The 43906-nt window shown below is 33.5% G+C and carries 47 protein-coding genes and 1 riboswitch (1 of these 48 running past the window's edge); of the genes, 46 read left to right on the plus strand and 1 reads right to left on the minus strand.

Annotated elements, in window-relative coordinates; genetic code table 11:
• The 18 genes from hemW to recO form a co-directional block, all read left to right on the plus strand.
• On the plus strand, positions 1-640 hold the 3' portion of the coding sequence (gene hemW / locus HMPREF2846_RS07875) for a radical SAM family heme chaperone HemW (RefSeq protein WP_070626385.1). 482 nt of this gene lie to the left of the window's left edge; the window shows 640 of its 1122 coding nt (coding positions 483-1122); the start codon falls outside the window, past its left edge; it ends in the stop codon at positions 638-640.
• A 96-nt stretch (positions 641-736) separates the two neighbouring features.
• Positions 737-1696, plus strand: a complete 960-nt coding sequence (gene hrcA / locus HMPREF2846_RS07880) for a heat-inducible transcriptional repressor HrcA (protein ID WP_002481077.1) — start codon at positions 737-739, stop codon at positions 1694-1696.
• Between the two features lie 26 nt (positions 1697-1722).
• Positions 1723-2313 (plus strand): nucleotide exchange factor GrpE, encoded by a 591-nt coding sequence (grpE, locus tag HMPREF2846_RS07885; RefSeq protein ID WP_070626386.1) that lies wholly within the window; start codon positions 1723-1725, stop codon positions 2311-2313.
• A gap of 50 nt (positions 2314-2363) precedes the next feature.
• On the plus strand, positions 2364-4199 hold the full coding sequence (dnaK, locus tag HMPREF2846_RS07890; RefSeq protein WP_002481075.1) for a molecular chaperone DnaK: 1836 nt from the start codon (positions 2364-2366) through the stop codon (positions 4197-4199).
• 170 nt (positions 4200-4369) lie between these two features.
• Complete coding sequence (gene dnaJ / locus HMPREF2846_RS07895) at positions 4370-5503, plus strand: molecular chaperone DnaJ (RefSeq protein WP_002481074.1); 1134 nt, start codon at positions 4370-4372, stop codon at positions 5501-5503.
• 5 nt (positions 5504-5508) lie between these two features.
• On the plus strand, positions 5509-6447 hold the full coding sequence (gene prmA / locus HMPREF2846_RS07900; protein WP_060804765.1) for a 50S ribosomal protein L11 methyltransferase: 939 nt from the start codon (positions 5509-5511) through the stop codon (positions 6445-6447).
• 1 nt (position 6448) lies between these two features.
• Entirely contained in the window at positions 6449-7201 is a 753-nt protein-coding gene (locus tag HMPREF2846_RS07905) for a 16S rRNA (uracil(1498)-N(3))-methyltransferase (RefSeq protein ID WP_070626387.1), read from the plus strand.
• A gap of 5 nt (positions 7202-7206) precedes the next feature.
• Positions 7207-8553, plus strand: coding sequence for a tRNA (N(6)-L-threonylcarbamoyladenosine(37)-C(2))-methylthiotransferase MtaB (gene mtaB, locus HMPREF2846_RS07910; RefSeq protein WP_070626388.1), 1347 nt, complete (start codon positions 7207-7209; stop codon positions 8551-8553).
• A gap of 130 nt (positions 8554-8683) precedes the next feature.
• Entirely contained in the window at positions 8684-8860 is a 177-nt protein-coding gene (rpsU, locus tag HMPREF2846_RS07915) for a 30S ribosomal protein S21 (RefSeq protein ID WP_000048060.1), read from the plus strand.
• A gap of 213 nt (positions 8861-9073) precedes the next feature.
• A complete protein-coding gene (locus HMPREF2846_RS07920; protein ID WP_002481069.1) occupies positions 9074-9790 on the plus strand; it encodes an NfeD family protein in 717 nt (238 codons plus the stop codon).
• 18 nt (positions 9791-9808) lie between these two features.
• Positions 9809-10795, plus strand: a complete 987-nt coding sequence (gene floA, locus HMPREF2846_RS07925; RefSeq protein WP_002481068.1) for a flotillin-like protein FloA — start codon at positions 9809-9811, stop codon at positions 10793-10795.
• Positions 10796-10808: 13 nt separating this feature from the next.
• Positions 10809-11444 carry a superantigen-like protein SSL4 gene (locus HMPREF2846_RS07930; RefSeq protein WP_060804762.1) on the plus strand — a complete coding sequence of 212 codons (636 nt, stop codon included), beginning with the start codon at positions 10809-10811 and terminating at the stop codon, positions 11442-11444.
• 219 nt (positions 11445-11663) lie between these two features.
• Complete coding sequence (locus HMPREF2846_RS07935) at positions 11664-12611, plus strand: PhoH family protein (RefSeq protein WP_070626389.1); 948 nt, start codon at positions 11664-11666, stop codon at positions 12609-12611.
• 5 nt (positions 12612-12616) lie between these two features.
• Positions 12617-13078 (plus strand): rRNA maturation RNase YbeY, encoded by a 462-nt coding sequence (ybeY, locus tag HMPREF2846_RS07940; RefSeq protein WP_057510460.1) that lies wholly within the window; start codon positions 12617-12619, stop codon positions 13076-13078.
• Between the two features lie 3 nt (positions 13079-13081).
• Complete coding sequence (locus tag HMPREF2846_RS07945; RefSeq protein WP_057510461.1) at positions 13082-13426, plus strand: diacylglycerol kinase family protein; 345 nt, start codon at positions 13082-13084, stop codon at positions 13424-13426.
• Between the two features lie 15 nt (positions 13427-13441).
• Positions 13442-13849, plus strand: a complete 408-nt coding sequence (gene cdd / locus HMPREF2846_RS07950; RefSeq protein ID WP_070626390.1) for a cytidine deaminase — start codon at positions 13442-13444, stop codon at positions 13847-13849.
• Complete coding sequence (gene era / locus HMPREF2846_RS07955) at positions 13846-14745, plus strand: GTPase Era (RefSeq protein WP_023015138.1); 900 nt, start codon at positions 13846-13848, stop codon at positions 14743-14745. The genes cdd and era overlap by 4 nt, the downstream gene beginning before the upstream one ends.
• Before the next feature lie 24 nt (positions 14746-14769).
• Positions 14770-15537: a DNA repair protein RecO gene (gene recO / locus HMPREF2846_RS07960; RefSeq protein ID WP_023015139.1), complete on the plus strand. Its 768-nt coding sequence runs from the start codon at positions 14770-14772 to the stop codon at positions 15535-15537.
• A 53-nt stretch (positions 15538-15590) separates the two neighbouring features.
• Here recO and HMPREF2846_RS07965 read toward each other — a convergent pair whose 3' ends face one another.
• Positions 15591-16982: a glycine--tRNA ligase gene (locus HMPREF2846_RS07965; protein WP_070626391.1), complete on the minus strand. Its 1392-nt coding sequence runs from the start codon at positions 16980-16982 to the stop codon at positions 15591-15593.
• A 314-nt stretch (positions 16983-17296) separates the two neighbouring features.
• On the opposite strand from HMPREF2846_RS07965, the gene HMPREF2846_RS07970 reads away from it, so the two are divergent.
• The 28 genes from HMPREF2846_RS07970 to gcvPB all read left to right on the plus strand — a co-directional run bounded on the left by HMPREF2846_RS07970 (position 17297) and on the right by gcvPB (position 43844).
• On the plus strand, positions 17297-17920 hold the full coding sequence (locus tag HMPREF2846_RS07970) for a transcriptional regulator CcpN (protein WP_081705407.1): 624 nt from the start codon (positions 17297-17299) through the stop codon (positions 17918-17920).
• 12 nt (positions 17921-17932) lie between these two features.
• The gene (locus HMPREF2846_RS07975; protein ID WP_057510463.1) at positions 17933-18757 is read left to right on the plus strand and encodes a pyruvate, water dikinase regulatory protein; all 825 of its coding nucleotides are present in this window, start codon (positions 17933-17935) and stop codon (positions 18755-18757) included.
• Between the two features lie 114 nt (positions 18758-18871).
• Positions 18872-20644, plus strand: a complete 1773-nt coding sequence (gene dnaG / locus HMPREF2846_RS07980; protein WP_070626392.1) for a DNA primase — start codon at positions 18872-18874, stop codon at positions 20642-20644.
• Between the two features lie 76 nt (positions 20645-20720).
• Complete coding sequence (gene rpoD / locus HMPREF2846_RS07985; RefSeq protein WP_002481056.1) at positions 20721-21830, plus strand: RNA polymerase sigma factor RpoD; 1110 nt, start codon at positions 20721-20723, stop codon at positions 21828-21830.
• A gap of 125 nt (positions 21831-21955) precedes the next feature.
• On the plus strand, positions 21956-22630 hold the full coding sequence (locus tag HMPREF2846_RS07990; RefSeq protein WP_060804758.1) for a tRNA (adenine(22)-N(1))-methyltransferase: 675 nt from the start codon (positions 21956-21958) through the stop codon (positions 22628-22630).
• The gene (locus tag HMPREF2846_RS07995) at positions 22627-23721 is read left to right on the plus strand and encodes a Nif3-like dinuclear metal center hexameric protein (RefSeq protein ID WP_060804757.1); all 1095 of its coding nucleotides are present in this window, start codon (positions 22627-22629) and stop codon (positions 23719-23721) included. The genes HMPREF2846_RS07990 and HMPREF2846_RS07995 overlap by 4 nt, the downstream gene beginning before the upstream one ends.
• 23 nt (positions 23722-23744) lie before the next feature.
• Positions 23745-25085 (plus strand): DEAD/DEAH box helicase, encoded by a 1341-nt coding sequence (locus HMPREF2846_RS08000; protein ID WP_070626393.1) that lies wholly within the window; start codon positions 23745-23747, stop codon positions 25083-25085.
• Positions 25086-25101: 16 nt separating this feature from the next.
• Positions 25102-25992, plus strand: coding sequence for a deoxyribonuclease IV (locus tag HMPREF2846_RS08005; RefSeq protein WP_023015145.1), 891 nt, complete (start codon positions 25102-25104; stop codon positions 25990-25992).
• A gap of 127 nt (positions 25993-26119) precedes the next feature.
• Positions 26120-26890: a metal ABC transporter ATP-binding protein gene (locus HMPREF2846_RS08010; protein WP_070626394.1), complete on the plus strand. Its 771-nt coding sequence runs from the start codon at positions 26120-26122 to the stop codon at positions 26888-26890.
• Positions 26890-27738: a metal ABC transporter permease gene (locus tag HMPREF2846_RS08015; protein WP_002481050.1), complete on the plus strand. Its 849-nt coding sequence runs from the start codon at positions 26890-26892 to the stop codon at positions 27736-27738. Before HMPREF2846_RS08010 ends, HMPREF2846_RS08015 begins: the two co-directional genes overlap by 1 nt.
• A complete protein-coding gene (locus HMPREF2846_RS08020) occupies positions 27739-28146 on the plus strand; it encodes a Fur family transcriptional regulator (RefSeq protein ID WP_023015147.1) in 408 nt (135 codons plus the stop codon).
• 179 nt (positions 28147-28325) lie between these two features.
• Positions 28326-28931 (plus strand): superoxide dismutase, encoded by a 606-nt coding sequence (locus HMPREF2846_RS08025; protein ID WP_002481048.1) that lies wholly within the window; start codon positions 28326-28328, stop codon positions 28929-28931.
• Between the two features lie 202 nt (positions 28932-29133).
• Positions 29134-31194, plus strand: coding sequence for a peptidoglycan D,D-transpeptidase FtsI family protein (locus HMPREF2846_RS08030; protein ID WP_070626395.1), 2061 nt, complete (start codon positions 29134-29136; stop codon positions 31192-31194).
• Between the two features lie 138 nt (positions 31195-31332).
• The gene (locus HMPREF2846_RS08035) at positions 31333-31875 is read left to right on the plus strand and encodes a 5-formyltetrahydrofolate cyclo-ligase (RefSeq protein WP_002481046.1); all 543 of its coding nucleotides are present in this window, start codon (positions 31333-31335) and stop codon (positions 31873-31875) included.
• Positions 31876-31887: 12 nt separating this feature from the next.
• Positions 31888-33345, plus strand: a complete 1458-nt coding sequence (locus HMPREF2846_RS08040; protein ID WP_023015150.1) for a rhomboid family protein — start codon at positions 31888-31890, stop codon at positions 33343-33345.
• The gene (locus HMPREF2846_RS08045; RefSeq protein ID WP_002481044.1) at positions 33329-33529 is read left to right on the plus strand and encodes a YqgQ family protein; all 201 of its coding nucleotides are present in this window, start codon (positions 33329-33331) and stop codon (positions 33527-33529) included. The genes HMPREF2846_RS08040 and HMPREF2846_RS08045 overlap by 17 nt, the downstream gene beginning before the upstream one ends.
• On the plus strand, positions 33529-34515 hold the full coding sequence (locus HMPREF2846_RS08050; protein WP_002481043.1) for an ROK family glucokinase: 987 nt from the start codon (positions 33529-33531) through the stop codon (positions 34513-34515). The genes HMPREF2846_RS08045 and HMPREF2846_RS08050 overlap by 1 nt, the downstream gene beginning before the upstream one ends.
• Positions 34515-34844, plus strand: coding sequence for an MTH1187 family thiamine-binding protein (locus HMPREF2846_RS08055; RefSeq protein ID WP_002481042.1), 330 nt, complete (start codon positions 34515-34517; stop codon positions 34842-34844). Before HMPREF2846_RS08050 ends, HMPREF2846_RS08055 begins: the two co-directional genes overlap by 1 nt.
• The gene (locus tag HMPREF2846_RS08060; RefSeq protein WP_057510470.1) at positions 34844-35467 is read left to right on the plus strand and encodes an MBL fold metallo-hydrolase; all 624 of its coding nucleotides are present in this window, start codon (positions 34844-34846) and stop codon (positions 35465-35467) included. The genes HMPREF2846_RS08055 and HMPREF2846_RS08060 overlap by 1 nt, the downstream gene beginning before the upstream one ends.
• Before the next feature lie 56 nt (positions 35468-35523).
• Entirely contained in the window at positions 35524-36498 is a 975-nt protein-coding gene (gene comGA / locus HMPREF2846_RS08065; RefSeq protein WP_002481040.1) for a competence type IV pilus ATPase ComGA, read from the plus strand.
• On the plus strand, positions 36470-37543 hold the full coding sequence (comGB, locus tag HMPREF2846_RS08070; protein WP_070626396.1) for a competence type IV pilus assembly protein ComGB: 1074 nt from the start codon (positions 36470-36472) through the stop codon (positions 37541-37543). Before comGA ends, comGB begins: the two co-directional genes overlap by 29 nt.
• A 17-nt stretch (positions 37544-37560) precedes the next feature.
• A complete protein-coding gene (gene comGC / locus HMPREF2846_RS08075; RefSeq protein ID WP_002481038.1) occupies positions 37561-37890 on the plus strand; it encodes a competence type IV pilus major pilin ComGC in 330 nt (109 codons plus the stop codon).
• A 2-nt stretch (positions 37891-37892) separates the two neighbouring features.
• The gene (gene comGD, locus HMPREF2846_RS08080; RefSeq protein ID WP_002481037.1) at positions 37893-38318 is read left to right on the plus strand and encodes a competence type IV pilus minor pilin ComGD; all 426 of its coding nucleotides are present in this window, start codon (positions 37893-37895) and stop codon (positions 38316-38318) included.
• A 218-nt stretch (positions 38319-38536) separates the two neighbouring features.
• Positions 38537-39031: a competence type IV pilus minor pilin ComGF gene (gene comGF, locus HMPREF2846_RS14550; protein ID WP_070626397.1), complete on the plus strand. Its 495-nt coding sequence runs from the start codon at positions 38537-38539 to the stop codon at positions 39029-39031.
• Between the two features lie 164 nt (positions 39032-39195).
• Positions 39196-39735, plus strand: a complete 540-nt coding sequence (locus HMPREF2846_RS08095) for a shikimate kinase (protein WP_156423348.1) — start codon at positions 39196-39198, stop codon at positions 39733-39735.
• Positions 39713-39832: riboswitch (glycine riboswitch) on the plus strand. (Overlaps the previous gene by 23 nt.)
• 81 nt (positions 39833-39913) lie before the next feature.
• The gene (gene gcvT, locus HMPREF2846_RS08100; protein ID WP_070626398.1) at positions 39914-41008 is read left to right on the plus strand and encodes a glycine cleavage system aminomethyltransferase GcvT; all 1095 of its coding nucleotides are present in this window, start codon (positions 39914-39916) and stop codon (positions 41006-41008) included.
• Between the two features lie 21 nt (positions 41009-41029).
• Positions 41030-42379 carry an aminomethyl-transferring glycine dehydrogenase subunit GcvPA gene (gcvPA, locus tag HMPREF2846_RS08105; protein WP_057510473.1) on the plus strand — a complete coding sequence of 450 codons (1350 nt, stop codon included), beginning with the start codon at positions 41030-41032 and terminating at the stop codon, positions 42377-42379.
• Positions 42369-43844, plus strand: a complete 1476-nt coding sequence (gcvPB, locus tag HMPREF2846_RS08110) for an aminomethyl-transferring glycine dehydrogenase subunit GcvPB (protein ID WP_070626399.1) — start codon at positions 42369-42371, stop codon at positions 43842-43844. The genes gcvPA and gcvPB overlap by 11 nt, the downstream gene beginning before the upstream one ends.
• The last annotated feature ends 62 nt before the right edge of the window (positions 43845-43906 follow it).

Below are 43906 nucleotides of genomic sequence, written 5' to 3' on the forward strand. Positions count from 1 at the left end.
AACACTTAAACAATTTGAAGACAGTTTAGATATTGCGTTATCAATGGATATTAATCATATCTCAAGTTACGGTCTAATTCTTGAACCTAAAACTCAATTTTATAATTTATATAGAAAAGGAAAGTTAAAACTTCCAAACGAAGATGTAGGGGAAGAAATGTATGAGCTATTACTTGATAAAATTAATCAATCTTCAATGCATCAATATGAAATTTCGAATTTTGGTCAACCTGGTCATGAATCTGAACACAACAAAGTGTATTGGATGAACGAAGGTTATTATGGCTTCGGAGCAGGTGCCAGTGGATACGTTCATGGAATAAGGTACTCAAATGTCAATCCTGTTAATCACTATATTAAGAAGATTAGAAACGGCGAACGTCCTATTTTACATCAAACCACACCCACTCATCGCGAACAAATGGAAGAACAGATGTTTTTAGGTTTAAGAATGAATCAAGGGGTAAATAAATCTGTGTTCAATCATAAATTCAATGAAAACATTGATCAAATCTATGCTGAGGCACTTTCTGACCTAAGTAAAAAGGGCTTAATTATTAATGAAAATAACGCTGTTAAATTGACTGATCGAGGTAAGGTTATTGGCAATGAAGTCTTTGAAGCATTCTTATTAGATTAATTTTAAGAGGTCAAGGCTTTAACATTGACTTACTTTGACCAATTTGATAAATTATAATTAGCACTTGGAAGAAGAGAGTGCTAATGAGGTGGAAACATGATTACAGATAGACAATTGAGCATTTTAAATGCCATTGTTGAAGATTATGTGGATTATGGTCTACCTGTCGGTTCTAAAACAATTATTGAGAGACATAATGTTGATGTGAGTCCAGCTACTATAAGAAATGAAATGAAACAATTAGAATCATTTGGTTTAGTAGAAAAATCTCATGCATCATCAGGAAGGTCACCTTCATTAAAGGGTTTTAGATATTATGTAGACCAACTGTTGGAAAATACTTCTCCTCTAAAAGAAACGAATAACCAACGTTTAAATAAACTGTTAATGGAATATAACTTTAATTTATCTGCTGCACTAAGTGTGTATGCGAATGAATTGTCATTATTTACACAGTATACTACGTTGGTAATGAAACCAAATCAATCAAAAGATTTGATCAGCGATGTTCATTTGTTTAACGCAACCGCTAATTTGGTTATTATGGTAATTGTGTTCGAAACAGGAAATGTTGAACATATTCAATTAGCAGTAGACGAAAAGATTTCTAAAGCGCGTTTAATTCAAATAGCGAATTACATCAAAGAACTTTATAACAATAAAAGTTTTGTTGATGAAGCAATGGAACATTCGAGCGACATCACAACAATTCATCAATTAACAGATTTACTTTATCAAAGAGTTAATGATAGCAAGAAAGACATCTACCTTGGTGGTAAATCAAATTTAATTGATACATTGAATGAGCAGAATGTGAATTCAATACAACAAATTCTTCAATATTTAGAGTCCAATAAGATATTGAAACTGTTCGAAAAAGATAATCATTCTGGAATCGATGTTAAAATAGGAAAAGAAATTGATAATGACCTAGAGGACATCTCAATTGTGATGAGTGATTATCATATTGATGAACATCTTAAAGGACACATAGCTGTTATTGGACCGACCGCTATGCGTTATCAAAATGTAATTCAATTACTATATAAAATATAGTTTTGAAATGTATTGGAGGACAGAAAATGGCAGAAAAAGATCAATCAGTTAACAATGAAGAAGTTGCTGAGAACGAAGATGCAACTGTAAATTCAAATACTGAAGAAGATACTCAATCAACTGAGAATACCGAAAACGTTCAAAATGGTTCTGAAGAGAATCAAGAAGAGAATGAAATCCAACAACTAAAAGATGAGTTAAAAGAACAAGAAGAAAAATATTTACGTCTGTATGCAGAGTTTGAAAACTATAAGAGACGTATTCAAAAAGAAAATCAAACATTAAAAACATATCAAGCTCAAGGTGTTTTAACGGATATCTTGCCGACTATTGATAACATTGAACGTGCGTTACAAATAGAAGGTGAAGACGAATCATTTAAATCTCTGCAAAAAGGGGTACAAATGGTTTATGAAAGCTTATTACGCGCACTAGAAGAAAACGGTCTTGAGAAAATAGAAGCTTTAGGACAACAATTTGATCCAAACTTCCATCAAGCTGTTATGCAAGATAGTGATGATTCATATGAATCAGGCGAAGTTACACAAGAGCTTCAAACTGGTTATAAATTGAAGGATCGTGTATTACGCCCTTCAATGGTTAAAGTAAATCAATAAATATAACTGATGAAATATACAACAAATGTTATTAGGAGGAATTATTAGTTATGGGTAAAATTATCGGAATTGACTTAGGTACAACAAATTCATGCGTGTCTGTTTTAGAAGGCGACGAACCAAAAGTAATCCAAAATCCAGAAGGTGCACGTACAACACCATCTGTTGTAGCTTTCAAAAATGGTGAAACTCAAGTAGGTGAAGTTGCTAAACGACAAGCAATCACAAACCCTAATACTATTCAATCAATCAAACGTGAAATGGGTACAGACCACAAAGTAGACGTTGATGGAAAATCATACACTCCACAAGAAATTTCTGCAATGATTCTTCAAAACTTAAAAAGTACTGCAGAAAGCTATCTAGGAGATAAAGTAGATAAAGCAGTTATTACTGTTCCAGCTTACTTCAATGACGCTGAACGTCAAGCTACTAAAGATGCTGGTAAAATTGCTGGTTTAGAAGTTGAACGTATTATCAACGAACCAACTGCAGCTGCTTTAGCTTACGGTTTAGATAAAACTGATCAAGACGAAAAAGTGTTAGTATTCGACCTTGGTGGCGGTACTTTCGACGTTTCAATCCTTGAATTAGGCGATGGCGTGTTCGAAGTATTATCAACAGCAGGTGACAACAAACTTGGTGGTGACGACTTTGACCAAGTAATCATTGACTACCTAGTTTCAGAATTCAAAAAAGAAAATGGCATTGATTTATCACAAGATAAAATGGCATTACAACGTTTGAAAGATGCAGCTGAAAAAGCTAAAAAAGACTTATCTGGTGTATCACAAACTCAAATTTCATTACCATTCATCTCTGCAGGAGAAAGTGGTCCATTACACTTAGAATTAACTCTAACTCGTTCTAAATTCGAAGAACTTTCAGATGATTTAGTTCGTCGTACAATGGAACCTACTCGTCAAGCACTAAAAGATGCTGGCTTAACAAGCAAAGATATCGATGAAGTAATCCTTGTTGGTGGTTCTACTCGTATTCCAGCTGTTCAAGAAGCAGTTAAAAAAGAAATCGGCAAAGAACCAAACAAAAGTGTTAACCCTGATGAAGTTGTAGCTATGGGTGCAGCTATCCAAGGTGGCGTTATCTCTGGTGATGTTAAAGATGTTGTATTATTAGACGTTACACCATTATCATTAGGTATCGAAATTATGGGTGGTCGTATGAACACATTAATCGAACGTAACACTACTATCCCAACATCAAAATCACAAGTTTATTCAACAGCAGCAGATAACCAACCAGCAGTAGACATTCACGTATTACAAGGTGAACGTCCAATGGCTTCAGATAACAAAACATTAGGACGCTTCTCATTAACTGATATTCCACCAGCTCCACGTGGTGTACCACAAATCGAAGTAACATTTGATATCGATAAAAACGGTATTGTAAACGTTACTGCTAAAGACTTAGGTACAAACAAAGAGCAAAATATCACAATCGAATCAAGCTCTGCACTTTCAGATGATGAAATCGATCAAATGGTTAAAGATGCTGAACAAAACGCAGAAGCAGATAAAAAACGTCGTGAAGAAAGTGACTTACGTAACGAAGCTGACAGCTTAGTATTCCAAGTTGAAAAAACATTAAAAGACTTAGCTGACAATATCGGCGAAGACGATAAAAAACAAGCTGAAGACAAAAAAGAAGAATTGAAAAAAGCACTTGAAGGCGACGATTTAGAAGATATCAAAGCTAAAAAAGAAGAACTTGAAAAAGTCGTTCAAGATTTATCAATGAAAGTTTACCAACAAGCACAACAAGCTCAAGAACAACAACAAGGTGGAGATGCTTCTAACAACAGTGATGTTGAAGATGCAGATTTCACTGAAGTTAAAGACGACGACAACAAAGATAATAAATAAGTGCATGCTTTCTCAAAAGAGCAGCTTTAACTAAATAAAGAAAAAAGCGGCTTCTTAAAAATTTAAGTCAAAGTCAATTGTACATTGGCTTTGACTTTTTATTATTTAACCAACTATACTTTAAAAGGTATAATGATTCTAAACTAGCAGAAAGATAAGGAGAGATTACAGTGGCAAAAAGAGACTATTATGAAGTCTTAGGTGTCAGTAAAGATGCGTCAAAGGACGAGATAAAAAAAGCCTACCGTAAATTATCCAAAAAATATCACCCAGATATTAATAAAGAAGAAGGCGCAGATGAAAAGTTCAAAGAAATTACTGAAGCTTATGAAGTGCTAAGTGATGAGAATAAACGCGCAAACTATGATCAATTTGGTCATAACGGACCACAAGGCGGCTTTGGCGGCCAAGGATTCGGCGGTCAAGACTTCAGTGGCTTCGGAGGCGGTTTCGAAGACATATTCAGTACGTTCTTCGGAGGCGGTGGTGCACAACGTGATCCAAATGCACCACGTAAAGGGGACGACTTACAATACACTATGACTATTTCATTCGAAGAAGCAGTCTTTGGTGCTGAAAAAGAAATTTCAATTCGTAAGGAAGTAAAATGTGAAACTTGTGACGGCTCAGGTGCAAAACCAGGTTCTAAAAAGAAAACGTGTCACTATTGTAATGGAGCAGGACACGTATCTGTAGAACAAAATACAATACTTGGTCGTGTAAGAACTGAAAAAGTTTGTCCAGTATGTAATGGTACAGGTGAAGAAATTGAAGAACCATGTCCAACTTGTCACGGTAAAGGCACACAAACTAAAAACGTTAAAATCAAAGTCAAAGTACCAAAAGGTGTAGACACTGATCAACAAATTCGTTTAGCCGGTGAAGGCGCACCAGGACATAACGGTGGACCACAAGGTGACTTATATGTTGTATTCAGAGTTAAACCATCTGATAAATTCATCCGTGAAGGTGATGATATCTTCTATAACTTGAAAATCAGCTTCCCACAAGCAGCTCTAGGTGATGAAGTTAAAGTGCCTACATTAGATGGTGAAGTTATTTTAACAGTTCCAGAAGGTACTCAAGACGGAAAACAATTCCGTATGAAAGAAAAAGGTGTTAAAAACGTTCATGGCTATGGATATGGTGACTTGTTTGTGAACATTAATGTAGTGACTCCAACTAAATTAAGTGAAAAACAAAAATCATTAATGCGAGAATTTGCGGAACTTAGCGGTGAAGAAATTGAAGAACAACCTTCTAATTTCAAAGAACGCGCACGTAGATTCTTTAAAGGAGAATAACAATAATGAACTGGGTGGAACTTTCAATTGTAGTAAATCATGAAGCACAAGATGCAAGTACAAACATTTTAGAAGACTTGGGTTCAAACGGTGTAGTGATAGAAGACTCAGAAGATTTAAAAGGAAACTTAGAGGATAAATTTGGCGAAATATATGAATTGAATCCTAGTGATTATCCTGAACGTGGTGTAAGAATTAAAGCATATTTCAACGAATTAGAATACTCAGATGAACTAAAAAAAGATATTTTAAGTGCTATCAAGAAGATTGATACTTTAAATGAAAATATGTTTAGCTATTCTGAACAATCACTTCAAGAACAAGATTGGGAGAATGAGTGGAAAAATTATTTCCATCCATTCAGAGCTTCAGAACGCTTTACTATTGTGCCAAGTTGGGAAGAATATGATAAAGAAAATAATGAAGAATTATGTATTGAACTTGATCCAGGTATGGCTTTTGGTACAGGAGATCATCCTACAACTAGCATGTGTTTAAAAGCGATTGAAACATATGTAAAACCAAAACATACTGTGATTGACGTTGGTACTGGATCAGGTATCTTAAGTATTGCTTGCTCATTATTAGGTGTTAAGCGTATCAAAGCTTTAGATCTGGATGAACTAGCTATAAAAGTAGCAAAAGAAAATTTCATAAAAAATGCTTGTGCTGATTCAATTGAAACAACAACCGGTAATTTATTACAAGGCGAAACAGATAAATATGATATTGTAATCGCAAATATATTGGCGCATATTATTGAAGAAATGATAGATGACGCTTATAATACTCTAAATGAAGATGGTTTATTTATAACATCTGGTATCATTGAAGAGAAGAGCAATGAAATTATAGAACATATGAAGCGTACTGGTTTTAATATCATTTCAATTAATCACGACAACGGTTGGGTTTGTATCGTTGGAGAGAAAGAGAGCAAATAATATGCAAAGATATTTTATAAATCAAAACGCTGATGAAAGTCAGCGTTTTTTTATTACTGACAAAGACGATATACATCACATTTCAAATGTCATGCGTCGTCAAGTCGGGGCTAAAATTATCGTAACCTTCGAGGACTTAAAGGTTTATCTCTGTGAGATTACAACTATAAATAATGAAGGCGTTGAATTTAAATTATTAGAAGAACAACCAAATGATACTGAATTACCTATTGAAGTAACAATTTGCAGTGGATTAATTAAAGCAGATAAATATGAGTGGTTGCTGCAAAAATCTACGGAATTAGGTGCTTCTCACTTTATTGCAGTACAAATGGATCGTTCTGTTGTAAAACTAAATCAAAGTAAAGCAGATAAAAAATTGACACGATGGAATAAAATTGTCAAAGAAGCAGCTGAACAAAGTTATCGTCTTGTAATCCCAACTATTGAATTTGTATCGAATTTAAAGAAAGTATATGTTAATATAGATAAATATGATTATGTACTATTCGCTTATGAAGATGCAGCAAAAGAGGGCGAGATGAGTGAGTTTAAACGCGCACTCGAACAATTCAGCAAAGGAGATCGTGTATTAATTATTTTTGGACCAGAAGGCGGTTTAAGTCCTGATGAAATTGAAATGTTCAAAAATAATAGTTACATAGTCGGCCTAGGTCATCGAATCTTGAGAGCAGAGACGGCTCCGCTTTATGCGCTTAGTGCAATTAGTTATGAAAAAGAATTAATGGGGTGAAATAAATGTCAACAGTAGCTTTTCATACTTTAGGTTGTAAAGTAAACCATTATGAAACTGAAGCAATTTGGCAATTATTTAAAGATGCCGGTTATGATCGAGTTGAATTTGATACAAATGCCGATGTCTTTGTTATAAATACATGTACAGTTACAAATACAGGAGATAAGAAGAGTAGACAAGTCATCCGACGTGCTATCAGAAAAAATCCAGATACAGTCGTTTGTGTTACAGGATGTTATGCACAAACATCGTCAGCAGAAATCATGGATATCCCTGGAGTAGACGTTGTAGTCGGTACACAGGATAGAACGAAGTTGTTAGGTTATATTGAAGAGTTCAAAGCTGAACGTCAACCAATTAACGGTGTAGGCAATATCATGAAAAATCGTACATATGAAGAATTAGATGTACCATATTTCACTGATAGAACACGTGCTTCTTTAAAAATCCAAGAAGGTTGCAACAACTTCTGTACTTTCTGTATTATTCCATGGGCACGTGGTTTAATGCGTTCAAGAGATCCTGAGAAAGTAGTAGAACAAGCAACAACATTAGTAAATTCTGGTTATAAAGAAATTGTGTTGACTGGTATTCATACAGGTGGTTACGGTCAAGACTTGAAAGATTATAACCTAGCACAATTATTACGTGATTTAGAATCAGTAGATGGATTAGAAAGAATTCGTATTTCATCAATCGAAGCTAGTCAATTAACTGATGAAGTCATTGATGTAATCAAAAATTCAAATAAAGTCGTACGTCACTTACACGTACCATTACAATCTGGTTCAGATACAGTATTAAAACGCATGAGACGTAAATATTCAATGGCACACTTCTCAGAACGATTGATGAAGTTACATGATGCTTTACCAGGTTTAGCAGTCACTAGTGACGTGATTGTAGGATTCCCAGGTGAAACTGAGGAAGAATTCCAAGAAACATATGACTTTATTTTAGATCATCACTTCTCAGAATTACACGTTTTCCCATATTCAGCTCGAACAGGGACACCAGCTGCTAGAATGGATGATCAAATTGATGAAAGTGTAAAAAATGAACGTGTTCATAAACTAATTGAATTAAGTAACCAATTAGCGAAAGAATATGCTTCTCACTTTGATCAAAAAGTATTAGAAGTAATTCCAGAAGAGCACGGTGAAAAACCAGGTACATTAGTGGGTTATGCAGATAACTACATGAAAGTTGAATTTGAAGGCGATGATTCGCTTATCGGCGAACTTGTACGTGTGAAAATCACAGAAGCAGGTTATCCTTTAAATAAAGGTTATGTTACTCGTGTGATTGATCATGCAACAAATAGCAGTGAATTTACAGCTATTGTGTAAGGTTCAAAAAATTAATTATTCTAATTGACCGCATCAACCACATATATTATAATTAGCATTGCATGGTTTATAAAAAACTATGCAAACGAATTTTAAAGTTCCGTTGTTATTTGGAGGGAGGGAAATACAGATGTCTAAAACAGTAGTCCGTAAAAACGAATCACTTGAAGATGCATTACGCCGTTTCAAACGCTCAGTTTCTAAAAGCGGTACAATTCAAGAAGTACGTAAACGTGAATTTTACGAAAAACCAAGTGTTAAACGTAAAAAGAAATCAGAAGCTGCACGTAAACGTAAATTCAAATAATTATTAAGTCTGTTGACTCCCTCAACAAACAATTAATTATTATATAATGCAGTTTAAACAGCCCTAAGTTTTACAATTATGTAAAACTTAGGGTTTTTTCTTATGTTTTGATGCTACATAATATAATTTTTCTATTGATGTTAAAATAAAACGATAATCCTATAATTACACTAAGTAATCATGTATAATGAATCTTGAGAGCGAGGTGAATCTATGTCATACCAAGCTGAAATCCTACATAATATTTCGGTATTTCAGGCAAGTTCAAATTCCACACTACATCAAATCAGCGATTTTATAACAAGTCCATTTATTTCATTAATTTTAACCTGTATTATCTTTTTAGGTTTTCTTTATCAACTCTATTCCAAGCGTATTAACTTTCCAGGCATTCTTGCTGCACTAGCCTTATTAATACTATTTTTAGGCTATTTGATACAAGGAGAAGTTTCCTTAATTTCTGTTGGATTATTTTCTATAGGTGTGATACTGCTCGTCATTGAATTGTTTGTTATTGGTGCAGTAATCGGCATTATAGGCATGATTCTCATCACAGTAAGTATGATTATGCTTGGTGAAAACATTCTTTGGATGTTAGTCAATGTTATAATCGCTTTAATACTGACTATTATAGAATGGGTGATATTAGTGAAAGGATATAACAAAAAGATTTCGTTATTTGAAAAAGTTATACTCAGAGATTCGACAACGTCTGAAGCTGGCTATACTTCACACGATGACCGCTCTAATCTAGTAGGACAAACTGCAATCACTTTAACAGAATTACGACCTGCAGGAATGATTTCATTAAATGATGAACGCATAGATGCAGTGTCAGATGGAACATTTATACAAAGAGATGTAGAAGTCAAAGTAACTGAAGTTGAAGGATCGAGAGTAGTTGTCAGAGAGATTCCAAAAAACACATAATACTAGGAGGCACTTACTATGTTAGTACCGTTAATAATCATTGTTATTATTGCAGTCATTGCTCTATTAATCTTATTTTCATTTGTACCAATCGGTTTATGGATTTCTGCAATAGCAGCCGGTGTCAAAGTAAACATTGGCACACTTATCGGAATGCGTTTAAGACGTGTTTCACCACGTAAAGTTATCGCGCCATTAATTAAGGCACATAAAGCTGGTTTAAACCTTACAACTAACCAACTAGAATCACACTACTTAGCAGGTGGTAATGTAGACCGCGTTGTAGATGCAAATATTGCTGCACAACGTGCTGACATCAACTTACCTTTTGAACGTGGCGCAGCGATTGACCTAGCAGGCCGTGATGTTTTAGAAGCTGTCCAAATGTCTGTAAACCCTAAAGTTATTGAAACGCCATTTATTACAGGTGTTGCTATGAACGGTATTGAAGTAAAAGCTAAAGCTAGAATCACAGTTCGTGCAAACATTTCTCGTTTAGTCGGCGGTGCTGGTGAAGAGACTATTATTGCACGTGTCGGTGAGGGGATTGTTTCAACAATCGGTTCAAGTGAACATCATACTGTTGTTTTAGAAAATCCAGACAATATTTCAAAAACTGTATTAAGTAAAGGTCTAGATTCAGGAACAGCCTTTGAAATTTTATCTATTGATATCGCAGATGTGGATATCGGTAAAAACATCGGTGCAGACTTACAAACTGAACAAGCATTAGCAGATAAAAATATTGCTCAAGCTAAAGCAGAAGAACGTCGTGCAATGGCAGTTGCATCTGAACAAGAAATGAAAGCACGTGTACAAGAAATGCGTGCGAAAGTTGTGGAAGCAGAATCTGAAGTTCCACTTGCAATGTCTGAAGCTCTAAGAAAAGGTAATATCGGAGTTAAAGATTACTATAATTTGAAAAACATAGAAGCTGATACAGGTATGCGTGAGTCTATCAATAAACGTACGCAACCAAATGATAACGAGTCACCAGACAAGTAAACGAGGTGATTAAATGAATATCGGTCTAATAATATTTGTCGTTAGTGTTGTTATCTCATTAATATCAGCAATTAACGATAAAAATTATAAAAAGAGACAACAAAATCAACCAAAATCATCACAACCTAGAAGACAACCTACGACTGAGCGTAAACAACAAAAAGGGTTTCTTGAACAATTAGGTGAAAAGTTTGAGGAAATGCAAAAAGAATTAGAAGGTACGCCGCCATCTTCTCAACCTGATCACACACCTAAACCAGAAGAAACTACACGTCCAAACCATCGTACATCTCAACCGAGACAAACGCGCGAGCAATCATCTCAACCAAGACTCGATTCAAATCAAAAAGAGCAAGTATTGACAAAACAACTGAATGATTCTTTAAATAATGAGTTACATGATTTACGCTCTCAAATGGATTTAGAGAAACAAAAGCAAATTGAGATATTAGAACGTCGTGCTCAAGCAATCATTAGTGATAAATATCTTTCAGAACGTGCTAAAAAAGAAAGACTCAAACAACTATTCGCTAATAAGTTTAATCAAACAAGCACACGAACTAATGAAGATTTACGCTTTGATGAAGATGAAATACTAAATGGTTTTGTTTGGTCAGAAGTACTTAAAAAGCCGAAACAGTTACAATAAATTTAATGGATTGGATGGACATAATTTTATGTCATCCAATCCATTTTTCTTTTATGCAAGCTAAACTTTATTGGATTAATAAACAGCGAGAACATGATATAATGATTGTATGAATATGTGGAAATTATTAACTAAGTCCGTAGTTTCCGTTAACCATTATATTCTGCATCTTATTAAAAAATATGCTGAAAAGCGATAATAATGAAAAGGAGTTAATGTATGCCAGGAATAATAGTTATTGACGATATCAATCAAGCCCAAGCACTAATAGGTAATAACGATGAACACTTACAAGCAATAGAAGAAGCTTTCAATGTTATTGTTCATGCTAGGGGGCAAGAAATAGCTGTAAAAGGGCAACAACAAGAAGAAATTGTAAAAGCAGAAGCTGTAATAAAAAACCTTTTAAAAGTAATTGATCAAGGCGTATCAATTAATCTTAAAGATGTAGAAGCAGCAATTAAAATGGCAGAGAAAGGATCTATCCAACACCTCGTTGATTTATACGATGAAGCAATTACTAAAGATGCTTATGGTAAAACAATTCGTGCAAAAACAATGGGTCAACGTTTATATCTGAATGCGATGAAGCATAATGATTTAGTCTTTGGTATTGGACCAGCTGGTACTGGTAAAACTTTCTTAGCTGTTGTTTATGCTGCTAAAGAATTGCGTCAAGGTAACGTAAAAAGAATAGTGCTGACTCGTCCCGCTGTAGAAGCAGGCGAATCATTAGGTTTCTTACCAGGCGACTTAAAAGAAAAGGTAGACCCTTATTTAAGACCTTTATACGATGGTCTTCATACGGTACTGGGACCTGAGCAAACAGCGCGTTTTATTGAAAGAGGTATCATTGAAGTTGCACCATTAGCCTATATGAGAGGACGTACACTTGACGATGCATTTGTTATTTTAGATGAAGCGCAAAATACGACGCATGCCCAAATGAAAATGTTCTTAACACGTTTAGGATTTGGATCAAAAATGGTCGTAACGGGTGATATGACTCAAGTAGACTTGCCGAGAGGTATTAAAAGCGGATTAAAACAAGCTGTTGAACGCTTATCAGGCGTTAAAGGCATTAGTGTACAAACATTAGACCAAAGTGATGTTGTACGTCATCCATTAGTAAGTAAAATTATCAGCCGTTATGAAGGAGATGAATAAACGCCATGTTCACGATTGATTTTTCAAATCATACGGATGAAGTAAAAGAAGAATGGTATGACCAGATTGAAAAGTTATTAAACTTTGCGAAAGAACAAGAGAATATTGAAGAAGATGCAGAACTATCAGTGACATTTGTTGATAAAGAAGAAATTCAACAAATTAATAGAGACTATAGAGATAAAGATAAAGTTACTGATGTCATTTCATTTGCGTTAGAAGAAGATGAACCTGAAATTGAGGGTTTAGATATCCCTCGTGTACTAGGTGACATTATCATTTGCGCAGATGTTGCAAAAGAACAAGCTGCAGAGTATGGACATTCCTTTGAGAGAGAACTCGGCTTTTTAAGTTTGCATGGCTTCTTACATTTACTTGGCTATGATCATATGAATGAAGCCGACGAAAAAGAAATGTTTGGAAGACAAAAATCTATTTTAGATGCTTATGGCTTAACAAGAGAATAGTCTATGAATCGTTTTAAGTATCCCATTCAAGGGTTGTTGACCATACTACAAAAAGATCGTAACTTTTTATGGCATATCGCAATTGGCTTTTTAGTCATTGGCGCGTCTTTTTACTTCAATATTACCCGCATGGAATGGATTGCGGTTATTTTAACAATTTTTCTAGTGTTAGCATTTGAAGCAATTAACACCGCAATTGAATATGTAGTTGACCTTGTAACGGATGATTATAAACTTTTTGCTAAATATGCTAAAGATATCGCAGCACTAAGTGTGCTTTTAATATCTATCGCAGCAGTAATTATAGGTCTAATTATCTTTATCCCTTACATCGTTAACTTATTATAAAGGAGAGAGATAAAAATGGCTTATACTCAAGAACATTATGAAAAAGTAAGAGAAGCACAAAAACGTTCTTATTCACCTTACAGCAACTTTAAGGTGGGTGCTTATTTAAGAACTAAAGATGGCAAAGAATTTTTCGGCGCAAATGTGGAAAATGCTGCGTATGGCGAAGCAATTTGTGGAGAGCGTTCAAGTTTAGTTGCAGTAATTAGTCAAGGTTATAGACCAGGTGACTTTGAATCTTTAACAGTCACAGTAGATGCTGATAAGCCTTCATCACCATGTGGTTCATGTCGTCAAGTTATTAATGAACTATGTGATGACGACATGCCGATTTATTTAACAAACCATAAAGGCGATATGATTGAAACGACTGTCGCCGAATTACTGCCGCTAGGTTTTTCAGGAAAGGATTTGAATATATGACAGAACATAAATCAGGCTTTGTTTCAATTATAGGCCGACCTAACGTAGGTAAATCTACGTTTATGAATAGAGTGCTTGGGCATAAAATCGCAATTATGTCAGACAAAGCACAAACAACTAGAAATAAAATACAAGGTGTTATGACTGAAGATGATGCACAAATTATCTTTGTTGATACACCAGGTATTCACAAGCCCAAACATAAATTAGGCGACTATATGATGAAAGTTGCTAAAAATACTTTATCAGAAGTAGATGCAGTCATTTTCATGGTTAACGCTGATGAAAAGATTGGTCGCGGTGATGAATATATTATGGAAATGCTGAAAAATGTCAAAACTCCAGTATTCCTTGTTATCAATAAAATTGACTTAGTACACCCTGATGAAATCATGCCTATTATTGAATCATATCAAAAATATATGGACTTCTCTGAAACTGTTCCAATGTCAGCATTAGAAGGTTTAAATGTTGAACACTTTATTGAAGTACTTAAATCATATTTACCTGAAGGCCCTCAATATTATCCAGATGGTCAAATTTCTGACCACCCTGAACAATTTGTGGTAGGTGAATTAATAAGAGAAAAAATTCTTCACTTAACGAGCGAAGAAATTCCACATTCAATAGGTGTTAACGTTGATAGAATGGTTAAACAATCTGAAGATAAAGTTCGTATAGAAGCTACAATTTTTGTTGAAAGAGATTCACAAAAAGGAATTGTCATCGGCAAAGGCGGCAAAAAGTTAAAAGAAATTGGAAAACGTGCGAGATTGGATATCGAAAACCTATTAGGTTCAAAAGTGTATCTCGATTTATGGGTAAAAGTACAAAAAGATTGGCGTAATAAAATCAACTTTATTCGCCAAATGGGCTATATAGAGGATCAAGATTAAACTAGAAGGTCGGTGGTACCTTTTATGTTAGTAAAACAAAAAGGAATTATTATTAAAACAGTCGATTATGGCGAATCAGATAAAATTATTACCATCCTAAGCGAAAGTGGCGCGAAGATTCCTTTGATGGTCAAACGTGCTAAAAAAAGTAGAACAGGTATGCAGGCTAATACACAATTATTTGTATATGGCCTGTTTATCTATGCTAAATTACGTGGTCTAGGCATACTTAATTCAGTTGATGTTATCAGTCAAAATTATCAACTTCGTTTAGATATTTATGAGAGCAGTTATGCTGCACTTTGTGCTGAAATCATTGACAAATCTATGGACGAAGAACAAATTTCTAAATTTAATTATCAACTCTTACACTTTTGCTTGAACAGAGTTGAAAAAGGTTACAGTGCCCAACTGATGTCCGTTATTGTTTTATTAAAAAAAATGCCTGACTTTGGTTTTACTATCGCATTCAATCAAGATATTATCTCAGGCGATACAAACCAAGCAAATTTATGTGGCTACAGTTTTAAATATCATGGTGTGATTGCTCAGGAGAATTTGTATAGAGATGAACGAGCAGTTCCTATATCTAATAAAACACTTTATTTATTGGATGTACTTCAAAAACTGCCTATAGATAAAATGAATTCAGTTAATATTCATCAGGATATAGTAGATGAGATGTCTGATTTGCTTATCATGTTATACCGGGAATATGCGGGTGTGTTTTTCAGAAGTCAAAAATTAATAAATCAATTGCATCGTTTAGAGTCCAATAACCAGAAAAAATGATAGAAAAATAAGGGTATATCGCAATTTCGCGATATACCCTTATTTATTTAATATTAGAATTTAACTTTTTCAGCTAAGAAATCGTTTAATTCAGAGATTGGCATACGAACTTGTTCCATAGTATCACGTTCACGTACTGTGACTTGTTGATCTTCTAATGAATCGAAGTCAAATGTAATACAATATGGTGTACCAATTTCATCTTGACGACGGTAACGTTTACCAATTGATTGTGATTCGTCAAAATCAACTGTAAAGTTTTCGCTTAATTGTTCGTAAACTTTAATTGCTTCTTCAGATAATTTTTTGCTTAATGGTAAAATTGCTGCTTTATACGGTGCTAGAGCAGGGTGGAAGTGCAATACTGTACGTTCATCTTTACTGCCTTCAACACCTTCACGGTCATAAGCATCACATAAGAATGCTAATGTCACACGGTCAGCACCTAAAGAAGGTTCAACACAGTATGGGATGAATTTTTCATTTGTTTCTGGATCATGGTATCTGAAATCTTCACCAGAATATTCACTATGTTTTTTCAAGTCGTAGTCTGTACGGCTTGCAATACCCCATAATTCGCCCCAACCAAATGGGAATTTATATTCAATGTCTGTAGTTGCATTAGAGTAGTGAGATAACTCATCTTGGTCATGATCTCTTAAACGAATATTTTCATTTTGAAGACCTAAGTCTAATAACCATTTTTCAGCAAATGTTTTCCAATAATTTTGCCATTCGATTTCTTCACCAGGACGGCAGAAGAATTCTAATTCCATTTGTTCGAATTCACGTGTTCTGAAAATGAAGTTACCTGGTGTAATTTCATTACGGAATGATTTACCGATTTGACCAATACCAAATGGTAATTTTTTACGCATTGAACGTTGGACGTTTTTGTAGTTGACAAAGATACCTTGTGCAGTTTCAGGACGTAAGAAAATTTCGTTAGTTGAATCTTCAGTTACACCTTGGAAAGTTTTGAACATCAAGTTGAATTGACGGATATCAGTCCAGTTAGCAGTACCGCTTACTGGGCATTTAATACCTTCTTCTTCAATAATACGTTTCATTTCATCAAAACTTAAACCATCTGCGATAAAGTTTTCGTCACCTTTTTCATTTTGCATAAATTCTTCAATTAATTTATCTGCACGGTAACGAATTTTACTATCTTTGTTGTCGATCATAGGGTCATTAAAGTTACCTAAGTGACCTGATGCTTCCCATACTTTAGGGTTCATCAAAATTGCTGCGTCTAAGCCAACGTTATAAGGTGATTGTGAAATAAATTTTTTCCACCATGCACGTTTAATATTATTTTTTAATTCAACACCTAATGGACCATAATCCCAAGTGTTTGATAAACCACCGTAAATCTCACTGCCTGGAAATACAAAACCTCTGTGTTTTGCTAGCTGAACTACTGATTCCATATCTTTTGCCATAAATAACACTCCTCTTTAATAATAAAAAAAACGCCCCAAGATAACGAAATAAACATTTCGAAATCTTGGGACGAGTTATCTCATTTCTCATTGAAATTCGTAATAACCCGCGGTTCCACCCAAATTAGTGTAGACACTCGCTTAGATTATAAAAGTTGTTAGGCCAATTTAATTGTTAAGCTCGCACCATCCTTAACTCGCTTCAAACCTAATTCTAATGCATCCGAAAATTAAAGGCAAGTGTTTATATAGATTTGTAGACCAAAACAATTACAGTTATAATATAAATTGTAAGTGTGAAGGGGTGAAGACATATAGAACTGAGTAGTAGGCAAAGTGAAATTATCGAAATAGTAAAGCAAAATGGGCCGATTACTGGTGAAAAGATTGCCGAACAACTAAGTTTAACTAGAGCGACACTTAGACCTGATTTAGCTATTTTGACAATGTCTGGGTTTCTCGAAGCTAGACCTAGAGTAGGATACTTTTATTCTGGTAAATCAACAAATCAATTATTAACAGAAAAATTACGTCAATATGTTGTTAAAGACTATCAATCTTTGCCGATTGTCTTAAAAGGCGATACTTCTGTTTATGAGGCAATATGTACAATTTTTCTTGAAGACGTCAGCACGTTATTTATTGTGAATACAAATAATGATTTTGTTGGAGTTTGTTCAAGAAAAGACTTACTCAGAGCATCCATGATTGGCGAGGATATACATACGATGCCAGTCAGTGTTATCATGACACGTATGCCGAATTTAACACACGTTTTAGAAAATGATTTGGTCGTACTAGCTGCACAGCTTATGATTGAAAAAGAAATTGATTCTCTGCCGATAGTTCGTGGTAAAGATAATGGTAAGTTGGAAGTCATCGGGCGCATTTCAAAAACCACGATAACAAAATTATTTGTATCAATTTTCGATGAGTAGGAGTAGGATTTAATGCAAAAGATAAAAATAATAATTGCATCTGATTCGGTGGGAGAAACAGCCGAACAAGTTGCAAAAGCTTGTGTTTCTCAATTTAACTCGAAAAATTTCCAAAGTCAGATTGTACGTTATCCATATATTGAAACGTTAGAGAATGTTGATGAAGTTATGGAAGTTGCGAAAGAAAACGAAATGAATATTGTTGTTTTCACGCTTGTAAAACCTGACATTAAAGAATATATGGAACAGCAATTAGCCGAAAAAAATATAAAACATGTCGATATCATGGGACCATTAATGAATATTTTAATTGATGAAATCGATGAAAAACCATACTATGAACCAGGTATAGTGCATAAACTAGATGAAGCATACTTCAAAAAAATTGAAGCGATTGAATTTGCAGTTAAATATGATGATGGTAAAGATCCGAAAGGTTTACCTAAAGCTGATATTATATTAATTGGTATTTCACGTACTTCAAAAACACCTTTATCACAGTTTTTAGCACATAAGCGTTATAAGGTTATGAATATCCCAATCGTTCCTGAAATCAATCCGCCTGAAGGGTTATTTGAAGTAGATCCAAAAAAATGTATTGCATTAAAAATCAGTGAAGAAAAGTTGAATAAAATCCGTAAAGAAAGATTGAAACAACTCGGGCTTGGAGATTCAGCACGTTATGCTACAGGGCAACGTATTCAAGAAGAATTGGATTACTTTGATAAAATAGTTGATCGAATAGGCTGTCCTGTGATTGATGTTTCAGACAAAGCTATAGAAGAAACAGCGAATGATATCATGTATATAATTGAACAAAATAAAATGAATAAGTAAGCCTAATACAATACGCTGGTGTTTTAAACTCAGCGTATTTCTTATTGAGCTAATAACTTTTATTTTTTATAGAAAATGATATAATAATAAGACTAATGTATACAGGTGGTTATGGTGAGAATAGAGCAATCAGTAATAAATGAAATAAAAGATAAAACAGATATTCTTGACCTTGTAAGTGAATACGTGAAATTAGAGAAAAGAGGGCGCAATTATATTGGTTTGTGTCCTTTTCATGATGAAAAAACACCTTCGTTTACTGTTTCAGAGGACAAACAAATTTGTCATTGTTTCGGTTGTAAAAAAGGCGGTAATGTTTTTCAATTTACTCAAGAGATAGAAGGTATTTCGTTTGTCGATGCTGTTAAAGCCCTTGGAGAAAGGGTAAATATAAAAGTAGATGTTGGACAAAATAATGAGCAAAACCAAATCGCTTCTGATGACTTAATGATGATTAAAATGCATGAACTTATGCAAGAATATTATCATTATGTACTGATGAAAACAGTGGAAGGGGAAGAGCCTTTAAAATATTTGAAGTCTAGAGGTTTCACTGAAGAACTGTTAAAAGACAGAAAAATCGGTTTTGCACCCGACAACTCTCACTTTTGTCATGATTTCTTGCAAAAGAAAGGTTATGATATTGAGCTAGCGTATGAAGCCGGTTTATTATCGCGCAATGAAGAAAACTTTAGTTATTATGATCGATTTAGAGATAGAATTATGTTTCCTTTGCATAATGCACAAGGACGAACTGTAGGTTATTCGGGAAGAACATACAAAAATCAAGAACCTAAATATTTAAACAGTCCGGAAACACCTATATTTCAAAAGAGACGACTTTTATATAACGTTGACAAAGCAAGACGTATTATACGTCAAAAAAATGAAATTATACTATTAGAAGGGTTTATGGATGTTATTAAAGCTGACATTGCTGGGGTTAAACAGGTTGTAGCAAGTATGGGAACACAAATTTCCCAAGAACACATAGCGTTCATCAAAAAACTAACATCAAATGTCACATTACTATTTGATGGCGATTTTGCAGGACAAGAAGCTACACTTAAAACTGGGCAGCACTTACTAGAGCAAGGTCTGAATGTTTTTGTTATTCAACTTCCTTCTAAAATGGATCCAGATGAGTATATTACTAAATATGGGGAAGATGCTTTTAAAAAATACGTGGAACATGAAAAACGTGCTTTTGTATTGTATAAAGTCAATTTATATAAAGACGAAATCGAAAATAACGACATGGCTTATGAACAATACCTTAAAGAGATAACGAACGATGTTTCATTAATGCAATCAGGGATTTTACAGAAAAAAGTATTGCAAGACGTTTCTGAATTGTTTAAAGTAAGTTTTGATAGTCTAAATAATGAAGTGTCAAGACATAACCAACATTCATTTCAACAAATACCTGCTGCAGTTCCAGAAGTTAAACAAAAAAAATATTCAAAACAAGAAGATGCTGAACGTAAACTATTAAAACATTTTATGTTTAATAAAGACATTTTTCTTGAACATAGTCAGCGTGTAGAAGCAGATGACTTTACAAATCAGCAATTTAAGCGTATATTTAATATTTTGCACGACTACTATGCTGAAAATGAATATTATAATCTGAGTACTGCATTATTATATAGTGATGAAGAAATAGATAGAGAAACTTTAATTGCATTAGACAATCTTTTACTCAATAACAATCCATATGAACATGAGATTGATGAGTATATTCAAATTATTGTTAGCAGTAGAGATGAAGAGACCTCTGAGTCATTAAACCAAAAGTTACGAGAGGCTACACGTATTGGTGATTCAGAACTGCAAAAGTATTATTTGCAAAAGATTGTCGCTTTAAATCAAAAACGAATGTATTAAAATTGTTAATATATATTTAAAGAGTTTTATTTAAGTAACGCATTGTGTGCTTATATTAATTTCGGGAGGCCTTTTTATGTCTGAAAACCAAGTGAAAGTAGTAAAAAAACAAACCATCGATCCGACATTAACTTTGGAAGATGTAAAAAAACAATTATTAGATAAAGGGAAAAAAGAAGGTCATTTAAGCCATGAAGAAGTAGCAGAAAAACTGCAAAACTTCGATATGGACTCTGATCAAATGGACGAGTTCTTTGAACAATTAAATGATAATGATATAAATCTTATTAATGAAAAAGACAGTTCTGATACAGACGAAAAACTTAATCCTAATGATTTAAGTGCACCTCCAGGTGTTAAAATCAACGACCCTGTACGTATGTATTTAAAAGAAATCGGTCGTGTTGATTTATTAAACGCCCAAGAAGAAATTGAACTTGCAAAACGTATCGAACAAGGTGATGAAGTAGCTAAAGCAAGATTAGCAGAAGCAAACTTACGTTTAGTTGTCAGCATTGCTAAAAGATACGTAGGACGCGGTATGTTGTTCTTAGACCTTATCCAAGAAGGAAATATGGGCTTAATTAAAGCGGTAGAAAAATTCGACTTCAGTAAAGGTTTCAAATTTTCTACGTATGCAACATGGTGGATTCGTCAAGCAATTACACGTGCTATTGCTGACCAAGCGCGTACAATCAGAATTCCAGTACACATGGTCGAAACAATTAATAAATTGATTCGTGTTCAACGTCAATTACTACAAGATTTAGGTCGTGATCCAGCACCAGAAGAAATTGGTGAAGAGATGGATTTACCACCAGAAAAAGTACGTGAAATCTTAAAAATTGCACAAGAGCCTGTTTCTTTAGAAACACCAATTGGTGAAGAAGATGACAGTCACTTAGGAGATTTCATCGAAGACCAAGAAGTACAAAGCCCATCTGATCACGCAGCGTACGAGTTATTGAAAGAACAATTAGAAGATGTTTTAGATACACTAACTGATAGAGAAGAAAACGTATTAAGATTACGTTTCGGTCTTGATGATGGACGTACAAGAACACTTGAAGAAGTTGGTAAAGTATTCGGTGTTACAAGAGAACGAATTCGTCAAATCGAAGCTAAAGCACTTAGAAAGCTAAGACATCCAAGCCGTAGCAAACGCCTTAAAGACTTTATGGATTAATTAAGTAAAAATAGCGAGACAATGAGCTGATAATGTTTGGCTGACGAAGGCAAGGAATCATGTAAAGACCTACAGTCAATCGAATATCTTGCTTATTGTCTCGCTCTTTTATTAGAGGAGCCAAAGTGATGATTTTAAACCAACGACTTACTGCAGTGAGTAAATATATAACTGGTGATGTATTGGCAGATATTGGTTCAGACCATGCATATTTGCCAATCTATGCGATAGAAAACGAATTATGTACTTCTGCTATTGCTGGAGAAGTGGTAAAAGGACCATATCAAGCTGCTTTAGATAACGTTAAAAAATATAGCATGCAAAATAGGATTGATGTTAAACTGGGAGATGGATTAAATGTCCTAGAAAAAACAAATAACGTTAATACTATTACAATATGTGGAATGGGCGGCCCATTAATTGCAGAAATACTCCAAAATGGAAAAGAAAAGCTAATGAATCAACCACGTTTAGCGTTACAAAGTAATATTCAAACATCTACTTTAAGACGTACATTAATGAAATTGGATTACCATATTATTGATGAAGAGATTATGGAAGAAAAAGGCCATATTTATGAAATAGTTATTGCAGAATATGGTCATAAAGAATTAAAAGAAGTAGAGTTGAAATTCGGTCCGATTTTAATGAATTCTAAATCAGCTTTATTCATTAAAAAATGGAATAGAGAATTAGAAGCTTTAAAAAACATCCAATCTCACTTGGATAAGAACAAGCATCAAAGCCGCTTAGAAGAGATTAATCATGAGATCAAATTAATTCAAGAGGTGTTATCATGAAAACTTCAGAGTTACTAAATATTTTAAATCAGCATGTTCCTTTTTCTTCTGCTGAAAGTTGGGACAATGTTGGCTTATTAATCGGGGACAAACAACAAGAAATCACAGGTATACTGACGGCGTTAGATTGTACAATGGAAGTGGTAAATGAAGCAATAGAAAAAGACATTAATACAATTGTTGCACATCATCCACTTATCTTTAAAGGAGTTAAAAGCATCAATGAACAAGGTTATGGCGCTATTATTCGTCGTTTGATACAAAACAATATCCAATTAATTGCCTTGCATACAAACTTAGATGTATATCGTTTTGGTGTCAATGCGATGCTATCAAAGCAAATTGGACTTACACATACTGAAATTTTAGAACCTCAACAAACAAATTATTATAAAGTCCAAGTGTTTATTCCTGAAGAAAATGTAGAGACATTTAAAAATAAAATGAATGATGAAGGTTTTGCATCTGAAGGTGATTATGAATACTGTTTCTTTTCTACTAAAGGTTCTGGACAATTTAAACCTGTCGAGAATGCACATCCTCATATCGGTGAGTTGGATCAAATCGAAACAGTTGAAGAAGTAAAAGTTGAATTCATGATTCAAGAGTACGAACGTACAAAAGCAGAGGATTGTATTAATGTACTACATCCATATGAAACACCGGTATATGATTTTATTCCATTAACTAAAACGGTAAAACGCGGTTTAGGTATGATAGGACAATTACCAGAACAAACAACTTTAAAATCATTAGCAATGACTATTAAAAAACAATTAGATATACCAAGCGTCCGTTTCACTGGGAATCCAGACACAGTAATCTCAAAAGCAGCAATTATTGGTGGCTCTGGTATTGGTTATGAAAAATTCGCACATCAAAAAGGTGCAGATGTATTTATCACTGGTGATATTAAACATCATGACGCATTAGATGCTGAAACAGAAGGATATAACTTAATCGATATCAATCATTATAGTGAATATGTTATGAAAGAAGGTTTAAAATCATTACTTAAAGAATGGATTAGTAATGATAACTTTACTATTGAAGCTTCAACTTTAAATACAGATCCATTTAATTATGTATAAAAAACTAAAAAGGAGGGATTTTAATGGCCACACAACACCCATTTGAACAATTTGATTTAAGTCCACAACTTATAGATGCTGTAGCTGACTTGAATTTTAATCAGCCAACTGAAATCCAACAAAGAGTAATCCCTAAAATTATCAAAGGTCAAAATATTATCGGGCAATCACAAACGGGTACTGGGAAGTCTCATGCTTTCTTGTTACCATTAATGGAAAAAATTGATACTTCAATTCAAGAACCCCAAGCTATTGTCGTTGCACCAACTAGAGAATTAGCACAACAACTTTATAATGCAGCACATCATTTAGCACAATTTAAAGATGAAGTTAAAGTCACTTTATTTATTGGGGGAACTGATTTTGCACGTGACAAACAACGTTGTAACGTACAACCTCAATTAGTCATTGGAACACCAACACGTATCAATGATTTATCAAAGGACGGCACATTACATGCACATTTAGCTCAGTATTTAGTTGTAGATGAAGCTGACTTAATGATTGATTTAGGTTTAATTGAAGACGTCGACCATATCGCAGCACGTTTAGATGACAGTGCACATATCGCTGTATTCAGCGCTACGATTCCAAAATCTCTACATCCGTTCTTAAATAAATATTTAAATCAACCAGAACTTATTGAAGTAGATAGTAAAACACAAAACAAGAAAAATATTGATTTTTACTTAATACCGACAAAAGGTTCATCAAAATTAGATAAAACTAAAGCTTTGATTGATATTATCAATCCATATCTATGCCTTATTTTCTGTAACAGCAGAGAAAATGCTGATGAATTAGCAGAATCATTAACTGCAGAAGGCTTAAAAATCGGTATGATTCATGGCGGATTAAGTCCTAGAGAAAGAAAACAACAAATGAAACGCATCCGCAACTTAGACTTTCAGTTTGTAATCGCAAGTGATTTAGCATCAAGAGGTATTGATATCGAAGGTGTCAGTCATGTAATTAACTATGATGTTCCTAAAGACATCGATTTCTTCACTCATCGTGTCGGCAGAACTGGTAGAGGCCAATATAAAGGTGAAGCATTTACTTTATATATGCCCGATGAAGAATATTTAATTGCTGAGATTGAGAAAAAAGGTTATAAATTCCAAGATGTTGATATAAAAAATGGTGAACTAAAAGAAATCAAAACGCATAATACAAGACAAACACGTAAAAACAAAGATGATCACTTAACTACTCAAGTGAAACAACAAGTTAAGCGCGGTAATAAGAAAAAAGTAAAACCAGGGTATAAGAAAAAGTTCAAGAGAGAATTAGAAAATTTAAAACGTCAAGAACGTAAGAAATACAGTAAACGTCAAAACAGACAACAAAGAAAAAATAAGTAAAGGTTAGGTGGACAGATTGTTAATTGGTTCTCATGTTCCGATGAATGGTAAAAAAATGCTGCTGGGTTCAGCAGAAGAAGCACATAGATTAGGCGAAAAAACATTTATGATTTATACAGGTGCACCTCAAAACACAAGAAGAAAAGATATCTCAGAACTAAATATTGAAGCCGGACACGAAGCAATGAAAGAATATGGTCTTTCTAATATCGTTGTACATGCACCTTATATTATTAATATTGCAAATACACAAAAACCCCATGTTTTTGATTTAGGTGTTGAATTTTTACAAAAAGAAATTGAACGTACCGAAGCAATCGGTGCAAAAGACATCGTCTTACACCCAGGTTCACACGTAGGAGCTGGTTCTGAAGCTGGCATTAAAAAAATTATTGAAGGTTTAAATGAAGTTCTAACAAATGAAAATGATGTCAGAATTGCATTAGAAACTATGGCCGGTAAAGGATCTGAAGTAGGTCGTACATTTGAAGAATTAGCACAAATTATAGATGGCGTAAATCATAACGAACGACTATCAATTTGCTTTGATACCTGCCACACACATGACGCAGGATATGATGTCAAAAATGATTTCGACGGTGTACTTGAGGAATTTGATAAAATAATTGGATTAGACAGAATTAAAGTACTTCATGTTAATGATAGTAAAAATGAAGTCGGTGCACATAAAGACCGTCACGAAAACATCGGTTTTGGTCATATCGGATTTGATGCATTGAATTATATTGTTCATCATGAAGTATTCGAAAACATTCCAAAAATTTTAGAAACACCTTTTGTAGGCGAAGATAAGAAAAATAAAAAACCACCATATAAACATGAGATTGAAATGTTGGAAAGTCAAACTTTCAATCCTGATATGAAGAATATCATTATGAGTGAATAATTCTATTAGAGTAATTATGTAATTAAAAGACAAAGCTTACTTTGTCTTTTAATTTTACATGCTCAATCGTAAGCATTACAATTTACATATTATTTATTCAAGGTTATATTTATAGCGAGGTGAAGATATGTCTACCCCAGTTTTTGAATTAAAAAATATAAATTACTATTTTGGAAACAAACAAGTACTGGAAAACATAAACATTAAAATATGTAAAGGTGATTTCTTGGCAATTGTCGGACCGAATGGGGCAGGTAAATCTACATTATTAAAAATTATGCTAGGTTTATTTCCACTTCAAAGCGGTGAGATGTATATTGATGGCCAGAAATACCAACGAAAATTATCAGAGTTGAAAATCAGCTATGTATCTCAAAAAGCAAGAGCATTTAATTCAGGTTTTCCTGCTAGTGTAAAAGAAGTTGTTTTAAGTGGATTAACAAAACAAAAACACCTTTTTCAATGGTTTAATAAAAAGGATGTACAAAAAGTTAAAAACATCCTAAAACGCTTAAATATTGAACACTTATTAAACAAAAACATTGCTGAATTATCAGGTGGACAACAACAACGCGTGTTAATCGCAAGAGCATTGATTTCAGACCCATCAGTACTTATTTTAGACGAACCTACTAATGGTATTGATGCTAAACATGTCAGTGAGTTTTATCAAACTCTAGAGCAATTAAAAAATGAAGGTGTCACTATTATTTTAGTTACACACGATATCGGAGTTGTCGTGGATACTGCAACAAAAGTTGCTTGCTTAAATAGACATTTACATTTCCATGGTCCTGCACAAGAGTTTAAGTCGCTAGATCAAGTTGAAATATCAAAAATTTACGGCTATCCAATTAAATTTGTTGACCATCAACATGAAAGGGAGTGCTGTAACTAATGATTGAAGCATTAATGAATTTCGATTTTATGCGCTATTCTCTTTTAAGTGGTATCTTGATTGGGTTTATTGCACCATTTATTGGTGCATTTATCGTAGTACGCAGACTCTCTTTGATTGCTGACGCATTAAGTCATGTAACTTTAGGCGGTATTTCTTTCGGAATGTTTTTAACCACATTATCACCGATATTTATCTTTATAAATCCTATGTGGGGTGGCATATTGTTTGCGGTAGTCGGTGCACTTTTAATAGAAAAATTAAGAACATCTTATCAAAACTATCAAGAAATTGCGATACCGATTATTATGAGTGCAGGTATTGGCTTAAGTGCCATTTTTATTTCACTTGCAGACGGATTTAACCAAGAGTTAGTAGGTTTATTATTTGGATCAATCAGTGCTGTATCTTTAAGTGATATGATTACTGTTTTGACCATTGCTGTACTTGTAACACTTTTCATTATGTTATTTTATAAAGAACTCTTTATCCTTTCATTTGATGAAGAATATAGTAAAGTTATTGGTATACCAAGATGGATTCAATTCTTATTCATTATCATTGTAGCCATGGTTATTTCAGCATCTATGCGCGTAGTTGGTATTTTACTTGTAAGTGCATTGATGACTTTACCAGTGGCCATAGCAATGAGAATGACAAAAGGATTTAAACAACTAATCCTCTATAGTATTATCATTGGAGAAGTATCTGTTATTGGTGGTTTAGTAATTGCTTTTTATTTAAATTTATCACCAGGTGGGGTTATTGTAGTATTATTAGTACTTATTTTAGTAGCTACAATGTTCACTCAGACTTTACGTACTAGGGTAAAAAAAGGAGATAGTTAAATGAATACGACTGATGCTATCAAATTATTAAAAGATAACGGTCATAAATATACAGATAAACGAAAAAAGATTATCGATATTTTCGTGAAGGAAAACAAATATGTAAGTGCGAAAACAATCCAACAAACTATGGATACTGCATATCCTGGAATATCTTTCGATACAATTTATAGAAATTTGTATTTGTTTAAAGATTTAGGAATTATCGAAAATACTGAACTAGATGGTGAAATGAAATTTAGAATTGCTTGTACACATCACCACCATCATCATTTCATTTGTGAAATTTGCGGAGACACGAAAGTAATTGACTACTGTCCGATGGACGCAATTAGGAAACAACTTCCTAATGTTACAATTCACACACACAAGCTTGAAGTTTATGGCATTTGTGAAAAATGTCAGTAACCATTAAATTTAGTAACTATATCAGTTTATAATGTTTAACTCTTTACTTTCAGGATAAACATATAGAGGAAAGAGTTCATATTAATTAGATACTTCATTATTTTATAAGCATAAAAATTGTAAGGTATCTAACGACTTGATATAGTAAATATGAAAACAATTTAGGAGGATGATTATTTATGGCTTTTGAATTACCAAATTTACCATATGAGTTTGATGCATTGGAACCACACATCGATAAAGAAACGATGGAAATTCACCATGACAAACACCATAACACTTATGTTACAAAATTAAACGCAGCAATCGAAGGAACTGATTTAGAAAACAAATCAATCGAAGAAATTGTTGCTAACTTAGATAGTGTACCATCTGACATCCAAACTGCAGTCCGTAATAATGGTGGTGGACACTTAAACCACTCATTATTCTGGCAAATCCTTTCACCTAACTCTGAAGAGAAAGGTACAGTAGTTGATAAAATTAAAGAACAATGGGGTTCTTTAGACGAATTCAAAGACGAATTTGCTAAAAAAGCTGCTGGACAATTTGGTTCAGGTTGGGCTTGGCTAGTAGTAGATAAAGACGGTAAATTAGAAATCGTTACTACAGCAAACCAAGACAACCCAATTACTGAAGGCAAAACTCCTATCCTAGGCTTAGACGTTTGGGAACATGCTTACTATCTTAAATATCAAAACAAACGTCCAGACTATATCAATGCATTCTGGAACGTTGTTAACTGGGAAAAAGTTGACGAGCTATACAACGCTGCAACTAAATAATCTTAATACCCACGAAAAGTTAAATTATAACTTTAACAGCAATTGGTTATCCAATTGCTGTTTTTTTATTGTTTCATTTGATTTTCACTTCTTTTACGAAGAAATCTTAAATTTATGTTTGGTTTTCTATGCAAATTATAGAAAAAAGTTCCGATTTCATATATCATTTGTTTAGAGAACTGTTGAATTGAGGTAGGTTGTATTGCTAAAAAGATTAAAGGAAAAAACGAATGATGAAAAAATCAGGAATCTGATGGATAAACGAATCGGATTCTTCTTCGGTCTCGTTGTCGTAGTATTTGTAATCATTGTTTTACGATTGGGTTACTTACAAATTGCACAAGGTTCTCATTACAAGCAACTCATTAAAAATGATGAAAATATTACGGTAAATGAATCTGTCCCAAGAGGAAGAATTTTAGATCGTAATGGTAAAATTCTTGTTGATAATGCTTCTAAAAAGTCTATTACATATACTAGAGGTAGAAAGACTTCACAAAAAGATATACTCAACGTAGCAGAACGCTTATCTAAATTAATAAAAATGGATACTGATCGTATTACCAAAAGAGATAAACAAGACTTCTGGATTCAATTACATCCTGATAAAGTTTCAGACATGATGAAAAAAGAAGATAAGATGCTTAGTGAAGGGGAAATTTCACAAAAACAGTACGATGAAGAATTGCATAATAAAATCAAGCAAAAACAACTTGATGATTTATCTGACAAAGACTTACAAGTATTAGCAATTTATCGTGAAATGATGTCAGGTTCAACACTAAATCCTCAAACTATTAAAAAGGATGATGTCAGCAATAAAGAATATGCTGCTGTGTCACAACAACTTTCAAAATTACCAGGTGTAAATACATCTATGGATTGGGATCGTAAATACCCTTATGGAGATGTGCTCAGAGGTTTATTCGGAAGTGTTTCAACATCAGAAGAAGGTATACCAAAAGAACTAACTGATTACTATTTATCAAGAGGCTATTCAAGAAATGATAGAGTTGGTAAATCATATTTAGAGTATCAATATGAAAATGTATTACGTGGTAAAAAGAAAGAAATGAAATACACAACTGATAAATCAGGAGAAATAACGAATGCAGAAGTAGTTAATCCAGGTTCACGTGGAGATGATTTAGTACTTTCAATAGATATTGACTTACAAAAGAAAGTAGAAGAATCTTTAGAACATCAAATTAATAAACTTCGTGGTGAAGGTGCTAAGAACATGGATAATGCATTCATTGTAGTGCAAGATCCAAATAATGGAGATATCTTGGCTATGGCTGGTAAGCAAATTAAGCCAGATGGTTCCATGACAGATTATGATATTGGTAACTTTACTTCTCAATATACGGTTGGTTCATCTGTTAAAGGTGGAACTTTATTAGCAGGTTATCAAAACAAAGCCATACATGTAGGAGAACATATGATTGATGAACCTCTACATTTCCAAGGTGGGCTTACAAAACGTTCTTACTTCAACCAAAATGGAAAAGTAGATATTAACGATAAAGAGGCATTAATGCATTCATCAAACGTATATATGTTTAAAACAGCTTTAAAACTAGCGAAAGATCCATATCATTATAATATGGCATTACCAAACGATATTAGAGATGCAGGTCAAAAATTACGTAAAGGACTAAATCAAGTAGGTTTAGGTGTTAAAACAGGAATTGACTTGCCTAATGAAGTTGCAGGTCAAATAGAAAAATTAGATTCAAACAGCGGTAACTACTTAGACCTTGCGATTGGTCAGTATGATACGTACTCTCCATTACAATTATCACAATATGTTTCTACGATTGCGAATAACGGTTATAGAATTACACCACACGTTGGTCTTGAAATCAGAAAAGCAACAGATAAAGATAGTTTAGGACCGGTTAAACATAAAATACGCGGTAATGTATTGAATCGTCTTAACAACTCACCTGATGAAATTAAACAAGTTCAAAAAGGGTTTGATATGGCATTTAATAAGGAACCAGGTACTGGATATAAGAGTTTCCATGACACAGTCGTACCATCTGCTGGTAAAACAGGAACAGCAGAAGTATTCCAAGACGGAAAGCCAAGAGTTAACTCAACTTATATCGGTTATGCTCCTAAAGATAATCCTAAATTAGCTTTCTCAATTGTCTATACTAATCAACCCGTTCCAGAACCATGGTTACAAGGTGGAGATTTAGGTCGCGACATTATCAATTATTATTTCGGTAAAGAAAAGAAATCATCAAAATCATAATTTTTCAGCTGATACTCACTCATCGAGTATCAGCTTTTTTGTTTCTATATACCTTCAAATATTAAGTCTAATGACACTTATGCAGATAAACGTTATAATGAAAATATTAATTCAAATAGAAAATATTGGGGTGTTATCATGAAAAAATCTGAACTTCGCAAACAAGTTTTGCAGAAGATGAAAAATATTAACAATCTCAACAAAGAAAAAGCTGATCAATGGTTAAAAGAACAATTATTAAAGACTGACGCTTTTAGAAACGCAAAAACGGTTGGCATTGTATTGTCTATGGAACATGAGGTTAATACATTTCCGATTATTAAAGAAATCATCAGTCAAGGAAAAATCCCTTTTGTACCAGCAACTGATTATGAAACTAAACGTATGACATTCCAAAGACTAAATGATTTAAACCAATTAAGCACGGATGAAAAAGGTATCCAATACGTTGATGCCGATACAGAGCGCACAAATTCATTAGATTTATTAATTGTACCAGGCGTTGTTTTTAACCAAGAAGGTTATAGAATCGGCTATGGCGGGGGTTATTTCGATAAGTTTTTAAATCAACATCGTACAGAAACAATAAGCCTAGTGTATGATACACAAATCGATAATACATTTAAACCAGAAGCACATGATGAAGTCGTTGAACGTCTGATCATTGCTAAAACTAGTTAAACTGGAGGCACCATGAATATAGAAAAACAATTTTGGAAATTAATTTATTATTATGTTAAATACTTCAACTACGAAATCGCACATATCAGTAAAAATGATACAGAAGTTTGGCTATCCAATAAAAATAAGAAAAAACTTATTATTGTTAAAACTGGAGTAAGTAGCTCTCAAGAAATACGTTTTGACAAAAGCAGAGTTTTAGAACATCAAAACGAAATTAGTGAATACACAGGATTCATTCCAAAATATGTGACTTTCAATTATTTAACTGAAAAAATCTTCACTTATGAGAACTTGAATGAAGTTCATCCTATTCACATGAATTTTAATGTCATTCGAAACCAACAAGATTTATTAAAAACTTTGCCGAACCCTATTATAGCTAAGCTTTATTCGCGTCAAAATGATAAAACATCACTCTACTACAAGAAACGACTTTATAGTAACAATCCTATAGAAAAATATATGTTGAAATTTGCTCCAGTCACATACTCGCTTATTACTATTAATATAATAATTTGGCTGTTTATGTTTTTGATCATCAATGCATTTACAAACAGAAGTTTATTAGATTGGGGCGGTTTAGTTCATTTTAATGTAGTTCATGGAGAGATATACCGTTTAATCTCATCTATGTTCATTCATTTTAACTTTGAACATATATTGATGAATATGCTTTCATTGTTTATCTTCGGAAAACTTGTTGAGGCCATTGCTGGTCATTGGAAAATGCTAGGGATTTATTTCATCTCTGGTATCTTTGGTAACATTGTATCTTTAGCACTGGACACAAACTCGATTTCAGTAGGTGCTAGTGGGGCAATTTTCGGTTTGATCGGCAGTCTATTCGCAATTATGTATCTTAGTAAACAATATACACCAAAAATGCTATTACAATTAGTTGGTGTATTAGCGTTATTAACAGTATTTTCATTATTTATGGCTAATGTAAATATCTACGCACATTTAGGTGGATTTATTGGCGGATTACTAGCTACTTTTATAGGTTATTATTTTAATAAAGATCGAAAGTTATTTTGGATTTTACTTGGTGTCGGTATTTTACTATTGATTATCTTGTTAATAAGAACATTCACTATTAAAGAGGATAATATTTATGATAAATTAATAAGTGAAGAGATGAGCAATGGTAATTACAACAAAGCTGAAGAGCTTATTAAACATACTATGAATAAAGGCTACGAAGATGATTATACATATTATTTAAGTGGTCTGTTAAAAGCAACAAAAGATTCAAAAGCTGAAGGAATTTCAACATGGGAACGCGGATTAAAACATTACCCTAACTCTGGCGTTCTAAATTATGAACTAGCAATTGCTAATCGTTCATTAGGAGATAAAAAATCGGCACTTAAACATATAAAGGTTGCAGTAAAATCAAATCCTCATAATGAAAAATATAAGTATCTAAAAAAAGAGTTGGAAAAACAAAATGAATCGTCAAATTAACACGTTTTACGACGTACAACAGTTACTTAAACAATTTGGGTTTATAATTTACTTTAAAGATAAACACGACATGTATGAAATGATGGAACAAGAAATTAGAGAGCTATTTGAATATCAACTTATCTCTAAGGACGCATTTATCAAGTGTATCTTAATAATCAATCAAAGAAGGATGAATAAGTAATGAGAAATTTAATATTGGCAGCCGATGTCGGTGGAACTACATGTAAACTAGGAATTTTTGATAACAAACTTGAAAGAATCACTAAATGGTCGATACAAACTGATATCAGTGATCCATCAGGTGTCGTTTTACTTAAATCTATTTACAGTGCGTTTGTACAAAAAATGAATGAACTAAGTCTAAAAATGGAAGATGTTATTGGATTGGGAATTGGTGTACCAGGACCTGTTGATTTCGAATCAGGTATTGTTCATGGAGCAGTAAATTTAAACTGGCCTGGGGATGTTAACGTGCGAGCGATTCTTTCACAATTTGTAAGTTTCCCGATTTTTGTTGACAACGATGCTAATGCAGCGGCACTAGGTGAAAAACATAAGGGTGCAGGTCATGATGCAGATGATGTTGTAGCCATTACATTAGGCACTGGAGTAGGTGGCGGTATTATCTCAAATGGTAAGTTAGTCCACGGTCATAATGGTTCTGGTGCTGAAATTGGTCATTTCAGAGTAGACTTTGATCAACGGTTTGCTTGTAATTGTGGTAAAAATGGTTGTTTAGAAACTGTTGCTTCAGCAACAGGTGTAGTTAACTTAGTTAAATTTTATCATCCTAAACTTACAATCAAATCTTCGATTTTAGAGCTTATTAAAGAAGATAGAGTCACTGCAAAAGATGTTTTCGATGCTTCTAAAAAAGGTGATTTGTTCTGCTTATTTATTACTGAACGTGTTGCAAACTATATCGCTTATGCATGCAGTATCATCAGTGTAATGAGCAACCCGAAATATATTATCTTAGGTGGCGGAATGTCTGAAGCAGGAGATATTCTAATTGAAAATATTAAAACTGAATATAGAAACCTTACTTTTACACCTGCACAAAACGGCACTGAAATTGTGAAAGCACAATTAGGAAACGATGCCGGCATTACTGGTGCTGCAGGTTTAATAAAAACATATGTTATTGAAGAGGAGCGTGTTGAATAATGGCTATCGTAGACGTAGTCGTAATTCCAGTAGGAACAGAAGGTCCAAGTGTAAGTAAATATATTGCAGAAATTCAAACAAAATTAAAAGAATTCAAAGAACAAGGTATCATTGATTACCAGCTAACACCTATGAATACCCTAATAGAAGGTGATTTGAAAGACTTATTGCATGTCGTTCAAGTAATTCATGAACTGCCTTTTGATAAAGGTCTAGACAGGGTATGTACTAATATAAGAATAGATGACCGTCGAGACAAATCTAGAAAAATGAATGATAAATTGGTCTCTGTTCAAAAACAATTAGACAAAAATAGTGGTGAAAAATAATGGAAATTTCATTTTTAACTTTAGGTATAGCGGATACAAACACTTATTTTATAGAAAATGAAGACAGTGTTTTACTTGTAGATCCATCAAGTGATGGGCAAGAGATTATTTCAAAACTTAAATCTATTGGCAAACCGTTGAAAGCAATCATTTTAACTCATGCGCACTTTGATCATATCGGTGCATTAGACGAAGTGTTGGAGCACTATGATGTGCCTGTTTATCTTCATAAAGAAGAATTTGATTTTCTTACTGAACCTGCAAAAAATGGTTCTGAAAAATTCAGTCAATATGGTTTAAAGCCTATTACAAGTCATGCAAAACCTATTGCACTCGATGAAGGTAAACATGATATCGAAGGATTCAATGTCGAAGTCATGCATACACCTGGTCATTCACCAGGAGGGCTCACTTTTATCTTTGATGATTTCGCATTAGTTGGAGATGCTTTATTTAATAACGGTATCGGAAGAACAGATTTATATCGTGGAGACTACGAAACATTAGTAGACTCTATACAAGATAAAATTTTCACTATAAAAGATGATCTACCGTTATATCCAGGACATGGCCCTTCTACCACTGTAGAAGGTGAACAATTAAATCCTTATCTACACGGCTAAAATTTAAAAGTAATATTCTCACCTCCTACGTTTGTATATGTAGGAGGTGATTTTTTATGAAAAGGCTATTTGAAAAAATTTTAATCGACGCAATCGCACAACGCGTATCAGACATTCATTTTATACCAATAGAACATGCCGTACTTATTAAGTTCAGAGTTAATGATATGTTATTAAATTATGAATCCATTGAGATTACAACGTATCAGAAGTTACTTACTTTTATGAAGTTCTTATCTGGCTTGGATGTTTCTACTTATCACCAAGCACAAAGTGGCCAAACAACTTTCAAGCATCAAATGCTTTACAATTTAAGAGTATCTACTTTGCCGCTCTCATTAGGAATGGAAAGCTGCGTTATTAGAGTTTCCCCACAGTATTTTACTCAAGAATTTGAATGTGAAGGTCCAAAACACTTTCATCACTTAATGAATAAAAAACAAGGTTTAATTTTATTTACAGGTCCAACGGGTTCAGGGAAGAGTACTATGATGTATGAAATGGTTTCTTTTGCGAAAGAAAAATTAAACCTAAACATTATTACAGTCGAAGACCCAGTAGAGAAGAGGATTCCTGGGATAACTCAAATCTCTGTAAATGAAAAAGCCGGTATCAACTATGAAAGTTCTTTCAAAGCTATTTTACGATGTGATCCAGATATTATCCTTATCGGAGAAATTCGTGAAGCATCTATTGCTAAATGTGTTATTCAAGCCTCATTAAGCGGACATTTGGTGTTGTCTACATTACATTCTAATGATTGCGAGGGTGCCTTGTTACGTTTACTAGAAATGGGCATAACACCGCAAGAGGCGCAACAAGCCATAGCCTTAATATCAAATCAAAGGCTAGTTACAAATCAATCAGGACACCGTGAACTAGCATATGAGACATTATATCAATCAGATATTCAATACTTTTTTAAAAACAATCATATGCTGCCCAAACATTTTATAAAATTAAGCAAAGTACTTAGTCAGATGAACAAAGAAGGCGTTATTTGTGAAGAAGTGTTTAAAAGATATACTTAATTCCAAGATTCGTAATAAGAAACAAATAAGTGACAAAGATCAACTCATATTATTAAACAGATTGAAAATATTACTTGATCATGGATTCACTTTGATAGAATCATTTGAATTCTTGAATATGCACATTGATTATAAAGATAAAGAAACGCGCCATACGATTATAAAATTTTTAAAAGATGGTAAGAATTGTCATTTTATCCTCTCGTTTCTAAACTATCCTCAAACTATTGTGACTCAAATATATTTTTCCGAAAAGTTCGGAAGGCTGTCTGACAGCTTAACTGAGTCATATACATTTCTAAAACAGAAATGCGAATCAAAACAACGCTTGATCAAAACAATTCAATATCCTGTGATACTAATAGGTGTATTTATGTGCATGCTGTTTGGTATCAATTATTTTATACTACCTGAATTCCAACAAATATATACCACAATGGACATTCAATTGTCTCCGCTTTTAAAGATACTCAATTATACAATTCAACATTTTCCTCACATCATTCTTTCCCTTATTGCATTTTTATCAATAATTTTCCTAATTCTATTCCAATATATAAGAAAGCTGCCAATAGAAAAACGAATCAAATTTATTATTAAACTCCCATTCATCAACACCTACTACAAACTCTTTAAAACTTATCAAATTACAAATGAATTATCGTTGTTTTTTCGAAATGGTATTGTTTTACAGCAGATATCAAATATTTACACAGAACAGAAGATTGATTTGTTTTTAAATTACCTTGGTGATTTCATGATTAAAAATATTGAAAAAGGGATGCGATTACCTGAAATTTTACAAGCAGTTGGTTGTTTTCAAGAAGAACTTATTCATTTTATTGAACAAGGTGAAAAGAGCGGAAAAATTGATATAGAATTAAGCATCTACGCACAGATTCTTCTAAGTCAAATCGAGAGTCAAATGAACAAACAAATAAAGTTTATTCAACCAGTTATCTTTTTATTGCTAGGATTTCTAATTATCTCACTTTATCTAGTCATTATGTTGCCAATGTTCGACATGCTTCAATCCATCAAATAACAAAGAAGGAGAAACCTATGAAAAACCTTGTCAAAAACTTAAAACATAAATATTTACGAGCATTTACTTTACTAGAAATGCTTTTAGTTCTTTTAGTTATCAGTGTTTTATTGATACTCATTATTCCAAATATCGCTAAACAATCTAAGCATGTTCAAGATACTGGGTGTGAAGCACAACAAAAAATGGTGAATAGCCAAATAGAAGCTTTTACCCTCAATAAAAATAGAGCGCCTTCTTCAATCGATGAATTAGTTAGTGAAGGATTTTTAAAAGAAGGTCAAAAAACATGTAAATCCGGAAAAACGATTACAATCAGCGACGGCGAAGCTACCGTTAGTCAATAGTCATGAAAGCTTTTACTATGATTGAAACTTTGCTAGTTCTTGCGATTATTAGCCTTTTAACATATCTAAGTTTAAATGTTAAAAGCCCAACACATTTAAAAGACGTGGAAAATGAATTATTAGCTAAAAATCTTGCTGCGCAAATAATATACATGAAATCTACTGCTATTAAAAATCATGATGATGTTATACTATTTTTTAATCGTGGCAGCAATAGAATCAAAGTAATAAATCAAAATCATCAAGTAAGTTATATAACAATCACAAAAGGAGAAATAGTAAGAAGTAACAATATGGATATTGTTGTTATTAGTCCAGAAGGTGAGTTTAATCGGTTTGGATCTGTTTACATTAAGTTTAATCAAACAACATTTCGCTTTATTTTCCATATTGAGAAAGGAAGTTTAAGAATTGAAAAGACATCGTAGTAAAAATTATATCAAGGGATCTTTTATGCTTGATGCATTGACTTCGTTTTCTCTTATCATTACTTTACTTCTAATTTTCTTGCCTGTATTAATTAATCAGCATTTACAGTTTCGTAAAGAAATTGAAAAAGCAGATATGTATCGCACATTAATAACGGTAATTAATCGTTTTAACATAAATGAAATTCAACAAGGGATACAACTGGAGCATTATACCATTGAAAAGATTGAACAATCTATTTGTATTAAAAGCAATGAAACTGATAGTCACTACTGTTTTAAAGTTAAATCAAAAAAGAATTAAAGGCTTTACATTCATCGAAATGATTTTTGCGTTATGTATTTTTTCAATTACAATGAGTCTAATACCACCTTTATTCAAATCTGTAAAAACATTAAATAAACACATGGATGATGCATCTTTGATTCACTATGAATTTTTTGCACAAGACATATCTAGAGAGATTAAACATATACCAATAGATAAAATCAATGTCAGTAATAGACGCATAATGATACAAGAAGATAGCAAACAAACAGCGTATATCTTTTCTAATCGGAAAATTTATAAAAATATAAATTCACGCGGAAATATAACGCTGATACAGGATATAAGTGACTTCAAAGTAACAAAAATTGACGATAAATACTTAAAGGTGGAAATGACTCTGATTGAAAACGAAGAAAAATATTACAAAGTACTATACTTATAATCTGAAAGGTTACCTGTTACCGTTTACAACAATAATTTTTATGATTTTTATTCTTATTTTGACTTCCTATAGCTATCAATATAGCTTAAAATTAAAGACAATACACAATCTTAACATCTACTACAAACAACAACTAGAACAAATTGTTGAGAAGGATGAGAAATATGAAAAACAAGGAAGTTAAAAAAGAACCCATTATTTTTATAGGATTTATGGGAACGGGCAAAACAACATTAGGAAAATACATCGCTGAAAAAGAGGGTAAGAGCTTTATTGATTTAGATCAACTTATCCAATTGCGAACACATCAAACAATCCCTGAAATCTTTGAATTAAAAGGGGAGAGTGGCTTCAGAAAATTAGAAACACAATATTTACAGGAAGCTATTAATGAATATGACATCATTTCTACTGGTGGGGGTGTGATTGAAAGCCCTGATTCTATGGAAATTTTATCCCACTATAAATTTATAATTTGGTTAGATGCAAGCATTCAACTTATATACGATAGAATTAAAAACGATAGTAATCGACCTAACGCTGCAAATAAAGCATTCGATGAATTAAAAAGGTTGTATTTATCAAGGGTTTCACGATATAATGAAATCGCATTCAGCAGAATGGATACAGACAATGATTTGAGTTTATTACATCAAAATTTGATGAATATCATTATAGCGAATGATCAGTATTGGAGAGAATGAATTATCTAAAACATTATTTGTGTTTTAGCTTGTATTCATCGCCGAAGGTGCAAGATGTTATATCGAATCTCTCAGGCAAAAGGATAATACTGTGACGCATTCCTGAAGGTAACTACAGGATAGCAATTGGCTTTGCTATCCTGTTTTTAATATTTAATCACATATAGGGGGTTGCAAGATGTCAAACGACTTAAAAAAGACACCATTGTACGACCGTTTTATTGAAAGCGGAGCAAAAATTGTTGAATTCGGTGGATGGGCAATGCCTGTTCAATTTTCTAGTATCAAAGAAGAACATAACGCAGTAAGGGAAGTTATGGGAATCTTTGATGTCAGCCATATGGGCGAAGTGTTAATTGAAGGCAAAGAAGCATCAGAATTCATTCAATATGTGCTTTCAAATGATACAGATCAATTATCAGATAACAAAGCGCAATATACTGCACTTTGCAATGAAAAAGGCGGCGTGATTGATGATTTAATCACTTATAAATTAGATGATAATAAATTTTTATTAGTGGTTAATGCTGCAAATACAGATAAAGACTATGAGTGGATTAAATCTCACTCAGACAAATTTGATGTAAATGTTGAAAATGTTTCTGATCAATACGGTCAATTAGCAGTTCAAGGACCAAAAGCACGCGACTATGTTGCAAGCTTGGTTGATGTAGATGTTTCTGAAATGAAACCTTTCGAATTCAAAAAAGATGTTGAAATCTTTGGAAAAAATGTTATCTTATCTCAATCAGGTTATACTGGTGAAGACGGTTTTGAAATTTATTGCGACTCTAAAGACGTCGTAGATATTTGGGATGGTCTTTTAGAAAATGCTGATTTAAAACCAGCTGGATTAGGTGCACGTGATACTTTACGTTTAGAGGCAGGTTTACCTCTACATGGACAAGAGTTATCAGAAGATATCACACCTTATGAAGGTGGTATTGCATTTGCTGCTAAACCATTGATTGAAGCAGACTTCATTGGTAAAGACGTGTTAAAAGATCAAAAAGAAAATGGAGCAAAACTTAGATCAGTTGGTTTAGAAATGATCGAAAAAGGTATCCCAAGAACTGGCTATGATGTGCTAGACTTAGAAGGTAACAAAATTGGGCAAGTTACATCTGGTACGCAATCGCCAGCAACTGGAAAAGGCATTGCATTAGCAATGATTGACCGTGATGAATTCGAAATGGGCAAAAAAGTCATCGTTCAAGTAAGAAAACGTCAAGTCAAAGCTAAAATTGTCAAGAAAAATCAAATCAGTAAATAATTTAATGAAGGGGTGGCAGTGGTGAGTCATCGTTATATACCATTAACTGAAAAAGACAAAAAAGAAATGTTAGAAACAATCGGCGCAAGCTCAATTGAAGAATTATTTGGAGATGTGCCAAAAGAAATTTTATTGGATAGAGAGTTAGATATTCCAAATGGAGAAGATGAAACTACTTTATTCAAACGTCTTAGCAGAGTTGCTAATAAAAACATTACAAAAGAAGATCATACTTCATTCTTAGGTGCGGGTGTTTATGACCATTATGCACCAGCTGTTGTAGATGCTATGATTTCACGTTCAGAATTCTATACAGCTTATACGCCTTACCAACCAGAAATTTCACAAGGGGAACTTCAAGCAATCTTTGAATTCCAAACTTTAATTTGTGAATTAACAGGTATGGATGTTGCAAACTCATCTATGTATGATGGAATCACAGCATTTGCTGAGGCATGTATTTTAGCATTAAGTCAATCTAAAAAGAATAAGATTGTTGTATCTAAAGGCTTGCATTATCAAGCATTACAAGTACTTCACACATATTCAAAAGTTAGAAGTGAATATGAAATTGTAGAAGTTGATCTAGACGGTACTGTAACTGATTTAGAAAAATTAGATGCAGCTATTGATGAAGATACAGCAGCTGTAGCTGTTCAGTATCCTAACTTCTATGGTTCTATCGAAGATTTAGAAAAAGTTAAATCATTTATTAAAAGTAAAAAGACATTATTTATTGTCTACGCAAATCCACTTTCACTTGGCTTGTTAACACCTCCAGGTGAATTCGGTGCAGATATTGTTGTAGGTGATACACAACCATTTGGTATTCCAAGTCAATTCGGTGGACCACACTGTGGTTTCTTCGCAACAACTAAAAAGTTAATGCGTAAAATCCCAGGTCGCTTAGTTGGTCAAACGAATGATGATCATGGAAACCGTGGTTTCGTATTAACGCTACAAGCGCGTGAACAACATATCCGTCGTGATAAAGCAACTTCAAACATCTGTTCAAACCAAGCTTTAAATGCTCTAGCATCTTCAATTGCTATGTCAGCTCTAGGAAAACAAGGTATTCAAGATATTGCTGAACAAAACTTTGAAAATGCTAACTATGCTAAGAAAGAGTTTGAAAAAGCAGGTGTAGAAGTATTACCAGGTACATCTTATAATGAATTCGTTATTAAGTTGGACAAACCTGTTAAAGAAGTAAATGGTCAATTATTAGAAGAGGGCATTATTGGCGGTTTCGATTTAACTGAAATCAATGACGATATGGGACATGCAATGCTAGTTGCTGTCACTGAATTAAGAACAAAAGATGAAATTGATACTTTTGTGAAGAAAGTGGGTGAGATTAATGGTCAGTAAATCAAGTCCATTAATTTTCGAACGTTCAAGAGCAGGAAGATATGCATACTCTCTTCCGAAAAAAGAGATTGATACAAATGCAGTTGAAGAATTATTAGATGATAAATTCATCCGTAAAAACAAAGCAGAATTCCCTGAAGTATCAGAATTAGACTTAGTAAGACACTATACTGAGTTATCTAACAAGAACTTCGGTGTAGATACTGGTTTCTATCCTTTAGGTTCATGTACAATGAAGTACAACCCTAAAATCAATGAAAAAGTAGCACGTATTCCTGGATTTGCTGAAGCACATCCATTACAAGAAGAATCTCAAATTCAAGGTTCTTTAGAAATCATCCATAGCTTACAAGAAGAATTAAAAGAAATTACAGGCATGGATGAAGTAACATTACAACCTGCAGCAGGTGCACATGGTGAGTGGACTGCATTAATGATTTTCAAAGCTTATCATGAAAAAAATGGTGAAGGTCACCGTGATGAAGTCATTGTACCTGACTCAGCACATGGTACAAACCCTGCTTCTGCAGCTTTCGCTGGCTTCAAATCAGTTACAGTTAAATCTGATGAAAACGGCGAAGTAGACGTAGAAGATTTAAAAACTCTTGTTAATGAAAATACAGCAGCAATTATGTTAACAAACCCTAATACTTTAGGTATCTTTGAACATAACATTATGGAAATTGGAAAAATTGTTCATGATGCTGGTGGCTTATTATACTATGATGGCGCAAATTTAAACGCGATTATGGATAAAGTAAGACCTGGAGACATGGGCTTTGATGCTGTTCACTTGAACTTACACAAGACATTCACTGGGCCTCACGGCGGTGGTGGACCAGGTTCAGGTCCTGTTGGAGTTAAAAAAGAACTTGCTAGCTTCTTACCAAAACCAATGGTAATCAAAGATGGCGACACTTATAAATATGACAACGATATTAAATATTCTATCGGTCGTGTTAAACCATTCTACGGTAACTTTGGAATCTACTTACGTGCTTATACGTATATTAGAACAATGGGTAACATTGGTCTTAAAGAAGTTTCAGAAGCAGCAGTGCTTAATGCCAACTACATTAAAGCGCGTCTGAAAGATGCATTTGAAATTCCATATAACCAATATTGTAAACACGAATTCGTATTAAGTGGATCTAAGCAGAAAAAAGAAGGCGTTCGTACATTAGATATGGCGAAACGTTTATTAGACTTCGGTGTTCATCCACCTACAATTTACTTCCCGCTTAATGTGGAAGAAGGTATGATGATTGAACCTACAGAAACAGAATCTAAAGAAACATTAGATTACTTCTGTGATGCATTGATTCAAATCGCTGAAGAAGCAAAAGAAGATCCAGATAAAGTGCTTGAAGCACCTCATAATACAGTAATCGATAGACTTGATGAGACTAAGGCAGCTAGACATCCAGTCTTGAAATTCGAAAACTTACACGAAGAAAAACTTTAATATCAATAATGATTAAACCCTCGTTTTTAAGGCTCTCTGTCAAATAGGACTGGTGAGCAAAA

Source organism: Staphylococcus sp. HMSC056G08 (assembly GCF_001812305.1).
Classification (GTDB): Bacteria; Bacillota; Bacilli; order Staphylococcales; family Staphylococcaceae; genus Staphylococcus; species Staphylococcus simulans.

What these genes read in the sequence shown, in the direction of transcription:
- hrcA (WP_002481077.1), top strand. Translation starts at nt 737, where the DNA reads ATGATTACAGATAGACAATTGAGCATTTTAAATGCCATTGTTGAAGAT.
- grpE (WP_070626386.1), top strand. Translation starts at nt 1,723, where the DNA reads ATGGCAGAAAAAGATCAATCAGTTAACAATGAAGAAGTTGCTGAGAAC.
- dnaK (WP_002481075.1), top strand. Translation starts at nt 2,364, where the DNA reads ATGGGTAAAATTATCGGAATTGACTTAGGTACAACAAATTCATGCGTG.
- prmA (WP_060804765.1), top strand. Translation starts at nt 5,509, where the DNA reads ATGAACTGGGTGGAACTTTCAATTGTAGTAAATCATGAAGCACAAGAT.
- HMPREF2846_RS07905 (WP_070626387.1), top strand. Translation starts at nt 6,449, where the DNA reads ATGCAAAGATATTTTATAAATCAAAACGCTGATGAAAGTCAGCGTTTT.
- mtaB (WP_070626388.1), top strand. Translation starts at nt 7,207, where the DNA reads ATGTCAACAGTAGCTTTTCATACTTTAGGTTGTAAAGTAAACCATTAT.
- rpsU (WP_000048060.1), top strand. Translation starts at nt 8,684, where the DNA reads ATGTCTAAAACAGTAGTCCGTAAAAACGAATCACTTGAAGATGCATTA.
- HMPREF2846_RS07920 (WP_002481069.1), top strand. Translation starts at nt 9,074, where the DNA reads ATGTCATACCAAGCTGAAATCCTACATAATATTTCGGTATTTCAGGCA.
- floA (WP_002481068.1), top strand. Translation starts at nt 9,809, where the DNA reads ATGTTAGTACCGTTAATAATCATTGTTATTATTGCAGTCATTGCTCTA.
- HMPREF2846_RS07930 (WP_060804762.1), top strand. Translation starts at nt 10,809, where the DNA reads ATGAATATCGGTCTAATAATATTTGTCGTTAGTGTTGTTATCTCATTA.
- HMPREF2846_RS07935 (WP_070626389.1), top strand. Translation starts at nt 11,664, where the DNA reads ATGCCAGGAATAATAGTTATTGACGATATCAATCAAGCCCAAGCACTA.
- ybeY (WP_057510460.1), top strand. Translation starts at nt 12,617, where the DNA reads ATGTTCACGATTGATTTTTCAAATCATACGGATGAAGTAAAAGAAGAA.
- HMPREF2846_RS07945 (WP_057510461.1), top strand. Translation starts at nt 13,082, where the DNA reads ATGAATCGTTTTAAGTATCCCATTCAAGGGTTGTTGACCATACTACAA.
- cdd (WP_070626390.1), top strand. Translation starts at nt 13,442, where the DNA reads ATGGCTTATACTCAAGAACATTATGAAAAAGTAAGAGAAGCACAAAAA.
- era (WP_023015138.1), top strand. Translation starts at nt 13,846, where the DNA reads ATGACAGAACATAAATCAGGCTTTGTTTCAATTATAGGCCGACCTAAC.
- recO (WP_023015139.1), top strand. Translation starts at nt 14,770, where the DNA reads ATGTTAGTAAAACAAAAAGGAATTATTATTAAAACAGTCGATTATGGC.
- HMPREF2846_RS07965 (WP_070626391.1), bottom strand. Translation starts at nt 16,982, where the DNA reads ATGGCAAAAGATATGGAATCAGTAGTTCAGCTAGCAAAACACAGAGGT.
- HMPREF2846_RS07975 (WP_057510463.1), top strand. Translation starts at nt 17,933, where the DNA reads ATGCAAAAGATAAAAATAATAATTGCATCTGATTCGGTGGGAGAAACA.
- rpoD (WP_002481056.1), top strand. Translation starts at nt 20,721, where the DNA reads ATGTCTGAAAACCAAGTGAAAGTAGTAAAAAAACAAACCATCGATCCG.
- HMPREF2846_RS07995 (WP_060804757.1), top strand. Translation starts at nt 22,627, where the DNA reads ATGAAAACTTCAGAGTTACTAAATATTTTAAATCAGCATGTTCCTTTT.
- HMPREF2846_RS08000 (WP_070626393.1), top strand. Translation starts at nt 23,745, where the DNA reads ATGGCCACACAACACCCATTTGAACAATTTGATTTAAGTCCACAACTT.
- HMPREF2846_RS08010 (WP_070626394.1), top strand. Translation starts at nt 26,120, where the DNA reads ATGTCTACCCCAGTTTTTGAATTAAAAAATATAAATTACTATTTTGGA.
- HMPREF2846_RS08015 (WP_002481050.1), top strand. Translation starts at nt 26,890, where the DNA reads ATGATTGAAGCATTAATGAATTTCGATTTTATGCGCTATTCTCTTTTA.
- HMPREF2846_RS08020 (WP_023015147.1), top strand. Translation starts at nt 27,739, where the DNA reads ATGAATACGACTGATGCTATCAAATTATTAAAAGATAACGGTCATAAA.
- HMPREF2846_RS08025 (WP_002481048.1), top strand. Translation starts at nt 28,326, where the DNA reads ATGGCTTTTGAATTACCAAATTTACCATATGAGTTTGATGCATTGGAA.
- HMPREF2846_RS08035 (WP_002481046.1), top strand. Translation starts at nt 31,333, where the DNA reads ATGAAAAAATCTGAACTTCGCAAACAAGTTTTGCAGAAGATGAAAAAT.
- HMPREF2846_RS08040 (WP_023015150.1), top strand. Translation starts at nt 31,888, where the DNA reads ATGAATATAGAAAAACAATTTTGGAAATTAATTTATTATTATGTTAAA.
- HMPREF2846_RS08045 (WP_002481044.1), top strand. Translation starts at nt 33,329, where the DNA reads ATGAATCGTCAAATTAACACGTTTTACGACGTACAACAGTTACTTAAA.
- HMPREF2846_RS08050 (WP_002481043.1), top strand. Translation starts at nt 33,529, where the DNA reads ATGAGAAATTTAATATTGGCAGCCGATGTCGGTGGAACTACATGTAAA.
- HMPREF2846_RS08055 (WP_002481042.1), top strand. Translation starts at nt 34,515, where the DNA reads ATGGCTATCGTAGACGTAGTCGTAATTCCAGTAGGAACAGAAGGTCCA.
- HMPREF2846_RS08060 (WP_057510470.1), top strand. Translation starts at nt 34,844, where the DNA reads ATGGAAATTTCATTTTTAACTTTAGGTATAGCGGATACAAACACTTAT.
- comGA (WP_002481040.1), top strand. Translation starts at nt 35,524, where the DNA reads ATGAAAAGGCTATTTGAAAAAATTTTAATCGACGCAATCGCACAACGC.
- comGC (WP_002481038.1), top strand. Translation starts at nt 37,561, where the DNA reads ATGAAAAACCTTGTCAAAAACTTAAAACATAAATATTTACGAGCATTT.
- comGD (WP_002481037.1), top strand. Translation starts at nt 37,893, where the DNA reads ATGAAAGCTTTTACTATGATTGAAACTTTGCTAGTTCTTGCGATTATT.
- HMPREF2846_RS08095 (WP_156423348.1), top strand. Translation starts at nt 39,196, where the DNA reads ATGAAAAACAAGGAAGTTAAAAAAGAACCCATTATTTTTATAGGATTT.
- gcvT (WP_070626398.1), top strand. Translation starts at nt 39,914, where the DNA reads ATGTCAAACGACTTAAAAAAGACACCATTGTACGACCGTTTTATTGAA.
- gcvPB (WP_070626399.1), top strand. Translation starts at nt 42,369, where the DNA reads ATGGTCAGTAAATCAAGTCCATTAATTTTCGAACGTTCAAGAGCAGGA.